Origin of the sequence: Salinicola sp. LHM (genome assembly GCF_034479735.1) — a bacterium.
Classification (GTDB): domain Bacteria; phylum Pseudomonadota; class Gammaproteobacteria; order Pseudomonadales; family Halomonadaceae; genus Salinicola; species Salinicola salarius.
The window spans coordinates 228,416-283,353 of record NZ_CP140261.1 but is presented as its reverse complement, the minus strand read 5'-3'; the positions used below and the strand labels follow the sequence as shown (position 1 = coordinate 283,353).

Below are 54,938 nucleotides of genomic sequence, written 5' to 3'. Positions count from 1 at the left end.
AGATGATCAGCTCTCCGCGCGCTTCCGTCGTCTGGCGCCCTACGCTGTATCGCAGCTGCGTCGTCTGGATGTTCAGTCCATCGAATGCGGTTCGCATCTCCGGGATGTCGTTCACGCTGATGACGACCTGCCCTTTCGATCGCTTTGCGAACTCGGCCATGCGGTCGTACTGCTCTAGCCCAAAGTCCCGCCCATAGCCGGCGGTTCCCCAGTACGGCGGATCCAGGTAGAAAAGCGTCTCATCCCGATCGTACCGGCGAAGGCACTCCGCCCAGTCCAGATGCTCGATCAATGTACGCGCTAGTCGGAGATGGGCGGCGCTCAGATCCTCCTCAATCCTCATGAGATTGAGGGGCGGTGGGCTGACCGCCGAAGTGCCAAAGGTCTGCCCCGAAACCTTGCCACCGAATGCCAGCTTCTGCAGGTAGAAGAATCTCGCGGCGCGTTGGATATCGGTCAGGTGCGCGGGATCGATGTCGCGCTGGGTGAGGTACTCCTCGCGGCTGACCAGCGCCCAGCGGAATTGCCGGACGAGCTCCTCAAGGTGGTGTTTGACGATCCGGTAGAGATTGACCAACTCGCCATGGGCATCGTTGATCACCTCGACCGGACTAGGCTCCTTCATGAAGTAGAGCGCGGCGCCGCCACAGAATGGCTCGACGTAGGTGTGGTGGGGTTGGAACAGCGGCAAGATCTGTTTCGCGAGGCGACGCTTGCCGCCCATCCACGGGAGAATCGGTTTCTGGGCCATCCTGATACCTGTCTATTTATACAGCTTTTCGTTAAGATCCGGCTGTCGCTGTGAGGTCCGAGGGAGTGACAGGAATCAGGAAGATTCAGGCGATGCGCCCGGTGGCCGCCGGGCGCTCTATCTTCAGGAGATCGAAGTAGGCGCCTCCTTGGGAGCTGGCGTTTCCAGCGAATACGGCCGGAACCTCACCACCTCTTCCCCTACCCGCTCGTTGATCTCGAGCATGATCTGCTGCAGCGGCTCGAGTTCGTTGGCAACGTAGACGCGAGCGGCCTTCTCAGAATCGCCAAAGCCGCCGGTGTTGTTCGGGATAATGCCCATGAGCTGCGGCGGGATCCGGTGGCCGGCGAGCTGGTCGTCGCGGGTGATGTTCTTGATGTGCCAGAACTCGTCCTTCGCCGCGACCTCCGATACCGGGATGATCTGAACCCCGTCCTTCTTACCGTGGGGCGAGTACATGAACAGGTTCTTGAAGTTGCCGACGCCCTTACTCTCCTTGAGCGCGGTGCGCATGGCGTCGATATCTTTCTTGTCGTGGGCGGGATCAGACACATACATGATGAACCCGGCGTGTGAGCCGTTGAGGTAGTAACGCCGGCGAAACAGCGTCGCGCTCTCGTTGAGCCATGCCGACTGAAGCGAACCCAGGTAGTCGGGCAAGCCATAAACCTCCTGGTCGATATCGGGCTCGAGCAGATGGATCGTTCGCCCCGTGGGTAACTCGGTCTTGTTCACCCAGTCTGGTACCCAAAAATAGCGATCGGTCTGTGCGCCGCGCCGCATGTACTTGGCCGGCCGGCGCTGCAGGTCGAGCAGCCGCCCCAAGCGACTGCGGATCTCTTCGAGGTAGCAGTTACCGAACACGAGATAGTCGAGCGCCAGGCCGCTGAACGTCTGGCGACTCAGCAGTGGGTGCGGGATGAACGTGCGCAAGAGAATGTTCCGCTTCACCTGGAGCGCGCTGCCGTGGTGCGCCGTCGCCCGGTAGCTCTTCGCCAAGACGTCGAACGGCACCGGCGGCTCGTACCACTCGTTCGGCGATAGATAAACGCCCTCATAGAACACATCGCGCAGGCTCGTCACCGGCTCGGCATCGCCGAAGCTGAACGCCTCGACGCCCGCCTGCTCCCCGTCGGTCGCTGCTGGCGACGATGGGGTGAGTGTCGCGGGAACGCGCATGCGAGGCTTGGCGGTCGGGCTCGGGGTCATTCGTACATCTCCATGATGGATTCGCTGGTCTCGCCGGCCGGGCCGTCGATGGGTTCGAAGTGGAGCGCGTGCATCGTCGCCCAGGCCAAGTCGGCATGGCCCGTCTGCGCGTTGCGCCCGGATACGTAGGTGAACTGCCGGCCGCTGGCCGTGAGCTGCTTCTTGATCGCCATGAACGACTGCGCGAGATCGACCCAGCCCGCATCGAACTCGAGCCGGTCTTTGCGGATGATCTGTTGCGCTTGAAGCACCATCGAGGTCTTCAGCTCAGCGGTGTAGTGGTAGCGGGTGACGTTGGGGAACCAGTTTTCGACGTGCTCGGCCACGGCCGCGCCGATGCCGGTGGTGTCGATGCCGATGTGTTCGATCTCGTAGCGGTCTTCGAACGTGCGGATAAACGCCGCCTGGTCTTCGTAGTCCTGACCTTTGAGCCGGTGGCGCTCAAGAATCCGGTGCTTTTCGCCCGCCGAGCGCGCGGGCAGTACCACGACCAACCCGGCGCCGTCGCCATCTTCGTTGCGTCCGGTCGGGTCGTAGCCGATCCAGACGCCACGGTCGCCGACAGGCTTCGGCGCGTAGGGGTGATAATCCTCGTCCCACGCTTCCCAGGCATCGACCATGCAGCCCTGCATGACGCCCAGCGGAAACGCCGACTGGCTGTCGTCGACGAACTCGCACTCGAACAGATTCGCGAACTCGTCAGCGCTGTACTCGAACTGCAGATCCTCGATGTCGAACAGGTTGCACCCGCCGGCCTCGGCGTCGTGAACCGTCACGATCTGCTTCCACTGCCGATCCCCGCACAGTGCCCCATCTTTCAGTGCCGCGTGGCTCACGTCGATATCGACCCGGTCGGCCTTTTTGCGGCGCTTGTTGATCCGCTCGCCAGTCCAGAACGTGTACGCCTCGTGCGCGATCGACGACGGCGTCGAGAAATAGGTCTGCCGCCACTGCTTGTGCGTCGCCATCGCCGACGCGACCTTGCGGAATTGCTCGAACCCCAGAACCCAGAAATACTCGTCGAGATAGACGTCGCCGTGATAGCCCTGGGCGGTCTTCGAATTGGTGCCGAGGAAATGCAGCTCCGCGCCGTTGTCGAGAATGATCGGGTCGCCCCTTAGCTCGACGTCGCATGTCTCTTTGACGAACTGGATGATGTAATTCTTGAAGATGTGGGCCTGTGCCTTGCTGGCCGACAGGAAGATCTTGTTCTTCCCCGTCTTGAACGCATCGACGATGGCCTCGCGGGCGAAATAGAACGTCGCCCCGATCTGGCGGCTCTTGAGGATGTTGCGGATCCGGTGCTTCTCGCCGGCGCGTAGCCACTGGCGCTGGTACTCGAACAGCGATTCCAGGAACGCCATCTCCAGCGCCTCGAACTGCTCCTCCGTCAACCCGTTGCGCTTCGGCTTGCGTTTCTCGCCCGCGTTGCGCGCGGCGAGGTTCGGGTTGAGATCGCCTTCCTTCCCCGTCTCGGCGTACTTGTGCACCCGCGCCAGGCGCTCGATCTGCCGCCCGAGGGCGTCGATCTCCTTGTAATCCCCGTTCCCTTTCCGCTCTTTACCGATGAGCTGAACGAGCCGCGCCTCGAGCGCACCCTCGACGCGCTGCGTAGGGCTCGCCTCTTCCCAGCCATCGCGGTCTTTCCAGCTATGAACGGTGGCCGCTTTCATGTCGAGGAATTCGGCGATGCGCGCGACACGCCAACCCTGCCAGTAGAGATGGCGGGCCGTCAGTCGCGGGGAATCGAGGGTGTCGGGGGCTGTCGTCGTCATGCGTGCCAGCGTACCCGCGAGCCCGGGTTGACCAGCGGCCAACGCGTTGTAGATCGCGAATCTACAACGCGGCCCAGTTGAGCGAATGAGAGTCGGCGCGGAACCTGACCGCACTTTGCACCGACTTCGCCACCGCTCGCTCACCCGCTGAGGAAACCCCATGTCCTGGCACGTTATCGCCACCGAAGGCGCCACGATGGATGGCCGCAAGATTCCCGCCGACTGGCTGGAGAAGATGGCCGCGAATTTCGACCCGAAGACCTACGGGTGCCGAATCAATCTCGAGCACATCAAAGGCATGCTGCCGGATAGCCCGTTCAAGGCTTACGGCGACGTCACCGCGCTGAAAACCGAGAAGAACGACGCCGGCAAGGTCCAGCTTTACGCCGAGATCGATCCGACCGACGAGCTCAAAGCGATGATCAAAGCGCGCCAGAAAGTCTATTCGTCGATGGAAGTGGACCCGGATTTCGCCGATACCGGTGAGCCGTACCTCGTGGGTCTGGCCGTCACCAATACGCCGGCGTCACTGGGTACGGAAATGCTGCAATTCAGCGCCGGCGCCGGGGACAACTCTCCGCTGACGGGTAAAAAGACCCGCCCCGAAAACTTCTTCTCCGCTGCCCTCGAACTCGATCTCGAGGAAAGCATCGAGCCGCCGGCCGACACTGGCCCGTCGCTGTTCGACAGCGTGAAGGCACTGTTCAAGCGCCACGACGCGAAGACCGAAAAAGGCTTCGTCGCGTTCCGGGGCGACCTCGAGCAGACGCTCGCCCTCTTCGTCCAGAAGCACGCCGCACTCGAGAGCGAACTCGCCAACCGCCCGAGCGCCGAGGCGTTCACCGAGCTGAAGGATGCCCACGAAGAGACAAAAGCACGGCTCGATGAGCTGTACACCACGCTCGACCAAACCCCCGACCAGCCCACTCGCCAGTTCGCCCTCGGCGGCAGCGGCGACGCCGAACTGACCGACTGCTAAGGAACCCCAATGCGCAACGATACCCGCGTCGCCTTCAACCGCCTGACGACTCAGATCGCCCAGCTCTCAGGCGTCACGTCCGCGACGGAATCATTCGCCGTCGAGCCGAGCGTCCAGCAGCGGCTCGAGAAACGAATCCAAGAGTCGAGCGAATTCCTCGGCATGGTCAACGTAATGGGCGTCGACGATCTCAAGGGCGAAAAGCTCGGCCTTGGTGTCACCGGTCCCATCGCCGGCCGTACCGACGTCAGCAAGAACGACCGCTCGCCGCGTGATATCACCGGCCTCACCGTTAACGACTACGAGTGTGCATCGACCGAGTTCGACACGTTCATTCCCTGGGGCAAGCTGGATGCCTGGGCCAAGTTCCCGAATTTTCAGGGCCTGGTACGCGACATGATCGTTCGCCAGCAGGCACTCGACCGCATCATGATCGGATTCAACGGCGTCCAGGCTGCACGGGAAACGAATCGCGAGACCTATCCACTACTGCAAGACGTCAACAAAGGGTGGCTGCAGCAGTATCGCGAAAACGCCCCCGAGCGAGTCATGACCAGCGGTAAGGCCGGTGGCAACATCCTGATCGGCAAAGCCGGCGATTACCTCCATCTCGACGCGCTGGTCGTCGATGCGGTCAACAACCTGGTCGAGCCCTGGTATCAGGAATCGACGGAGCTGGTCGCGGTAATGGGTCGGCAAATGCTGGCCGACAAGTATTTCCCGCTGATCAACCGTGACAACGCCCCGACCGAGCAGCGCGCCCTCGATCTGATCGTCAGCCAGAAGCGCGTCGGCGGTCTCCAGGCCGTGCGAGCGCCGTTCGTGCCCAACGGCGCCATCTTCATTACCTCGCTGAGCAACTTGTCGATCTACTGGCAGAACGGCAGCCGCCGCCGCTATCTGCGCGACCAGCCAAAGCGCAAGCGCGTGGAGAACTACGAGAGCTCGAACGACGCCTACGTCGTCGAGGATTACGGATTCGGATGCCTGATCGAGAACATCGAGCAGCTACCGGAAGCAGCTGAAAGCGAGGCGACGACCCAATGATCAGCCCAGCCCGTCAGCACTTTCAGCGCGTCACGGCCGCGAAAGCGGCCGGGGGCGCTACACCCGGCCAGCCGCAGAACGGCCCGCAGTACGAACTCATGATGGCCGCGCTCTACGATGCCCGGCGCGCGTTGAAACAGATCAAGTCGACCGAGGGGAAGATCGCCAAAAAAAGCGAGCTACTCCCGCAGTTCGATTCCTACGTCGAGGGTGTACTCGAGGCCGGCAACGGTGCCCAGGATGAAGTGCTGACTACCGTCCTGATCTGGCGCTTCGACATCGGCGACCTCGCCGGCGCGCTCGATATCGCCGGCTATGCGCTCGAGCACAAGCTCGACATGCCGGATCGGTTCGAGCGTGACCTCGAGAGCATCGTCGCCGAGCAGCTCGCCGAGGAAGTGCTCGCCCAGCTCGGCAAGCTCGACGACGACGCCGACCAGGCCGAGCGCCAGGCGCTCGGGACGCACCTCGCATCGCTCATGGTTCGCGCCCGCGAACTGCTCGATGGCGCCGACATGCACGATCAGATCTCGGCCAAGTTCCACAAGGCCTACGGCTACGCCCTGCGCGATGCGGACTGCCCAAGTGCGGCCATCGAGCAGCTCAAGCGCGCGCTCGAGCTGAACGACCGCGCGGGCGTGAAGCGAGACATCGAGACCCTCGAACGCCAGATCAAAAAGAACGCCAGCAACCAGTCGAGCCCGCAAGGCCACGGCTGACGCTGCGACCGAGTCGCACGCCGACCCCGGGAGGCATCGGGGGGAGATCCGGGCCATGTGCCCCACATCGTCGATCCCCGATCCACCTCCCTCTAATTCAACGGATCGCCCATGTCTCTAGTCGCTCACGGCGGTAGTGAAAGCCAGCACCGGCCCTCCCCGCCAATCCCGAACAACGGATTCTGGCCCGACATCGAACCGGGCGATTTTCGCGACCGTCATCGTATCGAGACGACGATCCCCGAAGGTCGCGTCGTTTATGCCCTCGGCGTCGCCATGCGAGACGTCAATCGCCAGCTCGCCGAGTTCCAGGCGCGCCAGCACGACGCCGGCGTCTATGCCTCCGACGCGGTGCCCGCCGAGCCCTGGCAGATGCCCGGCGACACGACCGCGCTCTATCGCCAGGCCGTCTACGCCAGCGCTCACGCGAGCATCCTCGAGGCGTATCGCGATTACAGCGCGACCCGATCCGGCGAAGAGGCCGGCGAGGTGAAGGACGAAGCCGCCGACGACTACCGCCGCAACTCGCGCTGGGCCGTCGCCGAGATCCTCGGCGAGCCTCACACCACGGTCGAGCTGATCTAGTGGCCCGCATCGTCCATGCGCGCCAGGGCGACACCGTGGACGCGATCTGTCAGCGCATCCACGGCCAAACGGCGGGAGTGACCGAGCAGCTGCTTGAGCTCAATCCCGGCCTCGCGGACCTGGGGCCGATCCTGCCCCAAGGCACACCGGTAACGGTGCCGGATCTGCCTCAACGTCAGCAGCGCACCGACTCCGTTCAGTTATGGGACTGACGACATGAGACGTCGACTCGACTACCACAACCATCGGCCCGATCCGCTGATCGTGCTCATCACGCTACTCATTGCCAACGCGGGGACGACCATGGCCCAGCAGCTCAACATCACTACCGAAGCGGTCAAATCCACGCCGCCGGCTATCGTCTCGCTGCTGCACGCCGGCGGCATGACGCCCAGCGACTGGATCACCGTCCTGACCCTCGCCTATCTAGCGCTGCAGATTGGCCTACTCGTGCCAAAGTACGTCGAGCGTTTCCGGGAGTGGCGTGAGCGTCGAGGGGATCGCTCATGAAAAACATCGGCCGTTGGATCGGCGGCAGTGCCATTGGTGGCGCCTGCGGTATCGCACTCTCGCTCGCTATCGGCGTCGTCAAGCACTACGAAGGCACCGAGCTCGAAGCCTACCCGGACCCGGTGGGAATCCCGACCATCTGTACCGGCCATACCGGTTCAGATGTCACGCTCCATCAGACCCGAACGCCGGAAGAGTGCGAGGCACTGCTCGCCGGCGATCTCGGCGAAGCGTTCAACGCTATCGACCGTCAGGTCGCGCCAGAGATCAACGCGACAATGCCGCCTACGCGCCGTGCTGCGCTGGCCAGCTGGATTTTCAATGTCGGCGAAGGGGCGTTCCGTCGTTCGACTCTGCTCGAACAGCTCAACGCCGGTCGCATCCGCAACGCTTGTAACGAGCTGTCGAAGTGGGTCTACGCCGGTGGCCGCAAACTCGCCGGGCTGGTGAAGCGACGCGCGACCGAGCGCGAACTCTGTCTCGCGGGGCTCGAATGAACGCCCGAGCGCTTGCCGTCGTCGCCGGCCTGGCCATCGCCTACGGTGGCGGTTGGCTCTCGCGCGGCTGGTTCGAAGACGCCCAGCGACTCACCGAAGAGCGCGCCGCCCAGCTGCTCGCCGATGCCGCGTTGGACCGCGAAGCCGACATCGCCGGCATCGTCGAAAACCGTCTCGCCGAGCTCGACGCCAGCGAGCGCGTCATCGATAGGGGAATCATCCGTGAGATCCAGAAACCGATTTATCGCAACGTGTGTCTCGGCGCTGATGCTGTCCGCCTGCTCAACGACGCCGCCGCCGGGCGATCCCCCGATTCAACAGAACCTCAAGCGCAAATGCCCGACGACGCTGCCGCCGCTGACTGATGGCACCGGCGGCGACGTCGTGCTGACGATGAAAGCCTGGGCGAGCCTCTACCACGGCTGCGCCACCCGACATAACGGACTCGTGGACGCCCTCGATGCGAAAACTCACTAGCCTGCGCCAGCACCTGCTCGATAGCGTGCCCGGTCTCGCTCACGATCCGGATCGCCTGCGCACCTACGTCCCCGACGGTGGGATCAAGTTCCACCGTGGCCAGCATCTCTCCCATGAGTACCGCGTCACGGCCGAGGTCATCGTCATCGGCTGCGGTGGAGATCTCGACCCTGTCGTGTTGCCGCTGCTGCAGTGGCTCGCCCGATACCAACCCGACGCTGATCCCGACCAGGCGTTACGCTTCACGCTCGAGATTCATTCAAATACCGACGTCGATGTCATTTTCAGCGTCGAGCTGACCGAGCGTGTCGTTGCCCTGGTCGACTGCGCAGCCGGTCAGATCCGCAGCGAACACCGCATGCCCGAGCACCCGCTCGATGCCTGCCCCGCCGAGCGCTGGCAACTGCTCGTTCGGCGGGATCCTAACGCTGATTATGAGCTCGCCGCCGAGTGGGGCAGCGCGTGAGCGATGACGCGCTGGCCCAGCTCGACGACTGGGTCGAGCCGCTGCTCGCCAAGCTTGAGTCCGCCGAACGGAAGAAGCTCGCGCGCGAGATCGGAATCGCGCTGCGCAAGCGGCAACAGCAGCGAATCCGGCTGCAGAAGAACCCCGACGGTACGCCCTACGCCAAGCGTGTCGGCAAGAAAAAGCGCCGGCGCGCACGTAAACGGCTGCGCTTCATCTACGAGAAACCCGGACACGAAGCCGAAGAGCGCGAAATCGTAAACTGGTTTTCCACGCCCGAGACCTATTTCGGGTTCGACCAGCGCCATGCCGGCTCCCTGCGCACGTTCAAAAAACGCCGTGTCGTCCGTGTGCTCGAGATCGATCTGACCCCAGTCGCGGACCCGCGCGAGAAAGCCGGCAAGCGCAACTCGAGCGAAGCGATGTTCGCGAAGCTTCGCACCGCACGCTATCTCAAGATGAAAGCGACAGCGGATCGCGTCTCGATCGGTTACGAGGGTCGAATCGCTCACATTGCCCGCATCCACCAGGAGGGCAAGCGCGCGCCGGTCAACAGCCACCTTGAGTATGACTACCCGGAACGCCAGCTTCTCGGCACCACGCCGGACGACATCGAGCTCGTCCACGACATCCTGATTCGCCATCTCGGCGGCAACCTTCAGGGCTAACGCGTTGTAGATCCACGATCTACAACGCGCGTCGCTAGAGCTCAGCGAACCGGCGCGCAACCATCGCGGCATGAATAACGCCGCCGAACTCCGTCGTCTGATCAACAACCTGGTCCGCCTGGGCACCATCGCCGAGGTTGATCATGGCGATCCTGAAGCCGATCCACCTCGGCCGCCGCGCGTGCGCGTCCAGTCCGGCGACATGCTGACCGACTGGCTGCCCTGGATCGAAGAGCGAGCGGGCACCACCCGCGACTGGAACCCGCCCACGGTCGGCGAACAAGTCGTCGTGTTTTCGCCCGGTGGCGATCCGGCTTCCGGGTTCGTCATGACCGGCCTCTTTCGCCAGGCACACCCCGCTCCGTCGAGCGATCCCAACGTAATCGGCCGCTGGTACCCGGACGGCACCCGTATCGAGTACGACCACGAAGCTCACCGGCTGCTGATCAAGTGCGTTGGCGACATCCATTTGGAAGTCGACGGCAACCTGACCGCGACCGTCGGCGGCGACATGAAAGCCACGGTCGCGGGCGTCGCGACCGTCGACGCCAAGTCGATCCATCACAACAAGGGCACCGGCGTCGTTACCACCTCCCATATCTGCCACTTCACCGGCAATCCGCACGGTGACGGCTCCTCGACTGTGACGGCGGGGAAATAGGCCATGGCACTGAATAAATCGCAGCTCAAGAACCGAATCGTGAGTGAGATGCGCGCCCAGGGCGCAACCTCTAGCGGCCAGTACAGCTGGGTCAACCGCATGGCCGAGGCCATCGCGAATGCCGTCGTCGACGAGATCCAGTCAAACGCTCAGGTACCCGTCACCGGCGGTTCGAGCGCCGGCACATACAAGGTGGAATGACATGCCAGGTATGAACCGGGCTACCGGCCAATCCATCGACGGACTCGAGCACATTCGGCAGTCGATCGCCGACATTCTGACGACGCCCATCGGCTCGCGCGTCATGCGTCGCGAGTACGGGTCGCTGATCCCCTCGCTGATCGACCAACCAACTAACGATGCCCTCATGCTCCAGGTCTACAGCGCGGCGGTTATGGCCATCATTCGCTGGGAGCCACGGGTCACGATCCAATCGATCCGCCGCAGCGTCAGCACGACGCAACCCGGTACAGCAACGCTCGCCATCGAGGCAACGACCAATGACGGCGAAAGCGTCACGTTGGAAGCGCCACTCCAATGAGCTCACCCATCGATCTCTCACAGCTCCCCGCGCCGGATGTCGTCGAGACCCTCGACTACGAGACGATCTTCGCCGAGCGCAAGTCACGCCTGGTCGCGCTCTACCCGGCCGACGAGCAAGACAACATCGCCGCGCGCCTCGAACTGGAGTCCGAGCCGCTGGTGAAGCTTTTACAAGAGAACGCTTACCGCGAGCTGGTGCTACGTCAACGCATCAACGATGCCGCACGCGCCGTCATGATCGCCACGGCCGGCGGCGCGGATCTCGAAAACCTCTCTGCACTGCTGGGCGTCGCGAAACTCACCAACGAAACCGACGATGAGCTACGTGCTCGTACGGTTATGGCGTTGGAGGGCTACCCGACCGCCGGCTCGGTGGGTGCATACAAGTTCCATGCCCTCAGCGCCCACCCGGACGTCAAGGATGTTGCCGTTCTGAGCCCAACCCCCGGGCTCGTGCGGCTGGTGATCCTTGCCAAGTCCGGCGATGGCACGCCGAGCGATGACGTTCTCGACGCCGTGCGTCAGGCAGCGACCGCCGACCATGTTCGTCCCCTGACCGACACTGTCGAGGTCATCGCCGCCACGATCACCCCGTACGCCATTCGCGCCACGCTCTACGTCGAATCCGGACCGTCTGCCGATACCGTTCGTGCCGCCGCCGAAGCCGCCGTTCGGGAATACGCCGAGGCTCGGCGGGCGCTGGGCGCCTACGTCGCGCTATCCGGCATTGCGGCTGCGCTACACCGTGCTGGCGTGCGGCGAATCGAGATCGCCGCGCCAATCACCGACATCGACAACGAAGAAAGCGCTGCCGCCTCTCTCGTCGCCCTCGAGCTGACAACGGAGGTCGCATCGTGAGCACGCCGATGCTGCCCCCCAATGCGACCCCGCTGGAACGGCGGGTCGCGAGTGTGAACGGCGCCATCAGCGACCTGCCGACACCGCTTCGCACCCTCTGGAACCCGGCGACGATCCGCGCCGATCTGTTGCCCTATCTCGCATGGGCGCTCTCGATCGGTATCGAATGGGAGTTCGCGCGCACGGAAGCCGAGCGACGTGCCCTGGTCGCGTCCGCCGTCGACCTGCACCGCTACAAGGGCACGCCTTACGCCATCCGGCGTGGCCTGCAGCTCCTGGGCTTCCGGGATGCGGAAATCATCGAAGGCATGGCGGTCATCCAGCACGACAGCGAGATCGTTCGCGACGGCAGCCAGGCCTTTGCCGGTAGCGCTCGCTGGGCGCTGTTCCGGATCGTTGCCGACCTCGGCAATCAGGAAGGTCTCGATGCCGCCCAGGTGGCTCGCGTGCGCCGCATCGTCGAGACCTACAAGAACGCCCGTTCGCACCTTCACGCGCTGTCGTTCCGAGTCAACGTCACCACCGCCGTCGAGCACCCGACAACGATCTCCCTACCGCTCCACGTCGGCTGGCAGCCAGCTCGCGCCAAGGGCGTGCGCGACGGCCGTCTCGCTCGCGGCAGCACACGCCGTTACCGCCGTGACGGGAAGATCCGCTTCGATGGCGCACTGGATCGCGCGGCCCGCGTCGTCAGCGCGACCACTCACTACCGCGCCGGCGAGATCTATCTGCGATCGCCGATAAGCGTGCGGCTGCGCACGCCGCTGGCTCGCGATGCCCTGCTACCGCGCGATGGCCGCCTGGCGTTCGACGGCAGCGCCCGGCGTGGTACCGCGATGGCCACCGTGACACCGCCGACGCTCCGTGTCGCCCGCACGCTGCTGCGCGACGGCCGCAGCGCACGGGGCGGATTCGGGCCGGCCCGCGATGGCGCCCATACCTACGCCGATGGACGCCTCCGTGGCGCCCGCTACCGGCACGCCACCCACACCACCACCGAGGCGTTCGCATGATCACCCGAGGTTTCTACACCGCACTCGGCCGCCTGCTGGCCAACGCCGATCCGGCGGCCGTCGTCGCCGAGGTCGGATTCGGTACCGGCAACACGTCCGAGACCTTCGACGACACGACGCTGACCGGCGCCTACCGCAAACCCATCGAGCGTATCGAAGTCGTCGCCGACAACCCTCGCCAACTACGTGCGCACTGGGCGCTCGAGCGTAACGAAGCCAACGGCCTGCCGATTCGCGAGATCGGCCTGTTCACCGCCGACGACGTGTTGATCGCCCGTGTTACGCGCGCCTCGGCGATCGAGAAAACCCCCGACATGGAACTGGGCGACTGGTTCGAGCTGACACTGTAGGAGCTACAGCAATGGCAACATTCCCCGAGAAGGAAAACGCCGGATTTCCCGAGATCTACATTCTCGAGGAGACCGATCCGGTCGTCGGTGGACCCGACGGCATCGATAACAAGCCGCACAAGCAGCTCGCCGAACGCGACGAACATCTGCGTCAGCGCCTCGTGCCGCTCGAGAAAACGGCCGTAGAACAGGAGAAGCGCCTGCAGTCGGTCGAAATCTCCGGCTCGGTCAGCGTCGGCCGTGCCTTTCCGATCTGGCTCGCCGAGTCCGACCAGGGCGCCGACTTCGAACTGTTCGCCGATGCCGCCTATACCTGGCGCGACTATGCCCCGGCAGCGATCGTCTCGACCGTCGCCGGCGACGAGTCGGTGGACGTGGCCACCACCAATAACCTCACCGTGGGCGATGCCTACGTGATCATCGACGTCGGCGGTACCACCGAGGTAGTCGAGGTCGAGAAGATCCTCACCGCGACCCGCTTCCGCGCGGCGGCCACGCTGACCAAAACGCGCGCCAACAGCGGGACGCTTGCCCGTACGAGCTGGGATATTCGCGCCGGTTACGCACTGGCCGGCAACGGTCGCTATTTCAGTCGCGAGATCAAGACGCTGCGCTACGACAACGCCGGTCGCCTGATCGTGCGTCGCGTCGCCGGCGACGGCAGCGTGCGAGTCAAGGCGCGGCGTACCAATGCCCCGGCCACCGGCTGGCAAAACGCCCCGCTCAAGCGCTCGGCAGCCACCGAGGACGGCTATACCGACCTCGAGTTCCGCCTGCCGGTGGGCGGCACCATCGAACTGCAGCTCGAGACCCAGCTCGGCGAGAGTGGCGAGCCGATCGAGATCCATTACCTGGTGTGTTTGCCCGAGGTGCGCGCGGGACGCGCGGACGCGGTGCGCAAGCCGACCAACGTCGCCCCGGCCGAGGGTGCGGTCGACGTCATGGAAACCCCCGCGCTGACCGGCAATGTCTATTACTCGCTGTATGGCATCGCTCATCGGGGTGCCGAGTTTGAGGTTGCCACCGACGCTGACTTCGCCAACATCGTCTACCAAGGCAGCGAAGCCACAGCGGCGACACAGCACACTGTCGCCAGCGGCATCCTCGCCACTGACGAGGTCTATTTCTGGCGCTGCCGCTACCAGGACGCCGAGGGCACCTGGTCGCCCTGGTCCAAGCCGACTGGCTTCTCGACCGGTACGGTCTTCGAGTACGTTGCTCCGCCGGTGATCTCCTCGCCAGCGACCAACGCGACCGGCGTCAGCCTGATGCCGGCCATTGCCACCGCAGAGTTCGAGGCTGTCGGCACGAATGACGCACACGTAGCTAGCCAGTACCAAATCGCCACCGACAGCGCCTTTACCGCAATCGCCTATGACAGCGGTACGGTGGCTGATCTGACCAGTCATCGGCTCGCCACGGCCTTGGCACGCGAGACGCGCTACTACCTGCGGGTGCGCTTCCAGGGCGAGACGCTGGGCTGGTCCGACTGGTCGGTCGTGCGTGGCTTCACCACCACCAACAGCGCCAACCAGCCGACGATCACCTCGCCAGCCGACGGCGCTGCCGACGTGGATTTCGGCAACGGCGTGACTGTCAGCGCCTCGAGCTTCAGCTTCCCTGGCGGTGGCGAGGCGCATGTCGCCTCCGATTGGGAGATCCGCGAAGCCGATAGTGGCACCGTCATCGCCAGCAGTACCGATGATGGCGCCAACCTGACGAACTGGACCGCACCGGGTGCCGAGTTAGAAGGATTGAACGAATACCAGGTGCGAGTTCGCTACAAGGGGGCGACCACCGGATACAGCCCTTGGTCGGCCTGGTCGGCGTTCACTACCGGCCCAGCCGTGGGCGAGGCGATTTTCACGATTCCAGGAACGTTTTCGTGGACGGTACCCGGCGGGGTTACCCTGCTCTCTGGCCTGGCCATCGGTGGTGGTGGCGGTGCAGGCGATTTCAGTGCGGGCTTACCTGGCGGCAGCTCTTCCATTGGCTCATACCTAACCGCTCACGGGGGGCAGGGGGGCTCTAACTCCTCAGATGGTGGAGATGTCTCGGGTGGATCGGGCGCCGGAGGTAGCGGTGGTAACGGCGGTAGCGGCGGCAGTGGAGACGCCGGTTACGGTACAGGCACCGGTGGTGGTGGCGGTGCCGGCGGATATGCGGGTGATGGCGGTGCCGGGGGTCCCGATGATGTCGATGGCACGGCTGGTACAGGTGGCGCGGGAGGTGGCGGGGCCGGAACAGTCAACTATGGCGGCTCTGCCGGCGGCGGTGGCGGCGTTGGGCTGCTTGGCCAGGGCGCATCGGGGAGTGGCGGCACCGTTTCGAGCGACCCATTGATTCAAGCGGGGCATGGCGGCAGTAACGGCGAAGATGCCAACGATAGCGTCGGCGGGAAATATGGCGGGGGCGCAGGCGGCAATCGCGGTGGCGGCGGCGGAGGTGGCGGCTTGCGCTACCTGAACGACATTGCCGTGGTGCCGGGTGAGACCATCACTATCACAGTCGGCGCCGGTGGTGTCGCTGCCGAGCCCCCCTCCCAAGGAGCGGCAGGCGGCCAAGGCGCCGTGCGCATCATCTGGGGGCCGGGCCGCTCGTTCCCGGATAATGCTGCATGAGCGAGTACGTCGTGAGCTACACAACGCCGGTCGCATCCGGCGACGCCCAGGTCAGCGCCGCGGGGATCTTCGCGGCGCAGGCCGAGGCGACCACTGCCGTGCGCATCCTCACCGGCCATCCGGTCGAATCCATCCAGATCACCGCCGTGCGTGACGCGCACGGCACCCTGCTTTGGGAGCCTGAATCATGACCCGCTATGCCCGTATCACCGACGACAATAAATGCGCCGAGTTCATCGACTTCGAGCCGCAGGGGCGTTTCCACCCATCCATCCGTTGGCTGGAAGTGCCCGAGGCGCTCGAGCGCTGGGTCGGTCACGACTACATCGCTATCGATGACGAGATCCAGCCGCCGAGCCTCGATCACCTGCGCGGCCAACTCAAAACCGAGCTGGCCAGCATCCGCTTTGCCCGCGAAACCGCTGGCGTCATCCTGCCCGACGGCTCCAAGGTCCGCACCGATCGCGAGAGCCAGGCGCAGGTCAACAGCGCCTACACGACCCTGCGTGACGGATTCCTGCCGACGGCGGATTTCAAAGGCGCGAATGGCTGGGTCGCGATCACGCTGGAAGAGATCACCCCGATCGCCAAGGCCGTCGCCCAGCATGTGCAGCCGTGTTTCACCGCGGAGCGCCGCGTCAGCGAGCAGCAGATCGACGCCGTCGAAACGCTCGACGAACTGCTCGCGATCGATCTCGAAGCCGCGTTCGTAGGCGAGCTTGAAGCAGCCAAGGCAACTGCCACCGCAGCGAGGTAACGTCACGACAAGGACTCGTCAATGAACCAAGCCCGCTTCGGCGGGCTTGCTTGTGTTTGAGACGTCGTGACACTCAACTGGCGATCTCATCCACTGAGATAAACAACATGCAAATCAGCAACGACGTCATGGCCTTGGTCGCAGAGTTAAAACACCACAGGACACCCAATGCAGGGATCATAGAAGACGCCCTGATCGTACGAATGCAAACGGCGACCACAGATGAAAGAAAGCTTCTCCAGGACGCACTCGACGTATATCGCCGCCCGCCCCAGCAACGCCTCGGTTCATAGCCATCGAGATCCAGCCCGCTTCGGCGGGCTTTCCGTGCCTGCCCTACCCCCGCGTTGTAGATCCCGAATCTACAACGCCCACCGCTAGAGCCTGAGCGCCGCGCGGGAAACCATGGGCCCCTGCATGCACAGCAACCCGCTAACCTGCGCAGGAGCTCGCCCATGGCGACCGATTACCATCACGGCGTTCGCGTCGTCGAGATCAACGAAGGCACCCGCCCGATCCGCACCGTCTCCACGGCGGTGGTCGGCATGGTCGCCACGGCTGAAGACGCCGATCCCGATCTATTCCCACTGAATACCCCGGTGCTCGTCACCGACGCCTACACCGCGCTCGGCAAGGCCGGCGACACCGGCACCCTCGCCCGCTCGCTGGATGCCATCGTCGATCAGGCCAAGCCGGTGTCGGTCATCGTCCGCGTCGCCGAAGGCGAGACCGCAGACGAGACCAAGGCCAACATCATCGGCAACGTCGAAGGCAGCGGCCAGAAGACCGGCATCCAGGCGCTGCTGGCCGCTCAGGCCAAGTTCGGCATCAAGCCGCGGATCCTCGGCGTGCCGGAGCTCGACGACGAAGACGTCGGCGCCGCGCTGATCAGCGTCGCCCAGAAGCTCCGCGCCTTCGCCTATCTCTCCGCCTTCGGCTGCACCTCGGTCGAAGAAGCGACGCTGTATCGCCAGGCTTACGGCGCTCGCGAAGCGATGGTGATCTGGCCGGACTTCACCGGATTCGATGTCGATGCCGCTCAGACCCGCAACCTCTCCGCCGTCGCCCGCGCCATGGGGCTGCGCGCCAAGATCGACGAGGAGACCGGCTGGCACAAGACGTTGAGCAACGTCGCGGTCAATGGCGTCACCGGGCTCTCGCACGACATCTACTGGGATCTGCAAGATCCCGCGACCGACGCCGGCGTGTTGAACGCCGCGGACGTCACCACGCTGATCAATCGCGACGGCTTCCGCTTCTGGGGCTCTCGCACCTGCTCCGACGATCCACTGTTCGCCTTCGAGAACTACACCCGCACCGCCCAGGTATTGGCCGACACCATGGCAGAGGCCCACCTCTGGGCGATCGACAAGCCGATGCACCCCAGCCTGGCGCGAGACATCATCGAAGGCATCAACGCCAAGATGCGCGAGCTGACGCGTCAGGGTTATCTGCTCGGCGGTAGCGCCTGGTTCGACGGCGAGATCAACACCACCGATGTCCTCAAGAGCGGCAAGTTGTACATCGACTACGACTACACCCCGGTCCCGCCGCTCGAAAATCTCATGCTGCAGCAGCGCATCAGCGACCAGTACCTGGTCGACTTCGCCGCGCGCGTCGCCGCTTAAGGAGAAACCGAGAAATGGCACTCCCCAACATCCTCAAGGACTTCAACCTGTTCGGCGACGGCAACAACTGGCAGGGCAAGATTCCCTCGTTGACGCTGCCCGAGCTCGCCCGCCGCATGGTCGAGTACGAAGGCGGCGGCATGGACGGCCCCATCGAGGTCGACCAAGGCCACCAGGTCATGACGATGGAATGGACCGCCGGCGGCCTGATCGTCGATGGCCTGTTCGATTCGTTCGGCTCGCCCGTGCACGACGCCGCGATGCTGCGCATGACCGGCAGCTACGAAAGTGACGAAACCGGCCAGGTCATCCCGGTCGAGATCGTCGTGCGTGGCCGTCACAAGACGATCGGTATGGGCGAAGGCAGCAAGGGTGACAACAACACCATGTCGATCACCACGACCATCAGCTACTACAAGCTGACCGTCGATGGTGAAGACATCATCGAGCGCGACGTGCCCGGCTACGTCTTCAAGGTACGCGGCGAAGACCGCCTGGCCGACCGGCGCCAGGCGCTCGGCCTGTAGTTCATCTAGCCAACCGACCCGATGCCCGGCCGGTTGCCGGGCTCTCTTACCGATGACCGATGGAGCAACACCATGACCGAACAGACCACCACCGCCGAAAGCACCGAAGCCGTCGACGCCACCTCGGCGACATCCGACAACGAAACCGTCGTCACGCTGGACTACCCGATCCAACGCGGCAGCAAGCAAGTCACCGAGATCACCGTGCGCAAGCCGAAGTCCGGCGCGCTGCGTGGCGTCTCGCTGACCGATCTGCTCCAGCAGGACGTGACGGTGCTGACCAAGGTGCTGCCGCGCATCACCGAACCGTCCCTCTCCGAAGCCGAGCTTCGCAACATCGACCCGGCCGATCTCTTCCAGCTCGGCGGTGCGGTGACGGGTTTTTTGCTGCCGAAGCGTCTGCGGGAAGAGAGCGCCTGACGCTACCCAACCACGTCGATGACGCCATGGCGGATCTCGCCATGGTGTTCCACTGGACGCCCAGCGACATGGACGAGATGTCGCTCGAGGAACTCACGGAATGGCGCGAGCGCGCCCGCATCCGTTACGAGCCACCCAAGCAATCCCCGCAACGATAGGAAGCCACGATGGCCGGAGATCTGAAACTCGACGTCATGCTCCGCGCCATCGACAAGGCGACCAGCCCGCTCAAGAAAATCGCCCAGGGCAGCGGCCGCACGGCCGAGGCGCTGAAGGCCAGTCGCGAACAGCTCAAGACACTGGAACGCGCGCAGAAAGACATGCGCGGGTTTCGCCAGCTCAAGGAGCAATCGCGGGAAAGCAGCCGCGCGCTGCAACAGCAGCAAGATGAGATTCGCGACCTCTCACGGCGCATGAACGAAGCCGGCGCGGACACCGCCGCGCTCGGCCGCAAACGACAGCAGGCGATACGCCAGGCGCGCAAACTCTCCCAGCGCTACGAGGATGAGCAGAAGCGGCTCCGCGACCTGCGCTCGAGCATGACGCGCGCCGACGGCGTGACCGGCAGCTACGCCGATAAGCAAGCCGAGCTACAGCGCCGGATTCGCCGCACCAACGAGCAGATCCAGCAGCAGCAAACCGAGCTGCGGGAGGTAGCGCGCCGACAGAACGCCGCCGCCGATGCCGTGCAGAAGTATCACCGCACCATCGGCCGTTCCAACAACATGCGCGGCGCCGGCATGACCGGCATCGGTGTCGGCGGAGGCGGCGTCTTCGCGCTGACCAACCAGGCGTTTTCAGCCGAGATGGCCGGGGCGCGTCTCGCCGCGCAGTTCGGAGAAGACAGCAGCCAGGGCGTGAAGTACCAGGACGTCATCGCCGACGTCTATGGCGCCGGCCGCGGCGCGGACATGCAGCAAGTCACCGAAGGCATCGCCGCCGTGGGCGCGGCGTTCGGTTCGCTCGACGATGTGACCGAGGCCCACCTATCCCGCATCACCCAGCGTGCGCTGACCCTCTCCGACGTGTTCGGTACCGATGTCGCCGAGTCCGTCCAGGCGGCACAGATCATGGTGAAAAACGGGCTGGCCAAGGATGCCGACGCCGCGCTCGATTTGCTCGGCGCCGGCTTCAAGAACGTCTCGGTTCAGATGCGCGACGAGCTGCCCGAGATCCTCCACGAATACAGCACCAACTTCCGCGCCCTCGGCTTCGACGGCAAGCGCGCCATGGGGCTGCTCGTCTCCGCGGCCGACCAGGGCAAGTTCGCCCTCGACAAGACGGGCGACGCGCTCAAGGAATTCACGATTCGCGGCTCGGACATGAGCAAGACGAGCGTGTCCGCCTACGAGTCGGTCGGGCTGAACGCGCAGGCGATGTCCGATGCCATCGCCAGCGGCGGCCCCGCCGCCCGGCAGGCGCTCCAGGAAACTGCCCGTGCCATTCTCGATATCGAAGACCCGGCCAAGCGGGCCAATACCGCCATCGCTCTGTTCGGCACGCCCATCGAAGATCTCTCCGTTGACCAGATCCCCAAGTTCCTCAAGGGGCTGACAGGCGCCGAGGATCGTCTCGGCGATGTGGCCGGCACGACGGATAAAATGGCCGAGACGCTCGGCGACAACGCCATGTCGGCATTGAAGCGGGTGCAGCGCACGCTATCCGGCGAGCTGATGCGCGTTCTTCGCGATGTGCGCGACGAGATCATCATGGTGAGTGACGCGGTCGTGGGCTGGATCAAGGAAAACCCCGAGCTCGTCTCGCTGCTGGTCAAGGTCACCGCCGCTATCGCCGCCCTGGTCGCGATCTGCGGCGGGCTGACGCTCGTCATCGCCTCCCTGCTCGGGCCGTTTGCCGCGACCCGCTGGGCGCTGGAGATGGTCGGCCTCCGCGCCAAGGGCGCGGACTCGCTGCTGGGCAAACTCGCCAAGGGCGGCCTCAAGGCGCTGGGCGGCTCGCTCAAGTGGCTGGGACGTATCGTCGCCGTCGTCGGTCGCGCCTTTCTGCTCAACCCGATCGGCCTCGCCGTGACGGCCATCGCCGGCGCCGCCTACCTCATCTACCGAAACTGGGACGGCATCGCCGCGTTCTTCAAGGATCGCTGGCGCGATGTGAAAGCCGCGTTCGATGACGGCGTCGGTGGTGTCGTGAAACTCCTGGCCAATTGGTCACCGCTGGGGCTGGTATATCGCGGCGTCGTTGCTGTGCTCGACAAGCTCGGCATCGAAGTACCCGCAGGCATGGCAACGCTAGGCGATGCAGTCGTCAACGGCTTCGGCGCGCTATGGCAGGGCATCACCGGCTTCTGGGACTGGTTCAAGAAGGCCCCGGGCAAGGCCATCGACTACGTCGTCGACCTGGTCGGCGACTGGGATCTGATGGGCCAGCTCGAGCAGAAGTGGAACGACGCGATCGGCTACCTCAAATCGCTGCCGTCACGCATGTGGAACGCCGGCAAAGAGGTGGCCAACGGCCTCGGCGAAGGCATCAAGAATGGCGCGGCATCGGTCGCCGACGGCGCTGGCGACATGGCCAACGGCGCCATCCAGAAAGCGCGCGACCTGCTGCGCATCAACTCGCCGTCTCGAGTGTTCCGGGAGATCGGCGGTTATACCGTCGATGGATTCAATCAGGGGCTCGACCAAAAGCGCGATGAGCCGGCCCGGCGCGTCGCCGCAATCGCCAAGCGCGTGACCCAGGCCGGCGCCGGTATCGCCTTCGGCGCTGCTGCCCTACCCGTAGCGGCCATGCCAGCCATCGACGCCGGGCGCGGCATCCCGCTGGATACCCGGCCACCGATGGCCGCGTCGGGCGGCGGCACGGTCCAGATAACCATCGGCGACATCAACGTCCACGCCGCCCCCGGCATGGACGAACGAGCGCTCGCCCGTTACGTCGCGGCCGAGGTACAGCGTGCCCTGGCAGCCGCTGAGCGCGACGCTGCTGCGCGCGCTCGCCGCAATCTCTACGACAACGACTGAGGTAACCCGCGATGATGATGGTCTACGGAATGTTCGTATTCTCCCTATCGACCGCCGCGTACCAGGACTTCAGGCGCCAGACCCAGTGGCGCAACTCCAGCCTCTCGCGGATCGGCAAGCGCCCGGCGGTTCAGTTCCTCGGCCCGGGCAGTGACACGATCACGCTGACCGGCGAGCTTTACCCCGAGTTCACCGGTGGCCAGTCGAATCTCGACCAGCTACGCGCCATGGGTGACCAGGGCGCGGCGTGGCCGTTGATCGAGGGCACCGGGCGCATTTACGGGCTCTACACCGTCGACTCGATGGACGAAGGCAGCGACCGGCACTTTCGCGACGGTGCCGCCTCACACATCGAGTTCTCGTTATCGCTTTCGCGCATCGATGACGAACGCCGGGAGCTTCTCGGCACCATCAGCGCAACCGCATTGCGAGCCGCCACGCAGGCGCTGTCATGAGCCGCGTGGGTCGCCCGGCTCGCACGCCGGACTATCGCTTGGCCATCGGCGGCCAGCAGATCACCCCTCGCCTTCGCGGCCGCCTGCAGCGTCTCACCTTGACGGATCGCCGGGGCCTCGAAGCGGATCAACTGGATCTCACGTTGACCGACGACGATGGCCAGCTCGCGCTCCCCCGCCGCGGCGTCGAGATCCACGTCGCCATCGGCTGGGCCGGTGAGCCGCTGACCGACCGGGGAACGTTCATCGTCGACGAAGTAGAGCACGCCGGCGCGCCTGACATACTCACGATCCGGGCGAGTAGTGCCGACCTGCGCGGCCAGTTTCCGGTCAAGCGGACGCAGAGCTGGCACCGGACCAACATCGGCGACATCGTCACCACCATCGCCAAACGCCATGGCCTCACACCATGCATCGGAAACCAACTGTCGGTCATCGGTATCAAGCACATCGACCAAACCGAAGAGTCCGATATCAACTTTCTCACGCGGCTGGCCGAGCGATATGACGCTATCGCCACCGTGAAGGCGGGGAACCTGCTGTTCATTTCCGCCGGGCAGTCCACCACGGCCAGCGGTCTCGAGATCCCGCCGATCATCATTCGCCGCGAAGATGGCGATCAGCATCGCTACAGCGTGACCGACCGCGACAGCTACTCAGGCGTCATTGCCGCCTGGCACGACACCGAAGGCGCCGAGCGCCGCGACGTCATCGCCGGTACCGACGACAACCCCAAGCGCCTGCGGCCCGTCTACGCCAGCGAGGCGGACGCTCTCGCCGCCGCCCAGGGAGAATGGCAGCGGATTCAACGCGGCATCGCCGAATTCAGCCTCACGCTCGCCGAAGGCCGGCCGGACATCTACCCCGAGACGCCGGCGCGGTGCGTGGGATGGAAGCGCGAGATCGAGGAAACCGAGTGGCTACTCATCGAAGTGCGCCACCAGCTCGGAGATGGTGGGTATTCGAGCGATCTGCAGTTCGAGACTGCATTGAGCGAAGGGTAATATCGATCCCAGCTAAAGAAGTCTCATCTTTTGCCGATGAAGATGCGTAGCGCCGATGGATCCTGGGCTGTGGGGATGAAAGTTCGAACGAATTTTCAGATGGAGACCTATACGCATAGATATCAATCGGTTACCAGAGGGATAGACGCTGCGCGGGCTAGCGTTACAAAATCGTATTAGACAAGGCTATAGAAATGCGCATAATTCCCTGCACAAGGGCGTAACGAGCAAAAAGCCCACGGAATCTAGCTAGGTACTACATATGGTATCTAGTTTTTTTGGCACTACTATATATTGATTATAAATGAGGATGCTTCCATGTACACAAGGTTAGGTAGCCAGTTCTCGCAGTCACCATACGCTACTCAAGTGACTCAGCTGACTTCAGGACGTGATCACAGGGAGTCAGACAGTCTACGAGTGCGATCTGCAGATGCCAATACAATTGAGTATGGCGCTTCGGCATCTCAATTCGTCAACAAAACTTCTCGTTTTTATACTCGCGATTAATATCTAGTAATAAAATATTTAATTCGGCTGGGCCTGCTAATAGCGGGCCCGCATTGTTTCTAAGGAACGAAATGCCAAGCTGGAACCAAATACTCGCAGAAATGGTGCAGGCCAAAGATAACGGTAGTAAAAGCGCACTTGACGATGTCCGAAAGAAATACATCACCCGCCTGCATGAGCACACTGGAAGGAATGTAATCTGCTATTATTCCGCCTTTATGAAAAATGGCTCTCTCCCCCATCTAGGCATAAATGACAATGACAAAAACTCTCTCATGGCAACAGTTCATGAGATGGATTTTTCAAAAGGGCTAGATCTGATAATGCATACGCCGGGTGGATCAGTTACGGCAGCAGAGTCGATCATTCACTATTTAAATGAGGTGTTTGATGGAGATGTTAGAGCAATAATACCTCAAGCTGCTTTTTCAGCTGGAACAATGATAGCCTGCGGCTGTAAATCCATAGTGATGGGAAAACAAAGCAGCCTAGGCCCATTCGACCCACATTTGGGGAACTACTCTTGCCATAACATCATTGATGAGCTGGAGGAGATATCCGGTCGAATTAAAGATGCGCCACATGAAGCGATGCTGTGGCGTCCAATACTCGAAAAATTAGATCCTACGCTCTATCTTCAGTGCAAGCACTCTATAGACTTAGCGACTTCAATTGTTGAGCACTGGTTGCAGAAGGTCATGCTCAAAGAAGTTGAAAACAAAGAAGAAATTGCCAGAAGCATTACATCGAAGCTTAACAAAACCTCTCACACGAAAGATCACTCTCGGCATATTCATATTCATGATGCTGAAGAAATGGGGCTAATCATTGAGAGGCTAGAAGAGGATCAAGACCTTCAAGACCTCGTGCTGTCAGTTCATCACAGTTATATGATATTGATCGGTGAAAGCCACGTTACGAAGATAGTAGAAAATCAAATTGGAGCAACACAAATCATGGTTGCAAACTGAGGGATAGATACACATCTACGAAAACATACGGCTAGTCTAGACCAATCCAGTAGAGTGGGAAAAGTACTTCTGGATTGCCGCGCGAGGGATAATCGACGGCGAAGACCTCGCCGTCAAGTTGATCACCGCTGGGCTAGGCTATCCCTACGAAGGCGGTCATCGGAAAGGGTGGTGCACTCACCAGCGCTAGAGTGCAGCAACTCCAAGACCTATGGTTGCTACTAAAGTTAATGCCGCCAATATAATCCCAGCAATAGCGAAATTTCTATTGCGCCTCTCAACTTTCGCGCTCTCAGCGTTCGCCGCCTGCTGGTCCTGATAAGTTTGGCTCAGAACCTTAATTAACTCATCCTGTCGCTGATGTGAAGCGTCCTGCTTTTCCAGCAAAGACTTGAGATATTCGTCAGTTCTTGAGGGTTCTATGCGCGGGATTTGAAGGGGGGCGTGTAACTGTGTATCAAACGCGTCAAACTTGGGAAACTCATTTGAATAATTATTTTCCCCAAAATGCTCGTCCTTCAACAAACTAGCAAAAGGGTTACCTTTTAAATAATCGGGGACATCGGGAACGCTCGCCGTGATTGAGTCAAGATCTAATTGGTCGGTAGCTCTTTGCATTCCCCCTATCTGCGATCTCAGTGCGTCAAGCCGGGCTTCTTCCTCGATTATACGAGCCGCTGAAGCGGTCTGTACTCCTTCTGCTAAATACCTTTTCGCCTCTTCGGCTACTGTAGATTGCAGCCCTTCTAAGGAATATTTAGAAAGAATGTCGTCAGCTTGATCAAAGGCATTGCGCACGCTGAATGCAGAGTCAATACCTAAGCGATCGATATCCATTTTTGTGAGTGCATCAGTCGCCCAACTGGGCCCTGAGGTGCCATTGATAGAGTTGGCAATATTTTCGATATCATTAATCTTGGCAGCCTGACACAGGTCGCCAATATCATTAACAAGAGCGAATTTGGCGGCGTGATTTTCGCTTATCACTTCATGATACTGAGCGAAGAGGTTTCGCAACCCCCCTATACTAATAGAACCAACTGGCTGCTCAATTTCTTCAGAAGACTGTTGCAGGTCGGCGAGCCAAGGATTAGCTGAGAGATAAATAGTAACAATCTTATCGAGGCAATCACTTATGAGCCTCTCAATCAATGTCTCGCTTACTTCTCCACCATCCGGTTTTTCAGCCTCAAGCTCATACTGCCCTCTCCGGCAGACTTGCGACAGAAAAGCCTCGGTAAATTGGCGATCGGTAGTTTTCTCAGGATCCGCTACGATTTCCGCTAACGCGCTATAGTCACTTACACCTTCGCTAAAGATAGAGACAGAAACATTACCAGTCTCGACGCTGCCGACGCAGCCATGTTTACTCAGCCTCAACCTCAACGCCATATCACCCCCTGTTTTCTGAGCCTAGGCTCGAGCTACCTGCCCCGTATCTTCGAGATACGTTAGGATAGCCGCGAAGCCTTCAGCGTATCGGGCAAGAGCTTTTTCATGATACTCCAACCACTCTCCTCCATTCCGTCGTGGGATAGCTTCACGCAATTGATTCGCGAAATCATCCCTATCCGGTCGCTCGCCATGCACTTGCAGAAGTTTGTGACAGCAGCGGTTAAACCTCACAACGTCGGCGTTCCAAGGAGTGTGCCAGGTACCGACTCGATACCAGGGTTCAAACGCCTCCGCCAATGTAATAGCCATGGTCGCCACCTCTAATTGGGTTTCATTAGCAGGATTGCGCGCGCGCCGCACCACCACGCCCACGCAGTCGAGCATTGACGCCGGTACCACCTGGCCACCGCCCACCGGCACCAAGCGCAGATAGCCGCCGATCCGGTGCGAGTGATAAGCGCGCATTTCGTCGTACTCATCGCAGGCCAGAATCAAATCGCCGTATTTGGCGATCCGGTTTTCGTCGGCGACCAGCACGTCACCTTCGATCAGCTCCCCATCAACCCCAGCACCTGGGGCAACTTCAACCAAAAAGCTCGTCGCCGGCAAATCACTGACCGGCATTTCTTGAATCGCCGGATGATCGCTCGCAGCAGCGACCGGCCCTAGATAACTAACCTTCATTCTTACTCGTTAACCTCACCAGTGGTGAGCATCCACATGAAACCGTCTTTATCAATGACACGGCAGCTAGACCGCTGGCTCGCCTTTTCGTGCTTGGTACGACTGTAGCGAGGCCCTGCGCAAAGAAAATCGAGGTTCTTGGTCACCGTCTTGCGAACGCAGAATCCGTGGTACTTGGCGGTTTTCTCAAGCGTCGCCTTGGTTTTCGCATCGAATCCCGTGAAAAGGATCTCCCATTCACGACCCGAGTTAGTTGCGTTCGATGGCTCGGCAGCAGGTATGCCGACAGCAGAGGCAGGTCTAGTGCCATGATAAAGAAGCGCCTCGCTCCCTTCGAAAAACTCGACGACTCGATCACGGCGAAAGGTCCGCATTGCATCGTTCTCGAGGCAAAATCCCTTGATGTAGGTGCCATCAAAGCGCCAGTTGGTGACGTTGCGGTGAGTCTCATTGCCGCTGGCGTCGGCGTAGAGAAACGAAAGACGGCCATCGGCGCCGAGCGCGAGTTCGCGACTCAGCTCGTCGTCGTCTTCGGTATCAAATGGCGGGACCGAACTGGTCGAGGCAGTGATTTTTCCTACCTTCGGCTGCTGCTCCCGGTCGCGATCCCGCGCTCGCTGCGCCTTTCGTTTCCAGGCTTTTGACGATACTGCCTCGCGAGCGGCGTCGTGGTTGCTGGATACCGTCTGATCCAGTGATGACGGAGTTGATACACCGTCAGCTCGGCGTGCTTTCCTTGCCTCTTTTTCCGTCCGGGATCGTTGCTGTATGTGCCAGAACAGCGACCCAGCCTGCCCACCGTTTTTGATGGCTTGGCGACGATCTTTTATGCCGTCTGCCACAATCGATATCGCCCCCAAGACCAAAACGCCAAAGACGCCCAACGCCACCCAGTCCACCCAACTCATTCCGTTCCCCAAAACCAGCTATTTATTGCCTAACTAATCTCACCCAGCCGCGTCTTCACGCGCCCAAGCACCGCGACCTCCTGCATTCGGTCACGGGCGATCATCTCTTTCTCGTAGTGCGTGTTATCACTGATCAGGTACATCGCGCCGCCGGCGAGGCGCTGCACGCGCTTGATGCGTAGCTCCCCACTCACCCACACCAGGAACACCCCAGCCTGGGCGAAGTTGGTATCGTCCAGATTCACGAACGTCCAATCGCCGTCGAACAGCGTGGGCTCCATCGAGTCACCGCGCACGCGCACGCCAGCAAGGCGGGCACCGACGAGTCCCAACTGGGCCAGCGTTTCGGAGTCGATCGTGAAGGTACCGACAACGCTCTCGTTCTCTAGCGACCGACCGGCACCGGCGGCGCCTTCAACGTCATACAGAGGGACACGGCATCCGCCGAGATCACCCGAAGAATCCGAAAAGATACCCTTCTGCCCCCCGTCTGAATGCTCGCTACTGGCTGCATGTTTGCCGGTCAGCGTGTAGAGGACATCAACACCGATCTTGTCGAGCGCGACCAGGTAATCGGCTTTCGGATGCCGCTGGTCCGTCTCGTAGAGAAGCTGGGTGTTCTTAGTGATTCCAGCCTTCCCAGCGAAAGCAGTTTGGGTCATGCCCAAGCGCTCGCGCTCTGACTTCAAACGCTGACCAACTGTCATTTATTTAGCTACCTTGGCTTGACATTAATCCGTTTGGATACCAGCATACGGATACCAACACGCTCAAACACATACCAAACACCAACTAACACGCAGGTTACCACAATGCCCCTGTCACTCGCCCAGGCTCGCGACAGGCTGGATCGACGCGGCATCAGCCTTGCCGAATTCAGCCGGGTCAATGATCTGAATCCCAACCTCGTCAGCGACTTGCTCGCCGGCCGCAAGAAAGGCCGCCGTGGTGAATCTCATCGCGCCGCCGTTCTGCTGGGCATCAAGGAAGGCTTCGTCGAGGCCCCTAACGCTGTGAACCCTCAGCCGTCGGCATCCGCCCGGCCTGCTCTCTAAGGATTGCGTCATGCACATGGACCCTAGCCGTGTTCGCTCCCGTTACGCCGCGATCAATCTCGATGAGTACGAGCGCGCTGTGTTCGATGCGCTCGTCAATTACACCGGCATGTCTCGGGCGACGTTACTGCGCCAACTGGCGCTTAAAGAAGCGCTCGAGACGCTCGGTATCAACGATCTTGCCGCGACAGGAACCAGTGTCGCGCACCACGCGGAGTGAAGGCAGATCCAAAAAAGGCACTCATTCAGCACCCACGGAGCACCCATGCCCATTCAAGACGACTTGCGGCTACCGCTGGACCCGGAATTGGAGACGCAACTCGAACGGGTGCGCGTAAAGGAAGGGCTGGACTCGCTCGACCAGGCCTATGAGTTCCTGATCCGCCGTCGCCTGCGTAAAGGCATCGCAGCACTGACCGGCCGAGGCCGCGCACTTTACCCAATCAAAGGAGAACGTCAGTGAGGATCTGTTGCCCCCACTGCGCCGAAGCGGCCATTACCCGAACCAGCCGCCGCCCTTCCCCGGTGTTCTACGAGGTTTACGCGCAGTGCACCAATCCGCGCTGCGGCTGGGGCGGCAAGATCCACGTCGAGTTCGCGCTGACGCTGGCACCGAGCCGCGAACCGAACACGGATATTCGAATCCCCATGGAGCCCGGCCAGCGCCGCGCCTACATGGAGCAACTGGCTGAAATGAACGACTGACCGTCAACACAACGCCCTGAAGGGGCTCTTTTCAGGAACGGCACCATGACCATTGCAACGCTCTCCGCCGGCCCCCAGGCCCGGCGGCTCCCCCAACTCGACCCGAAAAACGCCGCGACGGGCTATCTCTTGCGCTACTGCCGTGGGCTCGAGCGCCGCACAGCGCTCGAGAACTGCACGCTCTTTCTGATGAGCGAGCACGCCATGCCGGAAGCGAAAGCCGAGCTGTCCGCGATTCATGCCAGCGCTGAACTCGAGTCGCTGAATCAAGTGGCATGGATCGATCTCGAATCCAGCACCCGCGATGTCGTGGTGCTGCGCACCGCCGGCGGCGTGCCGGTGCCGTTCACGATCTCGGATCTTCTCGCCTTTCGTGAGCAGGCCCGAGACCGGGGCGCACTGCGTGCCGTTTGCCAGCGCCCCCAGCAGTAACCCACACCCCACACGTAGAACGCGAGGTCACACCATGGCAGCCGCGACTCAAACCGTACCCGCCGAGACAAAGCGTCATCTCTCGGTCGTCAAGCCGGACGGCCGTGCCGGCTTCGGCGCCCTGCGCGCCGAGCTGCACGCCCGCTGCGCCGACGAGGATCTGGCCACGCTCTGGTCGGAGCTCACCCTGCCGGAACGCAAGGCCGTACTGGCCAGCGCTCGCATGGAGCCACGCGACGCAACCCGCAGCATCGAGATGATGGCAAAGCATGATCGCGACTCGATCCGCGCCGCGATCGGCCGCATGAGCCGCTACGCCTCCCAGCTACAGGGGCGACTCGATAGCACGCATCAGCCGCACCCCAGCCAGTCACTGGCCGCCAATGCGCGCCGGGCACTGGAGGCCGGCGACACGCGCAGCGCCATGCACTGGCTGGACCTGATCGAGCGAGGTGCGAAGTGAGCGCGCTCGAGCAATCTCTCCAGTTCGGCACAGCGGAGTGTCGCCAATGGCGTCAGGCGTTCTTCGATCGCCTGCCGTCGCTGGCCGAAGATCTCGCCGCTGGCTTCGTCCACGTCGCCAACCGCCACGGCAATGCCGCCGGCAACCGTTGGCTGGCGCGTCACGCGGCCGGGCTGATCGAGCCGGGACACGTTTACCGCCGCTTCGCCTTCGTCGCCTGCGATCTGCGCCGGGCGTTTGCCGAGATCCGCCGCCAGTGCAATACCACCATCGAGGGCCTGAAGGCCGGGTGTGTCTGGCTGGCCGATGTCGAGAAACGCCTGACCGTGGGTTCGTTGAACGCGACCCACGATGACGACGCTCTGGTCGACTATGCCAAGGCCCAGGCGCTGGGTGTCGAGGACGCTCGCAACAAGCTGATCGGCAACATCGCCAGCCACAACCGCCGGCTCCGCCTCGGCCTGTTGCCGCCGCCCCGCCGCTTGCCGCAACCGAGCGGCGAGACGATCTCCGCCCAGGCACGCCACATGGCGACGCTGATCGCGCGGGCGCGTAACCCGCTGACACCGCCGGCGCCGAGCGTGCCGCTGATGGCCGTGTTTCAGTGGGAGCGCGCGCCGGTGATGAGCATCGCTGTCGCCGACGAGATGGCACTGACGCAGGCACGGGAACGCGCCCGCCTTCACGGCATCACGCCGCCGAGCCCGAAATCCAAACGTGCCGAGCAGATCGCCCGGCTGGGCTGCGATAAGTGGTGGCGCCGCAAGCTGCGCCGGGTCACCGGCCGGCGGATCGAGCAGGTCATGCGCGAGGCCCGCCGCGTCCACAAGCGCGCGGGGATCTACTGCAGCGACCTGACCGTCGAGCGCCGCCGATCCCAGAAGGTACGCAACCGCGCCCTGTTGGAAACCATCGAGGCGATCAACCAGAACGATCAGGTCTACACGCTGGCCGAATTGGCGGAGTTGGGGCTGGCGAATCCGGATCACCGCCGCGCGGAGCTGATGCTGAGAATTCGCGATACCGAGGTCGAGGCCAAACGTCTGGGCCACGTCGGCCTGTTCTTCACGCTGACGGCGCCGTCGCGCTTCCACCCGGTGCTGGCCAGCAGCTCCCAGCGCAATCCGAAGTACGACGGCAGCACCCCGCGCGAGGCGCAGCAGTATCTGCAAAAGCTGTGGGCGCAGGCGCGCTCCTCACTCGCACGGGATGGCCTGGGCATCTACGGCATTCGCGTAGTGGAGCCACACCACGATGGCACCCCGCACTGGCATCTATTGGTGTGGGCACAGCCCGATCACGTCGACGCCGTGACGGAAACACTGCGCAGCTACGCCGAGGCGGAATCGCCGGAAGAGCTGTTCGATCGCTTCGGCAACCGGACGACGGCCCGCTTCAAGGTCGAAACCATCGACACGAAGCGCGGTACCGCTGCCGGCTATATCGCCAAGTACATCAGCAAGAACATCAACGGCCAGCAGTTCGCCCGCGACGGCGTCGAGGGCGATCACCTAGACAACTACGGCCACGAGCTCAATGACAGCGCGCCACGCATCGAAGCGTGGGCGGCGACGTGGGGCATTCGCCAGTTCCAGTTCCTCGGCTTGCCCAGCGTCACGGTCTGGCGTGAAGTCCGCCGCCTCACCGAGCAGCAGGAAGACGAGCTCAAGCGCTGGGAGGAAGCAACCCGGCCCCGCGCCAGCATCTCCAACGTGCTGCGCCAGATTCGCGCCGTCGCCCTCGGCGGCCATTGGGACCAGTTCGTCCGCCTGATGGGCGGGCCGAACACCCCGCGCAAGGATCAGCCGATCAAGCCCTGGTCGATCCCCGCCTTCCGCACCGGGACCGGCGATGACGAGTTCAGCCACGCCACCGGTGAGGTGAACCGGAGCATCGTCGAGCGCGGCCGCTACGGCGACGAGATCAAGGTACCCAAGGGCCTGGTGGTGAAGGATCACAAGGGCCGCACGGCGGAGTTCCTCACCCGCTTGTATCGCTGGGAGGTCCGGCCCAAGCGCAGCGCCGCGGGTGCGGGATTTTCGGGAGGCGGCGAAGCCGCCGACCCTTGGACTTGTGTCAATAACTGTACGCCGGCCCACGTCCGGCGGCTCATCACCCCGACCGAACCGGACCCCGAAACCCTCGCCGCGCAGCTCCAGCGGTACCAGGAATGGCGAGCGAGCGAGGAAGTCCGGGCCGAAATGGAATCGGTCGACGAAGAAAACCGCTTCATCCGCGAACAGACACGCCAGCTACTCGAAAACGACGCCGCCGGCCGCGCCTTGATGGCCGAGCGCGGCATCCACGTGCCCGCCTCGCCCTGGGCGGGCCAGGCGGAATTCTTCCCGGACGGGATCTGACAACAAGGAGACCCTATGCAGACCCACCATCACGACAGCCGCGCCGTGCCGCGCGGCACCCTGCAGGACGCCGGCGAAGTGGCCGTGCTCTCGCAGAACGCCGGCGAGACCCGGCACCGCTACGCCATGGTGATCGCGTTCGACAGCGAGGAAGCGCTACGCCAGGCCGTCACCAACCACCGCTGCGCCTACCGCGACAGCCAGACCGTGGAGGAGCTGAACCATGGCTGATGCGGCCGATTACGTCGAAGAGGAAGAGAAGGTGTGCGTCAGCTGCCAGGACAGCTACCCAGCCGACAGTGAGTTTTTCTATCGAGACCGCCGACAGCCGGATGGTCTGAGAAGCACTTGCAAAGGCTGCTACAGCGAGTTGCCGAGCGTACAGAAGCGAATGAAGGAGCGCCCACATGGCTGATGCCGCAGACAACGCCGGTGCCGTGATCGAGCACCACCTCTCCAACGCCCTCGCCCGACACCAATTGCCGGTGACCGTCGCCGGCGCGATGGATATCGACTGCGAGGAATGCGGCACCGAGATCCCGAAAGCCCGGCGCCAGGCCGCGCCGTGGGCAACCACCTGCATCGACTGCCAGTCGATCCGAGAAGCGAGGGGCCGTCATGTTCGATAGAGCGTGCGTGATGGTCCTGCTCGCGATGTGGCTCGCTGGGACGGTCATTGCATCGGGATTCTGGGCGACCTTTTTCGCCATCACCTTCTTTCCGTTCGCGTGGTATCTGGCGACGGAACGATTTCTCCAAATTTGGGGAGTGATATGAACAAGACACACGACGAGTTGTGCCAGGAAAACCAGATGCTGCGCGACGGCATCAGGCAAATGGTGACCATTACGAATCGATATGAGCGGGTCGAGCAGTTCTCAAGCGACCACGATCTATGGGAGCTCGAGTCCTCAATTTCGCGACGCCTGGACGAAATGCGAGTAATCAACGAGATGGCGCAGGACCGCGCCGCGATGGTCGGCTTGATCGCCGAAGCGCTCGGCGTATCGGAAGAGCCACACCAAGGCCGCGACATGCGCATCCTGGAAGCGGCGCAGCAGCGCACCGAGTACCTCCAAACGACTATCCAGCGCATGCGCCGTGAGTGGGCCGCGCAGGCTGATCCGGACTACCTGCGCGAGCGCGCGGCAGAGGCTTGGAAAGACGCGGCAGACGAGGTCATGAAATTGGCGTTCCCAGTGGCCGCCAAGACCTTCCGACTGACTGCGGCACGTCATTTGAAGTTCAAGGCGGAGAAACTGCGACAGGGGGCTGACGAGATCGCGGCGGCCGACGGAAACTGCCCCGATGGGCTCTCCTGCGACTACAGCAAGAAAAACGGGAACTGCGGCGACCCGCTTTGCCAGCCGGCTGGGAGTGAGGCGTGAGCAACCACCACGCCCGCGCCGCGGGCATCCTCTGCCGAGATTCGGCCTTTCGGCTCTACCTGGACCAACGCGCCCGCGCCAAGTTCGGCGCGGACGTGCCGGACGGTACCCATACCGAGCAGGACGCCGGCGACTGGATCCGGAAAGCGTGCAAAGTGAATAGCCGGGCCGATATCGATACCAATCCCCAGGCAGCGGCGACGTTCCGCCTGATTCAGAACCGATTCAACAGATGGCGAGCGAGAAACAAGGAGGCGTCATGAAAACCGCACAACCCGATCCGGATAAGGCGATTGCCGACGCAATGGCGCGCGTCAAAGCTGGTGTCGATCCGTCTATGATCGAGCTGCCCGACATCGTGGTGTTTCCGCGACTGATTCCAGCCATGCCAGCGACGGCGAGAAAAGCGCGCGGCACCGGTACGCTGCTGGGCCGCCCCGGGCCGCGCTTCGTGAAGCGAGGCCACCAGGTCCGCTATCGCTTGTCGGACGTTTACGAGTGGCTGGAGTCAAGCGAGAGCTATGCCAGCACAGCAGAAGCGGCGATGCACCGCGCTGCCGCTGTCTCATGACGGCGTCGGGACATCCTTGTTACGCCCGATCTGAGCGAAGAGCTGCACCGCTTGACGCTTGTGATCGGGCTGGAGGTGAGCGTAGTACTTGATGGTGGTCTGGATATCGGAATGTGCCATCAGCTTGCTCACCGTCAGCAAGTCGATACCAGCCATCACCAACTGGCTCGCGAAATTGTGGCGCAACGTGTAGAGCGCCAAGTCTTCATGCAGCCGGCCCAGCTTTCGAACGTTCCTCCAGGGGCCGCGCATACCACTCTTGCCCAACCGCTTTCCCGACGTCGGCGACGGGAACACATATCCGCTCCGCGGCTTCCCCTGCTGTTCCCACCAGGCCTTCAACACTGCCAGCACTTCATCCGATAACGGGAACGTCTGCGGTTCCGGGGTTTGGTGCGCCGTCTTTTCGATGATCTTGCGAATCGTCGCGAACTCGAAATTGATGTGTGGCCACCGCAATCCCATCAGATCCCCAGGTCGAAAGCCGGTGTAATACATGGTGAGCAACCAGGGCGAAACGTGGTCGACGTAGGCGACGCTGTCGAGATCCGGCAGGTAGCCTTTACCGTGGGCTCGGCTGTTGCGGCGCCGACGTCGCTTCTCTTCCTGATACGCTTCTAGGCCTTCGAAGAACTGGCCGACCTCGTCGGGCTCTAAATAGCGCCGCGCCTCATCCTCCTCGAGATCTTCCTCCGTGAGCGCTGGCTTTTGGAGGCGAATGCCGCTGATCGGATTGGTAGGGATCACCCCACGTTGAGCGGCATGATTCAGCAGCGTCTGCAACGCGCCATAGGATCGAGACAGCGTCGAGAAGGCGAGACCACGAACGGGTGGATCAGCATCCAGGTCGCTGGTTTCCATTTTCGATTGCCAGCGCTCGACATCGCTGCGTTCGAGTCCATCCATCGGACGGTTGAGCCAGTCGGGGAAATCGCGTTCGATCCGTCGGAGCGTAGCATCACCATCCTTCCGGCGGCGCTGATGCTCTGCGTAATCACCTCGAAGGTAGACGCCTAGTGTCTGCTGCTGTTGGTAAACCGCCTGGGCTTTGGCCTCTTCCAGTACTGCCCGGGGATCGCCACCACGCGCCACGATGCCAAGCGCCTCGCGGGCAGAGTCGCGAGCCTGGGCCGCGGTCAGTTCCCCATACCTACCGAGCGTTAGAACCCGCCGCTTGTTGCCCGAGTTGTAGTACGACACTCGCAACGCCAGCCCGCGCTGGCCAGCGCGCACGTGATAACCTCCCAGCTCGCTATCCCATACTTCGTCGCTATTCGGCAGCTCGCGCGCCAGGCGATCGAGCGCTCGCGTGGTCAGCTTTTCCGTGGTTTTCCCCATGCCTGTCTCTAGGTTCCGTATAGGTTCCAGAGGGAGGATAAAACCGGATAAGTTGGGCAACAACCGGAAAAGCCGGACGACGCGTAAGCTATTGATTTAAAGTCGCTAGAGTTATCCACTTGAGATTGTGTTTATCTCAAGTTATCTTATCCACAGGCCTTCGGGAGGCAGAGGTCGTAGGTTCGAATCCTGCTATTCCGACCAAGAATTTCGAAACGCCCGTTCAGGCCCTGCCTGGCGGGCGTTTTGCATTTCAAGGATCATGCATTTCAAGGATCATGCATTTCAAGGATCATGCATTTCAAAGATCATGACGTGGCCGGGTTTTACGTGGCGGCGGCGGCTCGTACCGGTCACCTCCCTGCCCTCCGGCCACACCTATGATTAATGGCAGCCAGCCGCGGAATCTCTAGAGTAAAACTAGAGTAGAACGCAGCGGTACTCGTTCGGCCGTCTCCACTCGCCTTGGCAAGCGCTTACCGGAGCCCCCCCTCGAAAAGCCTCCCGAGAGCTGCCCTTCAGGAGAACTACCATGCCCCTATGGCTTCGCCTCGCCGCCAGTGCGGCATTCTGCTGCGCCTTCGCCGTGGCAGCTCATGCACAAGCGCAGGATGAAGAGACGCCACCGCCGCCGTGGTCGGCGAAGGCCGTGGAAGCGTCCCGGGCGCAATGCCGGGCCAACATCACCGCCAGCGGCATCGAAGGCCCCAAGGTCGAACGCTATTGCGAGTGCGTGACGGAAGCGCTGCAGGCACGCTTCAGCGAGGCCGAGGTGCGCAAGATGCAGCGAGAGTACGATCCGAGTGACGAGAACGACAGCCGGCCGCCCGAGCTCGACAAGACGCTCGATCAGTGTTCGGCAGTCCTGGAGTCGCAGTAGGTCCGGCCTGCAACGGCCTCTGCATCCATACACGCCAGGCATGCGTAGATATCGGACGGGCGCTGCTTTCTACCAGACACGGATTACCAGACACGGAGAAGCGCCCCTCTCGGCGGCGACGAGGCGGACTCGGACAGGGTAATGTAGGCTTTACGCACGCTTACCGAAATGCCGCGTTCATGCGTGAGCGCTCATGCAAGAGCTCGCAGCGCCGCCTCGCCGCCGGGACAGGGATGTCCGGGCCGATACCGCCCGTATCGACGCGCACCGCAACATGGCGACAGCAGGGAAGTGACCATGACCGCTCACACCGCAGAAAAGACCCTGGCCCCGGACGCGGAGCTGACGCTACTCAAGGAGACGCTGCAGCGGCGTCTCGAACAGCTCCTGCCCGCCGGCAGTCAACGCGATCTCGTCAGCGCCGCGATGCGCGAGGGCACGCTGACACCGGGAAAACGCATCCGGCCGCTGCTGCTGATTCTCACCGCCCGCGACCTGGGTTGCGACGCGCATCACCCGGGCCTGCTCGACCTGGCCTGCGCGGTGGAGATGATTCATGCCGCCTCGTTGATGCTCGACGACATCCCCTGCATGGACAATGCCATGCTGCGACGCGGCCGGCCGACGATCCATCGCCAGTTCGGCGAGCATGTCGCCATTCTCGCCGCCGTGGCGCTGCTCAGTAACGCCTTCGGCGTCGTGGCCTCGGTCGAGGGGCTTTCGAGCGAATCGCGCAACCAGGCGGTTTCCGAGCTTTCCGCGGCCGTGGGTCTGCAGGGATTGGTTCAAGGCCAGTTCCTCGACCTGCACGAAGGCAACCTGCCCCGCGGGGAAGACGACATCGTCGCCACCAACGAACTCAAGACCAGCATGCTGTTCGGCGCCACGCTCCAGCTGGCCGCCATCGTCGCGGACGCCGCTCCCATGGTGCGGCAACGGCTGCGCTGTTTCGCGCAGGATCTGGGTCAGGCATTCCAGTTGCTCGACGATCTGGCCGACGGCCACGACAACACTGGCAAGGACGCCGGCAAGGATCTCGACAAATCGACGCTCGTGGCGACTCTCGGCGCCGAGGCGGTGCGACAGCGCCTGCGCGATCACCTGCACAGCGCCGAAGACCACTTCACCCACGCCTGTGGGCAGCAGGGTTCGACGCGCCGTTTCATGCACGCCTGGTTCGAACGGCAGCTGGCGGATTTCCCCTAGTTCCCGTCCCGCTCTCGAACCTCCGCCAGTGCTGTAGAAGATCGGCAATGCCTTACGGCGTATCCCTCAGGGCCATGGAGAATTCATGAAGGACGCGGAACTGCTGCAACGCAAGAACGATCATCTGGATATCGTCCTCGATCCGGAGCGGGCCAGATCCCGCACCCGGGCCGGATTCGAGCGCTTTCGCTTCGAACACTGCGCCCTGCCCGAGCTCGACCTCGATCACATCGACCTCGGCACCACGCTCTTCGGCAAACCGCTGAAAGCCCCGCTGCTGATCAGCTCCATGACCGGCGGCGCCGAACGCGCGCTGACCATCAATCGCCATCTGGCTCAGGCGGCGCAGACCCTGGGCCTGGCGATGGGTGTGGGCTCCCAGCGCATCGCCATCGAGAGCGACGCCAACGTGGGGCTCGATCATTCCCTGCGCGAGATCGCCCCGGACGTTCCGCTGCTGGCCAATCTCGGCGCCGCCCAGCTCAAGGGAAGGCGCGGGCGCGACTATGCTCGCCGTGCAGTAGAGATGATCGACGCCGACGCCTTGATCGTTCACCTCAACCCGCTTCAGGAGGCGGTCCAGAACGGCGGCGACCGGGACTGGCGCGGTGTGCTCGACACCATCGAGCAGATCGCCGGCGTGCTGGACGTCCCGCTGATCGCCAAGGAGGTCGGCGCCGGGCTGTCCGCCGGCGTGGCTCGACGACTGGTGGATGCCGGCGTGGCGATGCTCGACGTGGCGGGCGCCGGCGGCACTTCCTGGGCGGCAGTCGAGGGCGAACGCGCCACGGAACCGCACCAGCGCGCCGTGGCGATGGCGTTCGCGGACTGGGGCATTCCCACCGCCGAGGCCGTTCGCGACATTCGCCGGGCCCTGCCGACGACGCCGCTGATTGCCTCCGGCGGCATCGCCGACGGCATCGATGCGGCCAAGGCGTTGGCGCTGGGCGCCGATCTCGTCGGCCAGGCGGCCGCGACGCTCGCCGGCGCCACCGACTCCAGCGAGGCCGTCATTCGTCACTTCCGCGTCGTCATCGATCAGCTGCGCATCGCCTGCTTCTGCACCGGCAGCGCCGATCTCGCCGCGCTCAAGCGCGCGCCGCTTCTCGAGCGGGAGGGGCGGGATTGAGTCACTATGCCGTCATCGCGCCCGCCCTCTACAGCCATTTCCAGGCGCTGCAGGCGCTGGCGGGCGTGTTGATCGATCGCGGCCATCGCGTCACCTTCATCCACCAGCAGGAAGCCCGCACGCTCGTCTGTGATGCTCGCATCGGCTTCGAGCCGGTCGGGTTGCGCACGCATCCCGCCGGCAGCCTGGCGCGCAGTCATCATTTGGCCGCGAACCCCACCGGGGTGAATTCTTCCGGGCTTTCGATCCGCCGCCTCATCGCCGACATGGCCGCGACGACCGACATGCTCTGCCGGGAGCTGCCGGACGCGCTCGAACGCCTCGGCGTGGACGGCATCATCGCCGATCAGATGGAAGCGGCCGGCGGCCTCGTCGCCGAGGCGATGGCGCTGCCGTTCGTGTCGGTGGCCTGCGCGCTGCCGATCAATCGCGAGCCGGGGCTGCCGCTGCCGGTGATGCCGTTTCGCTATGCCACCGACGAGCGGGCCTGGGGAATGTACGCGACCAGCGAGGCGATCTACGACCGATTGATGCGACCTCACGCTCGCGTGATCGCGCATCACGCGAGCTCCTTCGGCCTGCCACATCGCACCGGGCTGCACGAATGCCTGTCGCCACTGGCGCAGATCAGCCAGACACCGGCGACGCTGGACTTCCCCCGCCACCGGCTGCCGGCGAACTTCCATGCCGTCGGCCCGCTGCGCCGGACGAAAGACGATACGGAAAAGAGACGAGACGCCTGGTCGATCGACCCCGAACGCCCGTTCGTCTTCGCCTCGCTGGGCACACTACAGGGTCACCGCTACGGTCGCTTCAAGGCGATCGCCCGTGCCTGTCGCCGTCTCGATGTTCAGCTGGCGATCGCGCACTGCGGCGGTTTGCCTCCTGCCCGGGCGGAGGCGCTGAAAGCCCACGGTGCCACCTTCGTCACCGATTTCGCCAATCAACGCGCGACGCTGCGCCAGGCGCAGGCGGTGATCACCCATGGCGGTCTGAACACCGTCGTCGATGCGATCGCCACCTCGACGCCGATGCTCGTCATGCCGATCGCCTTCGACCAGCCCGGCGTCGCCGCCAGGCTGGTCTGGCACGGGCTGGGTCAACGGGTTTCCCGCCGGAGCGGCAGCATCCGCCTGGCGCGAGCGCTCGAGACGCTGCTGACGGATGACGCCTGCCGCCGGCGTCTCGACGACGCGGCCATTCCGCTGCGGCAGGCCGACGGCGCCGAACGAGCGGCCGATATCGTCGAGCTGGCGCTCGGGCCGGTACCGATGAAGGTGGCGTCATGAGCCGGCCATGGGATCTCATCCTGGTGGGGGCCGGGCTGGCCAACGGCCTGATCGCATGGCGGCTGAAGCAGCGCCAGCCGGACCTCGCGATGCTGATGCTGGAAGCAGGGCCACACGCCGGCGGCAATCACACCTGGTCGTTTCATGGCTCCGACCTCACGCCAGATCAGCGCGACTGGCTCGCACCGCTGGTGGCGCACCGCTGGTCCGGCTACGACGTGCGCTTCCCCGAGCTTACGCGAACGCTTCCCGGCGACTATCTCAGCATCACGTCGGAACGCTTCGCCGCGGCCCTGGCGGACACCCTCGGCGACGATCTGCGCACCAACGCCCCGGTCGACGACGTCTCGCCGTGCAGCGTCACGCTCGCCGACGGTGAACGACTCGAGGCCCGCGCCGTGATCGACGGCCGCGGCTATCGTCCTTCCCCGCATTTGACCATCGGTTTCCAGGCCTTCGTCGGCCAGCAGTGGCGGCTCGCCACGCCGCATGGCCTCGTCAGGCCGACCCTGATGGATGCCACCGTCGACCAGCAGGGCGGCTATCGCTTCGTCTACACGCTGCCGCTATCACCGACCGAATTGCTGATCGAGGACACCCATTACGTCGACAGCGCCGGCCTCGACACCGATCGCGCCCGTGCCAATCTCGTGCGTTACGCCGAGGCTCGGGGCTGGCAACGGCAGGCGCTGGTGCGGGAGGAGCACGGCAGCCTGCCGATCACGCTGGCCGGCGACTTCGAGGCTTTCCGGGCGCCGCTGGCGAACCAGCCGGCCAGCGGCCTGCGAGCCGGGCTGTTCCATGCCACCACCGGTTATTCGCTGCCGACGGCCGCGGCGCTGGCGGATCGCATCGCCGAGCGCATGCCGCTCGGGGCACCAGCGCTGTCCGCGCTGATTCATCGCTTCGCCGCAACGCATTGGCGTCAGCAGCGCTTCTTTCGCATGCTCAATCGCATGCTGTTCCTCGCCGGCCGGTCCGACGAGCGCTTTCGCGTCATGCAGCGTTTCTACGGGCTCGACGCCGGGTTGATCGCGCGCTTCTACGCCGGCCAGTTGAAGCGTGCCGACAAGCTGCGAATTCTCGTTGGCAAACCGCCCGTCCCGGTCGTCGAAGCGGCCCGGGCGGTGCTGAAACGGACGCCGCGCCTGGATGATTTTCGATGATTCGGCCAAGGGCTTTTCAATGAAGAAAACGATCGTGATCGGCGCCGGCTTCGGCGGTCTGGCGCTTGCCATTCGCCTGCAGGCGGCGGGTATTCCCACGCTGTTGCTGGAGAGCCGCGACAAGCCCGGCGGGCGGGCCTACGTCTACGAGGACGAAGGCTTCACCTTCGACGCCGGCCCCACGGTGATCACCGACCCCAGCGCCATCGAGTCGCTGTTCACGCTTGCCGGCAAGTCGCTTTCCGACTACGTGGAGCTGTTGCCTGTCACGCCCTTCTACCGGCTCTGCTGGGAAACGGGGGAGGTGTTCGACTACGACAACGACCAGGCGAACCTGGAAGCGCAGATTCGCCGGCTCAACCCGAGCGACGTGGAAGGCTACCGGCGCTTTCTCGACTATTCCCGCGACGTGTTCCGGGAGGGCTACCTCAAGCTCGGCGCCAAGCCGTTCCTGTCGTTTCGCGACATGCTCAAGGCCGCGCCGCAGCTCACCCGATTGCAGGCGTGGCGCAGCGTCTACAGCATGGTGTCGAGCTTCGTCGAGGACGAGCATCTGCGCCAGGCGTTCTCGTTCCACTCGCTGCTGGTGGGCGGCAATCCGTTCTCGACCTCGTCGATCTATACCCTGATCCATGCTCTCGAGCGCGAATGGGGCGTGTGGTTTCCCCGCGGCGGCACCGGTGCGCTGGTCAACGCGATGGTCAGGCTGTTCGAGGACATCGGCGGCGAGCTCGCGCTCGACGCCAGGGTCGAACGGCTGGAGACCCAAGGCGATCGCATCAGCGCAGTCACGCTCGCGGACGGCCGCCGGCTCGGGGCGCGTGCGGTGGCCTCCAATGCCGATGTCGTCCACACCTACGAGACGTTGCTCGGCCATCACCCACGCGGCATGAAGGCTACCGCGAGCCTCAAGCGCAAGCGGATGAGCAATTCGCTGTTCGTGCTCTATTTCGGCCTCGACCACAACCACACCCAACTGGCGCACCACACGGTCTGCTTCGGGCCGCGCTATCGCGAGCTGATCGACGAGATCTTCAACAAGGACGCGCTGGCCGACGATTTCTCGCTCTATCTGCATGCGCCCTGCGTCACCGACCCGTCGCTCGCCCCACCGGGCTGCGGCGCCTACTACGTGCTGGCGCCGGTCCCGCACCTGGGCACCGCCGACCTCGACTGGGAAATCGAGGGCCCTCGCCTGCGCGAGCGGATCTTCGATTATCTGGAAGCGAACTACATGCCGGGCCTGCGCAGTCAACTGGTGACCCACCGTCACATCACCCCGTTCGATTTCCGCGATACGCTGAATGCCTATCAGGGCTCGGCGTTTTCGATCGAGCCGATCCTGACCCAGAGCGCCTGGTTTCGGCCCCACAATCGCGACAGCCAGATCGACAATCTCTACCTGGTCGGCGCGGGCACGCATCCTGGCGCGGGGATTCCCGGCGTCATCGGCTCCGCCCAGGCGACCGCCGGGCTGATGATCGAAGATCTGGGCAAGCGAGAGACGCCAATATGAGCGAGGCGCTGCTCGACCACGCGACCCGCACCATGGCGGTGGGCTCGAAGAGCTTCGCTACCGCCTCGAAACTCTTCGAGCCGCGCACCCGGCGATCCGCGCTGATGCTTTACGCCTGGTGCCGTCATTGCGATGACGTGATCGATGGTCAGACGCTGGGCTTCGAGACGAACCTCGGAGCGAACACCGATACGCCCGAGCAGCGCCTGGCGCAACTCAAAGCCGCCACGCGGCAAGCCTACGCCGGCGCGTCCATGTCAGACCCGGCCTTTGCCGCGTTTCAGGAAGTCGCGCTGACCCACGAAATCCCCCAGTCGCAGGCGTTCGATCATCTGGAAGGCTACGCCATGGACGTGCGCGGTGAGACCTATCCGCATCTGTCGGACACGCTGCGCTACTGCTATCACGTCGCGGGCGTGGTGGGGCTGATGATGGCGCGTGTCATGGGCGTGCGAGACGAAGCCGTGCTGGACCGCGCCTGCGACCTGGGCCTCGCCTTCCAGCTCACCAACATCGCCAGGGATATCGTCGACGACGCCCGGATCGGCCGCTGCTATCTGCCGCTGGCCTGGCTCGACGAAGTCGGCATACCACTCGATGAGATCACGGCGCCGCGCCATCGCGACCGGCTCGCCGTGCTCGCCGGCCGGCTGGTGGCCGTGGCGGAGCCCTACTACGACTCGGCGCGGGACGGGCTGCCCGCTCTACCGCTGCGTTCGGCCTGGGCGATCGCCACGGCGCGGGGCGTCTATCGGCGGATCGGCGTCAAGGTCGCCGGTGCTGGCAAAAACGCCTGGGATCGACGTCAGGGCACCGGCAAGGCGGAGAAGATCGGGCTGTTGCTGGCCGGGGCGGGGCAGGCGATCAGCGCTCGCGGACGGCGGCCCGATCCTCGGCCTGCGCATCTCTGGCAGCGCCCTCGCTAGCGGAAGACGGCCGACGGCGACGCAGCTCCGTCTTCAGCTTGTCCGTCGGCGGCGCATAGAGAAAGCCGAAGGAGATTCCGTGCTCGCGCTCCTTGACGGCATGATGAAGGCGGTGGGCCTGGTAAAGGCGCTGGAGATAGCCGCGCCGCGGGATGTAGCGAAACGGCCAGCGCTTGTGCACCAGCCCGTCGTGAACGATGAAGTAGAGCATCCCGTAGGCGGTCATGCCGGCACCGATCCACTGCAGCGGCCAGACGCCTTGGGTCCCCAGTGCGATGAGCACGATGGCGATGGCGGCGAAGACCACGGCGTAGAGATCGTTCAGCTCGAACCGTTTTTGGTGCGGCTCGTGATGCGAGCGATGCCAGCCCCAGCCAAAGCCGTGCATGACGTAGCGATGGATCAGCGCCGCCGCGATCTCCATGCCCGCAACGGTCAATATCAGGATCAGGCTGTTCAGTAGCACAGGCACGCTCCGGGCGCGGGGATATGGCCAAGCTTAATGCATCCGAACGTGGATGCCATGGACGACGTTCGATCGATGGCCGTCAGGAATCGACTGGCATTGGCCGGCGGCATCAATCGTCGTCTTCGCGCTTGCGGCGCTGCTTTCGGTTACGCCGATAACGTCGCACCAGCGCCAGCCAGGCCGCGGTCGCCAGCATCAGCGCCAGCGTCACCCCCTGCCAGGGCCTGGCACCGTCTCCCATCACCGTTTCCAGGGTGATGATCAGAATGAATCCGATCGCCTGGCTGGCGATCGCGATCCGACGCAGACCGTCTCTTGGCCCTGCCCCCGCCATAATCTCTCCTCGTAAGGTGCTTCGCGCCCGTATCCGAGTCCGCGACGCCCGGACCCACGCCGAGGCAGTGTAACGCCAATGCCGGAACACGCCGAACCGTTCAGTGCTTAAGGCCGCACGCGGTTTACGCTAGAATGCGTCGCCCATTCGATCCGTTCCCGCAGCGTACACACGACCGAGGCACCATGAGCGACTTCTCTCCCGGCCAGCGTTGGATCAGCGACGGCGAAACCGAGCTTGGACTCGGCACCATTCTCACCGTCGATGCACGCAGCGTCACCGTGCTGTTCACCGCCAGTCAGGAAACCCGTACCTACAGCGCCCGTCAGGCACCGCTGACCCGCGTGGTGTTCGGCCCCGGTGATCGCATCGACACCGCCGACGGCGACCAGTTGACCGTCGAGCGTATCGAAGAACGCGATGGCTGCGTGATCTACCACGGCCAGACCGATGACGGCGAATCCGTGTCGCTCAGCGAAGCCAGGCTCTCCGACAACATGCGCTTCCATCAGGCACAGGATCGTCTGCTGACCGGCCAGGTCGACCGCAACGACTGGTTCCAGTTGCGCTATCGCTCGCTGCATCACCACCAGCGCATCGCCCGTAGCCCCGCACTGGGCCTGGCCGGGCCGCGCATCGATCTGATTCCGCACCAGCTCTATATCGCCGACGAAGTCTCCCGGCGCCATGCCCCGCGCGTTCTGCTGGCCGACGAAGTCGGCCTGGGCAAGACCATCGAGGCCGGGCTGATCCTGCATCGCCTGCTGCTGACCGGGCGCGCCAGCCGGGCGCTGATTCTGGTGCCAGCCAGCCTGACCCACCAATGGCTGATCGAATTGCTGCGCCGTTTCTCGCTCTCGGTCACGCTGCTGGACGAAGCCCAGAGCGAAGCGTTCGACGAGGACAACCCCTTCGACAGCGGCCAGTGCATCCTGGCCAGCCAGGAGTGGCTGTTCGCCAACCCGCATCGTCAGCGTCAGGCCGAGAGCGCCGAGTGGGATCTGCTGATCGTCGACGAGGCGCACCATCTCGACTGGACGCCACAGGCAGAAGGCCCGGGTTATGCCTGCATCGAACGCCTGTCGAAGCATATCGCCGGTCTCCTGCTGCTGACCGCGACACCGGAGCAGATGGGTCTGGAGAGCCACTTCGCCCGGCTGCGCCTGCTCGACCCCGACCGCTATCACGATCTCGAACGCTTCCGGGAAGAAGAAGCCAGCTATACCGCCGTGGCCGAAGCGATCGAAGCACTCGAGCGGCTGCCGGGCGATGCCGCCGAACGCGACCGTCTCGGCGCCATCATCGATGACGGCGACAGCCGCGCGCTGCTCGACACCCTGCTAGACGCCGAAAGCGACGAGGCCCAGCGCGACAGCGCCCGCCGCCAGCTGCGCGAACAGCTGCTGGATCGCCACGGCACCGGCCGGGTCATGTTCCGCAACAGCCGCCGTCATGTCGGCGGCTTTCCCGAGCGCCACCTGCACGTTGCCTCGCTGGCGATGCCGACGGCCTACCAGGATCAGTTCGAGGAGCTCAGACAGGGCAACGATCACTTCGCCGCCCGCCTGACCGCCGCGGACCTGAGCACGCACGACGCCCGCCTCTATCCCGAGGCGGCCTATCGCGCCCTGCACGATGCCGCGATCCAGCATGACACGCCCTGGTGGCGTTTCGATCCCCGCGTCGAGTGGTTGATGGGCCAGCTCGAGGCACTGGGCAACCAGCAGAAGGTGCTGGTGATCGCCCACTGGCGCCAGACCGCCGTGGACCTGGCCGAGGCGCTGCGCGTGCGCGCCGGTATCCAGGCGCCGGTCTTCCACGAAGAGATGAGCCTGGTCGAACGCGACCGTGCAGCTGCCGCCTTTGCCGATGACGATGGCGGCTGCCAGGTACTGATCTGCTCGGAAATCGGCTCCGAAGGGCGCAACTTCCAGTTCTGTCATCATCTGGTGATGTTCGATCTGCCCTGGCACCCCGATCTGCTCGAGCAGCGCATCGGGCGACTCGATCGTATCGGCCAGCTGCACCCGATCGATATCCACGTGCCGGTGATCGAGAAAAGCCCCACCGCGACGCTGCTGCGCTGGTATCACGATGGCCTCGCCGCGTTCGAGGCACCGCACGCGGCGGGCGGCGACGTCCTCGAGGCTTTCGGCGATGCGCTGCGTGAAAGTCTCGATGACGACTATCGCGATGACGGCTCTCTCGATGACGACTCTCTCGATGAAAACAGCGGCCTTGATTCGCTGATCGCAGAGACCCGCACCTTCAACGACGCTCGTCTGGCCGAGCGCGAAGCGGGCCGCAATCGTCTGCTGGAGTGGAACGCCTGCCGCCCCGAGCGGGCGGATGCCGTGATCAGCGCGATCGTGGAGCAGGACAACGACAGCGCCCTGCCCCGCTACGTCGATCAGGCGCTGGACATCTTCGGCGTCGATAGCCGGGATCTCGGCAACGGTCAGATGCATCTCACGCCCGGCTCGCACATGATCGACAGCCTGCCGGGGCTGGCCCAGGGCGACGAGGGGTTCACCGTGACCTACTCGCGCACCCAGGCGCTGGCGCGTGACGATATCCAGCGTCTCTCCTGGGAGCATCCGCTGGTGACCACGGTGATGGAGCGCATTCTCGACTCCAGCCTGGGCAACACCGCCCTCGCCCTGCTCAAGCATCCCAACATTCCCGGCGGCCGGCTGATGCTGGAGCTGATCTTCCGCACGCACTGCCCGGCGCCCAAGCGGCTGCAACTGGGCCGCTTCCTGCCGGATACCGGCATTCGCGTGCTGCTCGACGAGAGCGGCGCCAACCTGTCGGACAAGGTCACCTTCAGCGGGCTCTCCCGCAACCTGCAGCGAGTCAAGAAAGGCGTCGCGCGCGAGCTGCTGAAATCCCGGCATGACGCGTTGCGCGAGCTGCTGAAGAAGGGCGAGCAGGAGGCCCAGCGCGAATTGCCGTCGCTGGTCGAACGCGCTCAGCAGGAGATGCGGGAGACGCTCGATCTGGAGCTGTCGCGTCTCAAGGCCCTTGCCCAGCACAACGGCGCTATTCGCGACGACGAGCTGCAGGCCCTGAAAGACGAACGCCGCGCCCTCGATACCGCCATCGAAAGCGCGTCGCTGCGCCTCGACGCGGTGCGCGTGATCGTCACCGTCGACAAGGATGCACGCTAGTTCGCCAGCGCATCGAGGATCCGCGTCCGCGGCAAGCCGCGGGCGCTCTCAATGCGACACGATTGCCGCCAGGGCGTCGTCCAGCGTCGGATAGCGAAAGGTGAAGCCGGCCTCCTGGAAGCGCCTGGGACGCATGCAAGCGCCGGTCAGAAGCAGGCGCGACATCTCCCCCAGTCCGAGTTTCAGCAGCGGCGCGGGCACGAACAGCGCCGCCGGCCGATGCAGGTGTCGTCCCAGCGCCCTGGTGAACTCGGCATTGGTCACCGGTTGCGGCGCGGAGCCGTTGAACGGGCCGCTGAGCATGGTTTTCTCGAGCAGAAACTCGATCATGGCGACCAGATCCTCCCGATGAATCCACGGCATGTACTGGCGCCCATCCCCCAGGCGACCGCCCAGCCCCAGCTTGAACGCCGGCATCATCTTGGCCAGGGTGCCGCCGCCGGCATCCAGCACCAGCCCGGTACGCAGACAGGCCACCCTTACCCCGAAAGCTTCGGCCTTGAGCGCCTCCGCCTCCCAGGCCTGGCACAGGCGGTGGGCGAATTCGTCGTGGGGTGGCGTCTCCTCGGTCACGTCACGATCGCCCTGATCGCCGTAGTAGCCCATGGCCGAGCCGGAGACGAGCACTTCCGGCGGCTGTTCCCGCCGCGCCAGCTCCTCGCATAGCGCGACGACGTCGCGTGTCGCGTGGCGGCGCGATTCGACCAGCCGGGTCTTCTGCGGGTCGCTCCAGCGACGGTCGGCAATCGGTTCTCCGGCCAGATTGACGATGGCCTCCGGTAGAGACGATGCAAAATCCATGGCATCGTCACCGATGCGCACGCTCTGCGGCAACTGCCGGCGAGCCCGTTCCGGGTCGCGAGAGATCACCATGACGTCGTGGCCGGCCGCCAGAGCCCGCTTGACCAGTCGACGTCCGACGAATCCCGTACCGCCCGTGATCAATAGACGCATGATGGATGCTCCAAGTTATACGGATATTGTACAATGCGTTGAGTCTGGCCATCCGACGGCGAGCCGTCCCAGCGCGTCCTTTCCATGGTCGCGTGACAACTCGACTTCGCCCCCGGCATTCAACCCCTTTTCAGGGAGCAGCATGACACAGTCCGCCATGATTCTGCTGGCCCACCACGGTTCCAGCGATGCTCGCTGGCGTGCCCCGTTCGAAACGCTGGAGCAGAACCTGCAGCCTAGCGTCGGCAAGCCCGTTGTTCTCGCTTTCACGGAGTTGAGCGAGCCTTCACTCGAGCCCCGGGTGGCCGAACTGACAGCGCAAGGCATCTCGCGGATAGAGATCCTGCCGCTGTTCTTCGCGGCGGGCCGGCACCTGCGGGAAGACGTTCCCGGCCAGCTCGAGGAGATCGCTCGGCAACATCCGGTTTCGCTGCACCTGCTGGATCCCGTCGGCCAGCACCCGGCTTTCGTCGACGCTCTCGCCAGTATCGTCGAATCGCAGGCCCAGGCTCAGCAAGGCTATCCAGATATTGGATGAATTGCGTATTACATGAATTTCGTATTACATGAACTGTGTATTACATAAATATTGTACAAGGCGCTTGAAACGTACAATATATTCGCCCATCCTTGAACCATCGAGATGGCAATACGTATCTCGTCACGACTCGTCGAAGTCATCGCTTTCCAGCGATCGTTGCCGAACCGAGGTGACGTCGACAAGGCATCAGGGCACTATTTGCAGGTTACACCGGTGCGAACCGCACCAAATGCCACAACCGATGCCCTGACACTTTCGAAGCTCGTAGCGATGACTCGCAACATTGACATGAACTACCCCATTCGACGAGACGGCGCACGCAGAGACCTCGCAGGAGGACTTGCATGACTTACAAGGCAATGGATTCCAGTGCCGCGCCGCTCTACCCGATTCGTGAAGTATCGCGACTCACTGGAGTCAACTCCGTCACACTGCGCGCCTGGGAGCGCCGCTACGGCCTGATCCGCCCCCAGCGCACGCCAAAGGGGCATCGGCTCTACGGCCGTGACGACATCGAGCGCGTCGAGCGCATTCTGCAGTGGCTCAACCGGGGCGTCCCGGTCAGTCAGGTGCGGAAACTTCTGGATCAGCCGGAAGTGGTCGAGACGCCAGCACCCCAGATGGGAGACTGGGCCAGCCAGCGCCAGCACCTGATCCATGCCGTGGAGTCTCTCGACACGGGCCGGCTGGAAATGCTGTTCAACCAGAGCCTGTCGCTGTATCCGGTCAGCCTGTGTATCGCGGAGCTCTGGCAGCCCGTCATCTCGCAGCTGGAAGAACGCTGGGGCGACCAGTTCGGCGCCACGCTCCAACGCCGGGTGCTGGAGACCTTCCTGCGTACGCGGATCGGCACCCGGATCTACCACGCCAACCAGTTGAGCAATGCGGGCGAGATATTGATCGCTCGCTTGCCGGACGACAGCAGCGGTTTCTGGGCACTGTTGATGGGCCTGGCCGCTTCCGCCGCGGGCTATCGCGTCCAGCTGATCGATGGCGACCTGCCGTTGAGCGAGTTTCCGCTGGCCGTCGAGCGTCTCGGCGCCAAAGCGCTGCTGCTCGCCAGCAGTCACGCCGAGCGCAGCGATGTCATTCGCCGCCAGTTGCCGCGGCTTGCCGAACAGTCCCAGGCACCGGTATGCCTGGTCGGGCCCGTCGCCCGTATCCGGGCCAGCGATTTCGAGAACACCTCGGTCGCCGTGCTGGGAGAGGACATGAGCCAGGCGTTGAGCCGAATGCGGGCGACGATCGAAGCCGGCAGTTGAACCGGTCTTGACCACGGTTGACCGGTCTTGACCACGGCTGACCGGTCTTGAACATGGTTGACCGGTCTTGGACATGGCCGGACCGGCCTGGATAGGGATGCACGGCGCGAGCGTCAGGCCCGCCGGACAGCGCAACAGGGTGAATAGCCCGCGACGCAGGGACGCGTCGCCCAGTCATCGGTAACAGGGACGTGTCTATGTCGCCCACGCAACTCGTCTGGTTTCGCAACGATCTGAGAACGCTCGACCACTCCGCATTGAGCGCAGCCGCCAGCAAGGGTCCGGTGATCGGCATCTATCTCGCCTGCCGTCACCAGTGGTGCAGCCACGATCATGGCGCCAACAAGATCTCGTTTCTGCATCGTGGCGTCATCGCACTGCAGGAGGCGCTGGCCGAAATCGGTATCCCGCTGCTCTACCGCGATATCGATGACTTTGGCGCGGCGCCCGAGACACTGCTGGAGGCGGCCAGGCGTTATGAGGCGCAAGCGCTGCATTTCAACCGGGAGTACCCGCTGGATGAGCGGGAGCGTGACGCCAGGGTCTCCGAGGCGTTCGCCCGCGTGGGGCTCGCGGCTCATGCCTACACCGATGCCATTGCCTTCGAGCCGGGCGAGTTGCTGACGGGCCAGGGCGAGTACTACAAGGTCTTCACCCCGTTTGCCAAGGCCTGGCATCAGCGCGTCGGCGCAGACCAGCTGGCGTTGCGTGAGACGCCTCCACGCCAGGCCCGGCTGGAGATTTCCAGCGACCCGATTCCCGAGCTACCCGAGCGGGACCGCTCCGCCGTGGTCTTCTCCGGCTCCGCCAGCACAGAGGATTCGTCCTGGCCGGCAGGTCAGGAGGCCGCCGCCGACCGACTGTCCCGCTTCCTGCAACGGCGGGCGCGCCGTTACAAGGATGATCGCGACTTCCCGGCCATCGCCGGCACCAGCGAACTCTCCGCCTACCTTTCGGCCGGGATGATTTCCCACAGACAGTGCCTGCAGGCCGTGATGGCCAACAATGGCGGCCATCTCGGCGATGGCGACGCCGGTCTGACGAGCTGGGTCAACGAGCTGATCTGGCGCGAGTTCTACCAGCACATTGCCGTCGGCTTTCCCCGCGTCTGTCGCCATCGCCCGTTCAAGCTCGCAACCGACAGGTTGAGCTGGCGCCACAGCGACAAGGATTTCGACGCGTGGTGCGAAGGACGCACCGGATTCCCGCTCGTCGACGCCGCCATGCGCCAGTTGGTCGCGACCGGCTGGATGCACAACCGGCTACGCATGGTGACGGCCATGTTCCTGAGCAAGCATCTGCTGCTCGACTGGCGCCGCGGCGAAGCCTTCTTCATGCAGCATCTGGTGGATGGCGATTTCGCGTCGAACAACGGCGGCTGGCAGTGGGCAGCCTCGACCGGCACCGATGCCGCCCCCTACTTCCGGATATTCAACCCGACCACCCAGTCCCGGCGTTTCGACCCGGATGCCGAATTCATCGCCCGCTGGCTGCCGGAGCTCGCCGGCCTGCCGGCCAAATCCTGCCATCAGCCCAATGCGGAGCAGCGCCGTCAAACGGGCTATCCGCCAGCGATCGTCGACCATGGACGCGCCAGAGCGCGGGCCCTGGAGGCATTCAAGAATCTGGGTTGATGCCGGTCTCGCTCATGCCCACAGGAGTCCACCACGCGGTCGACGCCTTGCCGAAGAGGGCAAGACATGCACGCTTTCGCGGCACGACGCGAGCGGCAGCTTCAGGTCTGGGCGCTTGCCACCGCCTCGCGCAGCCGACTTTCCACTTCGTCGGCCGGCTGGGGCCGAGCATAGAGATAACCCTGTACGTGGCGGCATCCTCTGGCCAGCAGGAAGTCCCGCTGCTCGGCGGTTTCCACGCCTTCGGCAATCACATCCATGTGCAACCCCTGCGCCATTGCCAGTACCGCCGAGGTGATCGCGGCGTCGGCATGATCGTGGGGCAACGCCCGGATGAACTCCCGATCCAGTTTCAGTTTGTCGATCGGCAGACGCTTGAGATAAGCCATCGACGAATAGCCCGTGCCGAAATCGTCGATCGCGATCTGCAGACCTTCCTGCCGCAGCGCCTCCAGACGTGACGAGATATCGCCGGCACGCTCGTCGATCAAGACCGATTCGGTCAACTCCAGGCCGAGCAGTTGGGCCGGCACTCGATACTGTGCCAGGGTCGAGATCAGATGGGACTCCAGATCGCCCTGGATCAGTTGCAGCGCCGAGAGATTGACCCAGATGGGCACCACTTCCAGCCCCAGCCCTCGCCAGGTGGCCAGTTGCGCCACGGCCTGGTCGATGACCCAGCCTCCCAGCGCCGGCATCAGGCCATAGCGTTCCGCCAGCGGAATGAACTCGCTCGGCAGGATCAGGCCATGCTCGGGGTGATGCCAGCGCAGCAATGCTTCCATCCCCACCATTTTGCCATCGTCCAGCCGGTGCTGAGTCTGGTAATGGATTTCCAGCTGCGATCCATGGGCCAGTGCCTGGCGTAGTTCGTTGAGAATGGTCAGATGGCGGTCGGTTTCGACTTCCAGGGAAGGACGAAAGCGTCGATCATGATTGCTGCCGTGGCGTTTGGCGCTGTAAAGCGCGGATTCGAGCCGCTGGAACAGCACGTTGGGGTCGGTGCCATCTTCCGGCGCCCGGCAGCTGCCGATGGTCAACCCCAGATGCAGCGGCTTCTCCTCGATCTCGAACGGCTCGCTCAGCTGCTCGCGCAGGCTCGCGACCCATTGCTCATGGTCGTCGAATGTCGTGGTGCGGATGACCATGAATTCGTCACCGCCCAGCCGTCCGACGACACCACCGACGATGTGATCGGCCAGGCGCTGGCCAAAGCGTGACAGCAGGCGGTCTCCGTTCTCGACGCCCAGGTTATCGTTGATCGCCTTGAAGGCATCGATATCGATCAGCGCCAGGTCCAGCCCTTCTCCGGCGCGCAGATGCTGCAAGCGAGACGCCAGCAGGTCGTGCAGACGTCGCCGATTGGGCAAGCCGGTCAGCGGATCCTCGAACCCGATACGACTCAGATCCTGCTCTCGTGCCTTGTGCCGGCTGATATCGGTGAACAGCCCCACATAATGGGAAACCCGGCCCTTGTGATCCTGAAAGGCCTGAACCCGCAGCCATTCGGGGAACTGGTCGCCGTACTTGCGCTGGTTCCAGACTTCGCCTTCCCAGCGGCCAGTGCTTTTCAGCGTTTTCCAGTAGAGGTCGTAGAACGCCTTGTCGTGACGCCCCGACGACAGTACGGAGGGATCATGGCCCCGGATTTCCTCCAGCGTGTAGCCGGTGATCTGAGTGAAGGCGGGATTGACGGCCACGATACGATTGGCAGTATTGGTAATGATCACGCCATCCTGTGAAAGCTCGAGAGCGTGCTCGCTGAGGCGGCGACGTTGATGTTCGAGCCGGATCTGGCGCCAGCCATCGAGCATGCCGATGATCACTACCGCCAGCGCTGCCAGCCTCAGCCCCAGTATGGGCAGCACGCTGGCGGCAGCCAGAGCCGCCAGGGCCAACCAGACCAGCGGTCGATTCAGCGTAAAGAAAGGCCACATAGATTGTCGTTTGTCGTCGTCATCGTTTGACTGGCGGCTATTGCAGAGCCTCCCATTTCCGCCCGCATCATGCCCCGGGGGCATTCGCCAGGGCAAGCTTCACTCCGATCATTGCGCCATAGGTAGCACAAGACTAGGCTTTGGCTGGCGTGCAATCAGCGCGCGCAGCCATTAGACTGGCCGCGCCTTGCAGACGACGAGGCAAACTCTATTTTCGATTCTCGGAACGATCCAGTGACCAGAC

The 54,938-nt window shown here is 63.4% G+C and carries 64 protein-coding genes (2 of these 64 running past the window's edge); 52 read left to right on the top strand and 12 right to left on the bottom strand.

Going from position 1 to position 54,938, the window contains the following annotated elements; genetic code table 11:
- The 3 genes from R5R73_RS01410 to R5R73_RS01400 all read right to left on the bottom strand — a co-directional run.
- Positions 1-751, bottom strand: the 5' portion of a protein-coding gene (locus R5R73_RS01410; RefSeq protein ID WP_322528569.1) for a DNA adenine methylase. Its footprint begins 11 nt before the window's first position; only the first 751 of its 762 coding nucleotides appear in the window; the start codon lies at positions 749-751; its stop codon lies beyond the left edge, outside the window.
- Positions 752-874: 123 nt separating this feature from the next.
- Positions 875-1,960 carry a phage portal protein gene (locus R5R73_RS01405; protein WP_322528568.1) on the bottom strand — a complete coding sequence of 362 codons (1,086 nt, stop codon included), beginning with the start codon at positions 1,958-1,960 and terminating at the stop codon, positions 875-877.
- Positions 1,957-3,735, bottom strand: coding sequence for a terminase large subunit domain-containing protein (locus R5R73_RS01400; protein ID WP_322529547.1), 1,779 nt, complete (start codon positions 3,733-3,735; stop codon positions 1,957-1,959). The genes R5R73_RS01405 and R5R73_RS01400 overlap by 4 nt, the downstream gene beginning before the upstream one ends.
- Before the next feature lie 196 nt (positions 3,736-3,931).
- Here R5R73_RS01400 and R5R73_RS01395 point away from each other — a divergent pair, with 196 nt between their 5' ends.
- From R5R73_RS01395 to R5R73_RS01265, 27 genes are all read left to right on the top strand, one after another.
- On the top strand, positions 3,932-4,714 hold the full coding sequence (locus tag R5R73_RS01395) for a GPO family capsid scaffolding protein (protein WP_322528567.1): 783 nt from the start codon (positions 3,932-3,934) through the stop codon (positions 4,712-4,714).
- Positions 4,715-4,723: 9 nt separating this feature from the next.
- Positions 4,724-5,761, top strand: coding sequence for a phage major capsid protein, P2 family (locus tag R5R73_RS01390; RefSeq protein WP_322528566.1), 1,038 nt, complete (start codon positions 4,724-4,726; stop codon positions 5,759-5,761).
- Positions 5,758-6,480 carry a phage terminase small subunit gene (gene gpM / locus R5R73_RS01385; protein ID WP_322528565.1) on the top strand — a complete coding sequence of 241 codons (723 nt, stop codon included), beginning with the start codon at positions 5,758-5,760 and terminating at the stop codon, positions 6,478-6,480. The genes R5R73_RS01390 and gpM overlap by 4 nt, the downstream gene beginning before the upstream one ends.
- Positions 6,481-6,591: 111 nt before the next feature.
- A complete protein-coding gene (locus R5R73_RS01380; protein ID WP_322528564.1) occupies positions 6,592-7,065 on the top strand; it encodes a head completion/stabilization protein in 474 nt (157 codons plus the stop codon).
- The gene (locus R5R73_RS01375) at positions 7,065-7,277 is read left to right on the top strand and encodes a tail protein X (protein WP_322528563.1); all 213 of its coding nucleotides are present in this window, start codon (positions 7,065-7,067) and stop codon (positions 7,275-7,277) included. The genes R5R73_RS01380 and R5R73_RS01375 overlap by 1 nt, the downstream gene beginning before the upstream one ends.
- A gap of 4 nt (positions 7,278-7,281) precedes the next feature.
- Positions 7,282-7,575 (top strand): hypothetical protein, encoded by a 294-nt coding sequence (locus R5R73_RS01370; RefSeq protein WP_322528562.1) that lies wholly within the window; start codon positions 7,282-7,284, stop codon positions 7,573-7,575.
- Positions 7,572-8,072 (top strand): lysozyme, encoded by a 501-nt coding sequence (locus R5R73_RS01365; RefSeq protein WP_322528561.1) that lies wholly within the window; start codon positions 7,572-7,574, stop codon positions 8,070-8,072. Before R5R73_RS01370 ends, R5R73_RS01365 begins: the two co-directional genes overlap by 4 nt.
- Positions 8,069-8,437 carry a hypothetical protein gene (locus tag R5R73_RS01360; RefSeq protein ID WP_322528560.1) on the top strand — a complete coding sequence of 123 codons (369 nt, stop codon included), beginning with the start codon at positions 8,069-8,071 and terminating at the stop codon, positions 8,435-8,437. Before R5R73_RS01365 ends, R5R73_RS01360 begins: the two co-directional genes overlap by 4 nt.
- Positions 8,438-8,532: 95 nt before the next feature.
- A complete protein-coding gene (locus tag R5R73_RS01355) occupies positions 8,533-9,015 on the top strand; it encodes a phage tail protein (protein ID WP_322528559.1) in 483 nt (160 codons plus the stop codon).
- Positions 9,012-9,683, top strand: a complete 672-nt coding sequence (locus R5R73_RS01350) for a phage virion morphogenesis protein (protein ID WP_322528558.1) — start codon at positions 9,012-9,014, stop codon at positions 9,681-9,683. Before R5R73_RS01355 ends, R5R73_RS01350 begins: the two co-directional genes overlap by 4 nt.
- Positions 9,684-9,753: 70 nt before the next feature.
- A complete protein-coding gene (locus R5R73_RS01345; RefSeq protein WP_322528557.1) occupies positions 9,754-10,344 on the top strand; it encodes a phage baseplate assembly protein V in 591 nt (196 codons plus the stop codon).
- A 3-nt stretch (positions 10,345-10,347) separates the two neighbouring features.
- Positions 10,348-10,545 (top strand): hypothetical protein, encoded by a 198-nt coding sequence (locus R5R73_RS01340; protein WP_322528556.1) that lies wholly within the window; start codon positions 10,348-10,350, stop codon positions 10,543-10,545.
- Between the two features lies 1 nt (position 10,546).
- Complete coding sequence (locus R5R73_RS01335) at positions 10,547-10,885, top strand: GPW/gp25 family protein (protein WP_322528555.1); 339 nt, start codon at positions 10,547-10,549, stop codon at positions 10,883-10,885.
- A complete protein-coding gene (locus R5R73_RS01330) occupies positions 10,882-11,745 on the top strand; it encodes a baseplate assembly protein (protein ID WP_322528554.1) in 864 nt (287 codons plus the stop codon). Before R5R73_RS01335 ends, R5R73_RS01330 begins: the two co-directional genes overlap by 4 nt.
- Entirely contained in the window at positions 11,742-12,758 is a 1,017-nt protein-coding gene (locus R5R73_RS01325) for a phage tail protein I (RefSeq protein ID WP_322528553.1), read from the top strand. Before R5R73_RS01330 ends, R5R73_RS01325 begins: the two co-directional genes overlap by 4 nt.
- Positions 12,755-13,108 carry a hypothetical protein gene (locus R5R73_RS01320; RefSeq protein WP_322528552.1) on the top strand — a complete coding sequence of 118 codons (354 nt, stop codon included), beginning with the start codon at positions 12,755-12,757 and terminating at the stop codon, positions 13,106-13,108. Before R5R73_RS01325 ends, R5R73_RS01320 begins: the two co-directional genes overlap by 4 nt.
- Before the next feature lie 11 nt (positions 13,109-13,119).
- Positions 13,120-15,729: a hypothetical protein gene (locus R5R73_RS01315; protein ID WP_322528551.1), complete on the top strand. Its 2,610-nt coding sequence runs from the start codon at positions 13,120-13,122 to the stop codon at positions 15,727-15,729.
- On the top strand, positions 15,726-15,920 hold the full coding sequence (locus R5R73_RS01310; RefSeq protein WP_322528550.1) for a hypothetical protein: 195 nt from the start codon (positions 15,726-15,728) through the stop codon (positions 15,918-15,920). The genes R5R73_RS01315 and R5R73_RS01310 overlap by 4 nt, the downstream gene beginning before the upstream one ends.
- Positions 15,917-16,486 (top strand): DUF4376 domain-containing protein, encoded by a 570-nt coding sequence (locus R5R73_RS01305; RefSeq protein ID WP_322528549.1) that lies wholly within the window; start codon positions 15,917-15,919, stop codon positions 16,484-16,486. Before R5R73_RS01310 ends, R5R73_RS01305 begins: the two co-directional genes overlap by 4 nt.
- A gap of 455 nt (positions 16,487-16,941) precedes the next feature.
- The gene (locus R5R73_RS01300) at positions 16,942-18,114 is read left to right on the top strand and encodes a phage tail sheath protein (RefSeq protein WP_322528548.1); all 1,173 of its coding nucleotides are present in this window, start codon (positions 16,942-16,944) and stop codon (positions 18,112-18,114) included.
- Between the two features lie 14 nt (positions 18,115-18,128).
- Positions 18,129-18,641: a phage major tail tube protein gene (locus R5R73_RS01295; RefSeq protein WP_322528547.1), complete on the top strand. Its 513-nt coding sequence runs from the start codon at positions 18,129-18,131 to the stop codon at positions 18,639-18,641.
- A gap of 72 nt (positions 18,642-18,713) precedes the next feature.
- Positions 18,714-19,061, top strand: coding sequence for a phage tail assembly protein (locus tag R5R73_RS01290; protein ID WP_322528546.1), 348 nt, complete (start codon positions 18,714-18,716; stop codon positions 19,059-19,061).
- A gap of 26 nt (positions 19,062-19,087) precedes the next feature.
- A complete protein-coding gene (locus tag R5R73_RS01285; RefSeq protein WP_322528545.1) occupies positions 19,088-19,219 on the top strand; it encodes a GpE family phage tail protein in 132 nt (43 codons plus the stop codon).
- 9 nt (positions 19,220-19,228) lie between these two features.
- A complete protein-coding gene (locus R5R73_RS01280) occupies positions 19,229-22,042 on the top strand; it encodes a hypothetical protein (protein WP_322528544.1) in 2,814 nt (937 codons plus the stop codon).
- A 29-nt stretch (positions 22,043-22,071) separates the two neighbouring features.
- Positions 22,072-22,497 carry a phage tail protein gene (locus R5R73_RS01275; protein ID WP_322528543.1) on the top strand — a complete coding sequence of 142 codons (426 nt, stop codon included), beginning with the start codon at positions 22,072-22,074 and terminating at the stop codon, positions 22,495-22,497.
- The gene (locus tag R5R73_RS01270) at positions 22,494-23,501 is read left to right on the top strand and encodes a phage late control D family protein (RefSeq protein ID WP_322528542.1); all 1,008 of its coding nucleotides are present in this window, start codon (positions 22,494-22,496) and stop codon (positions 23,499-23,501) included. Before R5R73_RS01275 ends, R5R73_RS01270 begins: the two co-directional genes overlap by 4 nt.
- Before the next feature lie 581 nt (positions 23,502-24,082).
- Entirely contained in the window at positions 24,083-24,982 is a 900-nt protein-coding gene (locus tag R5R73_RS01265; protein WP_322528541.1) for an SDH family Clp fold serine proteinase, read from the top strand.
- Between the two features lie 186 nt (positions 24,983-25,168).
- On the opposite strand, the gene R5R73_RS01260 is transcribed toward R5R73_RS01265, so the two are convergent.
- The 4 genes from R5R73_RS01260 to R5R73_RS01245 are packed head-to-tail and all read right to left on the bottom strand — an operon-like array spanning position 25,169 to position 28,676.
- On the bottom strand, positions 25,169-26,374 hold the full coding sequence (locus R5R73_RS01260; RefSeq protein ID WP_322528540.1) for a hypothetical protein: 1,206 nt from the start codon (positions 26,372-26,374) through the stop codon (positions 25,169-25,171).
- A 21-nt stretch (positions 26,375-26,395) separates the two neighbouring features.
- Positions 26,396-27,061, bottom strand: coding sequence for a hypothetical protein (locus tag R5R73_RS01255; RefSeq protein ID WP_322528539.1), 666 nt, complete (start codon positions 27,059-27,061; stop codon positions 26,396-26,398).
- 2 nt (positions 27,062-27,063) lie between these two features.
- Entirely contained in the window at positions 27,064-27,969 is a 906-nt protein-coding gene (locus R5R73_RS01250) for a hypothetical protein (protein ID WP_322528538.1), read from the bottom strand.
- A gap of 29 nt (positions 27,970-27,998) precedes the next feature.
- Positions 27,999-28,676 (bottom strand): XRE family transcriptional regulator, encoded by a 678-nt coding sequence (locus R5R73_RS01245; RefSeq protein WP_416221207.1) that lies wholly within the window; start codon positions 28,674-28,676, stop codon positions 27,999-28,001.
- A gap of 105 nt (positions 28,677-28,781) precedes the next feature.
- On the opposite strand from R5R73_RS01245, the gene R5R73_RS01240 reads away from it, so the two are divergent.
- From R5R73_RS01240 to R5R73_RS01180, 13 genes are all read left to right on the top strand, one after another.
- Positions 28,782-29,024, top strand: a complete 243-nt coding sequence (locus tag R5R73_RS01240) for a DNA-binding protein (RefSeq protein WP_322528536.1) — start codon at positions 28,782-28,784, stop codon at positions 29,022-29,024.
- Positions 29,025-29,034: 10 nt separating this feature from the next.
- Entirely contained in the window at positions 29,035-29,244 is a 210-nt protein-coding gene (locus tag R5R73_RS01235) for a hypothetical protein (RefSeq protein ID WP_322528535.1), read from the top strand.
- Positions 29,245-29,289: 45 nt separating this feature from the next.
- Positions 29,290-29,487, top strand: a complete 198-nt coding sequence (locus R5R73_RS01230; RefSeq protein WP_322528534.1) for a hypothetical protein — start codon at positions 29,290-29,292, stop codon at positions 29,485-29,487.
- On the top strand, positions 29,484-29,729 hold the full coding sequence (locus tag R5R73_RS01225; RefSeq protein ID WP_322528533.1) for an ogr/Delta-like zinc finger family protein: 246 nt from the start codon (positions 29,484-29,486) through the stop codon (positions 29,727-29,729). Before R5R73_RS01230 ends, R5R73_RS01225 begins: the two co-directional genes overlap by 4 nt.
- Before the next feature lie 45 nt (positions 29,730-29,774).
- A complete protein-coding gene (locus R5R73_RS01220; protein WP_322528532.1) occupies positions 29,775-30,161 on the top strand; it encodes a hypothetical protein in 387 nt (128 codons plus the stop codon).
- Between the two features lie 34 nt (positions 30,162-30,195).
- Complete coding sequence (locus R5R73_RS01215) at positions 30,196-30,624, top strand: hypothetical protein (RefSeq protein ID WP_322528531.1); 429 nt, start codon at positions 30,196-30,198, stop codon at positions 30,622-30,624.
- Positions 30,621-32,984 carry a replication endonuclease gene (locus R5R73_RS01210; RefSeq protein WP_322528530.1) on the top strand — a complete coding sequence of 788 codons (2,364 nt, stop codon included), beginning with the start codon at positions 30,621-30,623 and terminating at the stop codon, positions 32,982-32,984. Before R5R73_RS01215 ends, R5R73_RS01210 begins: the two co-directional genes overlap by 4 nt.
- 15 nt (positions 32,985-32,999) lie before the next feature.
- Positions 33,000-33,215 carry a hypothetical protein gene (locus tag R5R73_RS01205; protein ID WP_322528529.1) on the top strand — a complete coding sequence of 72 codons (216 nt, stop codon included), beginning with the start codon at positions 33,000-33,002 and terminating at the stop codon, positions 33,213-33,215.
- Complete coding sequence (locus R5R73_RS01200) at positions 33,208-33,399, top strand: hypothetical protein (protein WP_322528528.1); 192 nt, start codon at positions 33,208-33,210, stop codon at positions 33,397-33,399. The genes R5R73_RS01205 and R5R73_RS01200 overlap by 8 nt, the downstream gene beginning before the upstream one ends.
- On the top strand, positions 33,392-33,613 hold the full coding sequence (locus R5R73_RS01195) for a TraR/DksA C4-type zinc finger protein (RefSeq protein ID WP_322528527.1): 222 nt from the start codon (positions 33,392-33,394) through the stop codon (positions 33,611-33,613). Before R5R73_RS01200 ends, R5R73_RS01195 begins: the two co-directional genes overlap by 8 nt.
- A 144-nt stretch (positions 33,614-33,757) precedes the next feature.
- Positions 33,758-34,372, top strand: a complete 615-nt coding sequence (locus R5R73_RS01190) for a hypothetical protein (protein ID WP_322528526.1) — start codon at positions 33,758-33,760, stop codon at positions 34,370-34,372.
- Positions 34,369-34,635 carry a hypothetical protein gene (locus tag R5R73_RS01185; RefSeq protein WP_322528525.1) on the top strand — a complete coding sequence of 89 codons (267 nt, stop codon included), beginning with the start codon at positions 34,369-34,371 and terminating at the stop codon, positions 34,633-34,635. Before R5R73_RS01190 ends, R5R73_RS01185 begins: the two co-directional genes overlap by 4 nt.
- On the top strand, positions 34,632-34,943 hold the full coding sequence (locus R5R73_RS01180; RefSeq protein ID WP_322528524.1) for a hypothetical protein: 312 nt from the start codon (positions 34,632-34,634) through the stop codon (positions 34,941-34,943). The genes R5R73_RS01185 and R5R73_RS01180 overlap by 4 nt, the downstream gene beginning before the upstream one ends.
- On the opposite strand, the gene R5R73_RS01175 is transcribed toward R5R73_RS01180, so the two are convergent.
- A complete protein-coding gene (locus R5R73_RS01175; protein ID WP_322528523.1) occupies positions 34,938-36,341 on the bottom strand; it encodes a site-specific integrase in 1,404 nt (467 codons plus the stop codon). The two genes, R5R73_RS01180 and R5R73_RS01175, sit on opposite strands and share 6 nt — an antisense overlap.
- A gap of 472 nt (positions 36,342-36,813) precedes the next feature.
- On the opposite strand from R5R73_RS01175, the gene R5R73_RS01170 reads away from it, so the two are divergent.
- From R5R73_RS01170 to crtB, 7 genes are all read left to right on the top strand, one after another.
- A complete protein-coding gene (locus R5R73_RS01170) occupies positions 36,814-37,161 on the top strand; it encodes a hypothetical protein (protein WP_322528522.1) in 348 nt (115 codons plus the stop codon).
- A gap of 297 nt (positions 37,162-37,458) precedes the next feature.
- Positions 37,459-38,367 carry a polyprenyl synthetase family protein gene (locus R5R73_RS01165; protein WP_322528521.1) on the top strand — a complete coding sequence of 303 codons (909 nt, stop codon included), beginning with the start codon at positions 37,459-37,461 and terminating at the stop codon, positions 38,365-38,367.
- An 85-nt stretch (positions 38,368-38,452) separates the two neighbouring features.
- Positions 38,453-39,496, top strand: a complete 1,044-nt coding sequence (fni, locus tag R5R73_RS01160; protein ID WP_322528520.1) for a type 2 isopentenyl-diphosphate Delta-isomerase — start codon at positions 38,453-38,455, stop codon at positions 39,494-39,496.
- The gene (locus tag R5R73_RS01155; RefSeq protein ID WP_322528519.1) at positions 39,493-40,785 is read left to right on the top strand and encodes a glycosyltransferase; all 1,293 of its coding nucleotides are present in this window, start codon (positions 39,493-39,495) and stop codon (positions 40,783-40,785) included. Before fni ends, R5R73_RS01155 begins: the two co-directional genes overlap by 4 nt.
- On the top strand, positions 40,782-41,951 hold the full coding sequence (gene crtY, locus R5R73_RS01150; RefSeq protein ID WP_322528518.1) for a lycopene beta-cyclase CrtY: 1,170 nt from the start codon (positions 40,782-40,784) through the stop codon (positions 41,949-41,951). The genes R5R73_RS01155 and crtY overlap by 4 nt, the downstream gene beginning before the upstream one ends.
- A 19-nt stretch (positions 41,952-41,970) precedes the next feature.
- Positions 41,971-43,467, top strand: a complete 1,497-nt coding sequence (locus R5R73_RS01145) for a phytoene desaturase (protein WP_322528517.1) — start codon at positions 41,971-41,973, stop codon at positions 43,465-43,467.
- A complete protein-coding gene (crtB, locus tag R5R73_RS01140; protein ID WP_322528516.1) occupies positions 43,464-44,393 on the top strand; it encodes a 15-cis-phytoene synthase CrtB in 930 nt (309 codons plus the stop codon). The genes R5R73_RS01145 and crtB overlap by 4 nt, the downstream gene beginning before the upstream one ends.
- Here the strand turns inward: crtB and R5R73_RS01135 are convergent.
- The gene (locus R5R73_RS01135) at positions 44,332-44,859 is read right to left on the bottom strand and encodes a sterol desaturase family protein (protein ID WP_322528515.1); all 528 of its coding nucleotides are present in this window, start codon (positions 44,857-44,859) and stop codon (positions 44,332-44,334) included. The two genes, crtB and R5R73_RS01135, sit on opposite strands and share 62 nt — an antisense overlap.
- A gap of 112 nt (positions 44,860-44,971) precedes the next feature.
- Positions 44,972-45,196: a hypothetical protein gene (locus R5R73_RS01130; protein ID WP_322528514.1), complete on the bottom strand. Its 225-nt coding sequence runs from the start codon at positions 45,194-45,196 to the stop codon at positions 44,972-44,974.
- A gap of 185 nt (positions 45,197-45,381) precedes the next feature.
- On the opposite strand from R5R73_RS01130, the gene rapA reads away from it, so the two are divergent.
- Positions 45,382-48,366 (top strand): RNA polymerase-associated protein RapA, encoded by a 2,985-nt coding sequence (rapA, locus tag R5R73_RS01125; protein WP_322528513.1) that lies wholly within the window; start codon positions 45,382-45,384, stop codon positions 48,364-48,366.
- A gap of 48 nt (positions 48,367-48,414) precedes the next feature.
- Here the strand turns inward: rapA and R5R73_RS01120 are convergent, their stop codons facing one another.
- Complete coding sequence (locus R5R73_RS01120) at positions 48,415-49,320, bottom strand: TIGR01777 family oxidoreductase (RefSeq protein WP_322528512.1); 906 nt, start codon at positions 49,318-49,320, stop codon at positions 48,415-48,417.
- A gap of 142 nt (positions 49,321-49,462) precedes the next feature.
- On the opposite strand from R5R73_RS01120, the gene R5R73_RS01115 reads away from it, so the two are divergent.
- The 3 genes from R5R73_RS01115 to phrB all read left to right on the top strand — a co-directional run bounded on the left by R5R73_RS01115 (position 49,463) and on the right by phrB (position 52,757).
- Positions 49,463-49,858, top strand: a complete 396-nt coding sequence (locus R5R73_RS01115; RefSeq protein WP_322528511.1) for a CbiX/SirB N-terminal domain-containing protein — start codon at positions 49,463-49,465, stop codon at positions 49,856-49,858.
- A 347-nt stretch (positions 49,859-50,205) separates the two neighbouring features.
- Entirely contained in the window at positions 50,206-51,123 is a 918-nt protein-coding gene (locus R5R73_RS01110) for a MerR family transcriptional regulator (protein WP_322528510.1), read from the top strand.
- 197 nt (positions 51,124-51,320) lie between these two features.
- On the top strand, positions 51,321-52,757 hold the full coding sequence (phrB, locus tag R5R73_RS01105) for a deoxyribodipyrimidine photo-lyase (protein ID WP_322528509.1): 1,437 nt from the start codon (positions 51,321-51,323) through the stop codon (positions 52,755-52,757).
- Between the two features lie 101 nt (positions 52,758-52,858).
- Here the strand turns inward: phrB and R5R73_RS01100 are convergent, their stop codons facing one another.
- Positions 52,859-54,694, bottom strand: a complete 1,836-nt coding sequence (locus R5R73_RS01100; protein WP_322528508.1) for a putative bifunctional diguanylate cyclase/phosphodiesterase — start codon at positions 54,692-54,694, stop codon at positions 52,859-52,861.
- Positions 54,695-54,928: 234 nt separating this feature from the next.
- Between R5R73_RS01100 and fabA the strand changes: the two genes are divergently transcribed.
- Positions 54,929-54,938, top strand: the start of a protein-coding gene (gene fabA, locus R5R73_RS01095; RefSeq protein WP_303856118.1) for a 3-hydroxyacyl-[acyl-carrier-protein] dehydratase FabA. The gene runs 506 nt beyond the window's last position; only the first 10 of its 516 coding nucleotides appear in the window; it begins with the start codon at positions 54,929-54,931; the stop codon falls past the right edge of the window.

What these genes read in the sequence shown, in the direction of transcription:
- R5R73_RS01360 (WP_322528560.1), top strand. Translation starts at nt 8,069, where the DNA reads ATGAACGCCCGAGCGCTTGCCGTCGTCGCCGGCCTGGCCATCGCCTAC.
- R5R73_RS01370 (WP_322528562.1), top strand. Translation starts at nt 7,282, where the DNA reads ATGAGACGTCGACTCGACTACCACAACCATCGGCCCGATCCGCTGATC.
- R5R73_RS01100 (WP_322528508.1), bottom strand. Translation starts at nt 54,694, where the DNA reads ATGTGGCCTTTCTTTACGCTGAATCGACCGCTGGTCTGGTTGGCCCTG.
- R5R73_RS01200 (WP_322528528.1), top strand. Translation starts at nt 33,208, where the DNA reads ATGGCTGATGCGGCCGATTACGTCGAAGAGGAAGAGAAGGTGTGCGTC.
- R5R73_RS01170 (WP_322528522.1), top strand. Translation starts at nt 36,814, where the DNA reads ATGCCCCTATGGCTTCGCCTCGCCGCCAGTGCGGCATTCTGCTGCGCC.
- R5R73_RS01380 (WP_322528564.1), top strand. Translation starts at nt 6,592, where the DNA reads ATGTCTCTAGTCGCTCACGGCGGTAGTGAAAGCCAGCACCGGCCCTCC.
- R5R73_RS01275 (WP_322528543.1), top strand. Translation starts at nt 22,072, where the DNA reads ATGTTCGTATTCTCCCTATCGACCGCCGCGTACCAGGACTTCAGGCGC.
- R5R73_RS01115 (WP_322528511.1), top strand. Translation starts at nt 49,463, where the DNA reads ATGACACAGTCCGCCATGATTCTGCTGGCCCACCACGGTTCCAGCGAT.
- R5R73_RS01330 (WP_322528554.1), top strand. Translation starts at nt 10,882, where the DNA reads ATGAGCTCACCCATCGATCTCTCACAGCTCCCCGCGCCGGATGTCGTC.
- R5R73_RS01230 (WP_322528534.1), top strand. Translation starts at nt 29,290, where the DNA reads ATGCCCATTCAAGACGACTTGCGGCTACCGCTGGACCCGGAATTGGAG.
- R5R73_RS01255 (WP_322528539.1), bottom strand. Translation starts at nt 27,061, where the DNA reads ATGAAGGTTAGTTATCTAGGGCCGGTCGCTGCTGCGAGCGATCATCCG.
- R5R73_RS01400 (WP_322529547.1), bottom strand. Translation starts at nt 3,735, where the DNA reads ATGACGACGACAGCCCCCGACACCCTCGATTCCCCGCGACTGACGGCC.
- R5R73_RS01165 (WP_322528521.1), top strand. Translation starts at nt 37,459, where the DNA reads ATGACCGCTCACACCGCAGAAAAGACCCTGGCCCCGGACGCGGAGCTG.
- rapA (WP_322528513.1), top strand. Translation starts at nt 45,382, where the DNA reads ATGAGCGACTTCTCTCCCGGCCAGCGTTGGATCAGCGACGGCGAAACC.
- R5R73_RS01305 (WP_322528549.1), top strand. Translation starts at nt 15,917, where the DNA reads ATGACCCGCTATGCCCGTATCACCGACGACAATAAATGCGCCGAGTTC.
- R5R73_RS01195 (WP_322528527.1), top strand. Translation starts at nt 33,392, where the DNA reads ATGGCTGATGCCGCAGACAACGCCGGTGCCGTGATCGAGCACCACCTC.
- gpM (WP_322528565.1), top strand. Translation starts at nt 5,758, where the DNA reads ATGATCAGCCCAGCCCGTCAGCACTTTCAGCGCGTCACGGCCGCGAAA.
- R5R73_RS01365 (WP_322528561.1), top strand. Translation starts at nt 7,572, where the DNA reads ATGAAAAACATCGGCCGTTGGATCGGCGGCAGTGCCATTGGTGGCGCC.
- R5R73_RS01220 (WP_322528532.1), top strand. Translation starts at nt 29,775, where the DNA reads ATGACCATTGCAACGCTCTCCGCCGGCCCCCAGGCCCGGCGGCTCCCC.
- R5R73_RS01190 (WP_322528526.1), top strand. Translation starts at nt 33,758, where the DNA reads ATGAACAAGACACACGACGAGTTGTGCCAGGAAAACCAGATGCTGCGC.
- crtY (WP_322528518.1), top strand. Translation starts at nt 40,782, where the DNA reads ATGAGCCGGCCATGGGATCTCATCCTGGTGGGGGCCGGGCTGGCCAAC.
- R5R73_RS01315 (WP_322528551.1), top strand. Translation starts at nt 13,120, where the DNA reads ATGGCAACATTCCCCGAGAAGGAAAACGCCGGATTTCCCGAGATCTAC.
- fni (WP_322528520.1), top strand. Translation starts at nt 38,453, where the DNA reads ATGAAGGACGCGGAACTGCTGCAACGCAAGAACGATCATCTGGATATC.
- R5R73_RS01335 (WP_322528555.1), top strand. Translation starts at nt 10,547, where the DNA reads ATGCCAGGTATGAACCGGGCTACCGGCCAATCCATCGACGGACTCGAG.
- R5R73_RS01120 (WP_322528512.1), bottom strand. Translation starts at nt 49,320, where the DNA reads ATGCGTCTATTGATCACGGGCGGTACGGGATTCGTCGGACGTCGACTG.
- R5R73_RS01390 (WP_322528566.1), top strand. Translation starts at nt 4,724, where the DNA reads ATGCGCAACGATACCCGCGTCGCCTTCAACCGCCTGACGACTCAGATC.
- R5R73_RS01215 (WP_322528531.1), top strand. Translation starts at nt 30,196, where the DNA reads ATGGCAGCCGCGACTCAAACCGTACCCGCCGAGACAAAGCGTCATCTC.
- phrB (WP_322528509.1), top strand. Translation starts at nt 51,321, where the DNA reads ATGTCGCCCACGCAACTCGTCTGGTTTCGCAACGATCTGAGAACGCTC.
- R5R73_RS01310 (WP_322528550.1), top strand. Translation starts at nt 15,726, where the DNA reads ATGAGCGAGTACGTCGTGAGCTACACAACGCCGGTCGCATCCGGCGAC.
- R5R73_RS01260 (WP_322528540.1), bottom strand. Translation starts at nt 26,374, where the DNA reads ATGGCGTTGAGGTTGAGGCTGAGTAAACATGGCTGCGTCGGCAGCGTC.
- R5R73_RS01180 (WP_322528524.1), top strand. Translation starts at nt 34,632, where the DNA reads ATGAAAACCGCACAACCCGATCCGGATAAGGCGATTGCCGACGCAATG.
- R5R73_RS01295 (WP_322528547.1), top strand. Translation starts at nt 18,129, where the DNA reads ATGGCACTCCCCAACATCCTCAAGGACTTCAACCTGTTCGGCGACGGC.
- R5R73_RS01145 (WP_322528517.1), top strand. Translation starts at nt 41,971, where the DNA reads ATGAAGAAAACGATCGTGATCGGCGCCGGCTTCGGCGGTCTGGCGCTT.
- R5R73_RS01235 (WP_322528535.1), top strand. Translation starts at nt 29,035, where the DNA reads ATGCACATGGACCCTAGCCGTGTTCGCTCCCGTTACGCCGCGATCAAT.
- R5R73_RS01205 (WP_322528529.1), top strand. Translation starts at nt 33,000, where the DNA reads ATGCAGACCCACCATCACGACAGCCGCGCCGTGCCGCGCGGCACCCTG.
- R5R73_RS01320 (WP_322528552.1), top strand. Translation starts at nt 12,755, where the DNA reads ATGATCACCCGAGGTTTCTACACCGCACTCGGCCGCCTGCTGGCCAAC.
- R5R73_RS01265 (WP_322528541.1), top strand. Translation starts at nt 24,083, where the DNA reads ATGCCAAGCTGGAACCAAATACTCGCAGAAATGGTGCAGGCCAAAGAT.
- R5R73_RS01300 (WP_322528548.1), top strand. Translation starts at nt 16,942, where the DNA reads ATGGCGACCGATTACCATCACGGCGTTCGCGTCGTCGAGATCAACGAA.
- R5R73_RS01280 (WP_322528544.1), top strand. Translation starts at nt 19,229, where the DNA reads ATGGCCGGAGATCTGAAACTCGACGTCATGCTCCGCGCCATCGACAAG.
- R5R73_RS01110 (WP_322528510.1), top strand. Translation starts at nt 50,206, where the DNA reads ATGACTTACAAGGCAATGGATTCCAGTGCCGCGCCGCTCTACCCGATT.
- R5R73_RS01355 (WP_322528559.1), top strand. Translation starts at nt 8,533, where the DNA reads ATGCGAAAACTCACTAGCCTGCGCCAGCACCTGCTCGATAGCGTGCCC.
- R5R73_RS01240 (WP_322528536.1), top strand. Translation starts at nt 28,782, where the DNA reads ATGCCCCTGTCACTCGCCCAGGCTCGCGACAGGCTGGATCGACGCGGC.
- R5R73_RS01290 (WP_322528546.1), top strand. Translation starts at nt 18,714, where the DNA reads ATGACCGAACAGACCACCACCGCCGAAAGCACCGAAGCCGTCGACGCC.
- R5R73_RS01250 (WP_322528538.1), bottom strand. Translation starts at nt 27,969, where the DNA reads ATGAGTTGGGTGGACTGGGTGGCGTTGGGCGTCTTTGGCGTTTTGGTC.
- R5R73_RS01345 (WP_322528557.1), top strand. Translation starts at nt 9,754, where the DNA reads ATGAATAACGCCGCCGAACTCCGTCGTCTGATCAACAACCTGGTCCGC.
- R5R73_RS01405 (WP_322528568.1), bottom strand. Translation starts at nt 1,960, where the DNA reads ATGACCCCGAGCCCGACCGCCAAGCCTCGCATGCGCGTTCCCGCGACA.
- R5R73_RS01285 (WP_322528545.1), top strand. Translation starts at nt 19,088, where the DNA reads ATGGCGGATCTCGCCATGGTGTTCCACTGGACGCCCAGCGACATGGAC.
- R5R73_RS01395 (WP_322528567.1), top strand. Translation starts at nt 3,932, where the DNA reads ATGGATGGCCGCAAGATTCCCGCCGACTGGCTGGAGAAGATGGCCGCG.
- R5R73_RS01245 (WP_416221207.1), bottom strand. Translation starts at nt 28,676, where the DNA reads ATGACAGTTGGTCAGCGTTTGAAGTCAGAGCGCGAGCGCTTGGGCATG.
- R5R73_RS01270 (WP_322528542.1), top strand. Translation starts at nt 22,494, where the DNA reads ATGAGCCGCGTGGGTCGCCCGGCTCGCACGCCGGACTATCGCTTGGCC.
- R5R73_RS01130 (WP_322528514.1), bottom strand. Translation starts at nt 45,196, where the DNA reads ATGGCGGGGGCAGGGCCAAGAGACGGTCTGCGTCGGATCGCGATCGCC.
- R5R73_RS01340 (WP_322528556.1), top strand. Translation starts at nt 10,348, where the DNA reads ATGGCACTGAATAAATCGCAGCTCAAGAACCGAATCGTGAGTGAGATG.
- crtB (WP_322528516.1), top strand. Translation starts at nt 43,464, where the DNA reads ATGAGCGAGGCGCTGCTCGACCACGCGACCCGCACCATGGCGGTGGGC.